Source organism: Endozoicomonas montiporae CL-33 (assembly GCF_001583435.1).
In the GTDB taxonomy this organism is placed as follows: Bacteria; Pseudomonadota; Gammaproteobacteria; order Pseudomonadales; family Endozoicomonadaceae; genus Endozoicomonas_A; species Endozoicomonas_A montiporae.
Window position 1 is genome coordinate 2,567,664 of sequence record NZ_CP013251.1, and the last position, 57,671, is coordinate 2,625,334.

A 57,671-nucleotide genomic window follows, 5' to 3' on the forward strand; every position below is an offset into this window, starting at 1 on the left:
ATGCTGACCCAGGTGTTTGGTTTGTTGGTTCAGGCTCATTACCGCACACGTCCCTTTGATTTACGACACTTTCTGGATGGGCCAAATATAGAAGTTTATGGTCTTGTTGATCAGGGGCGTCTTGCTGGCACGATTTTGGCGGCGCGGGAAGGTGCTATAGAGCCATCATTGCAGGAGCCGATCTGGCTGGGGCAGAGAAGGGTGCGGGGTCATTTGATTCCCCAGTCTCTCAGTAATCATGCAGGTATTCCGGAAGCGATCAGCTTAAAGGGGCTGCGTATTCTTCGTGTGGCTGTTCATCCGGCAGTGCGTCGAAAAGGGTTTGGAACTGAACTCCTGAGCCGTCTGTCAAAGGATGCTCTGGATAAAGGGCTGGACTATCTGGGAACCAGCTTTGGTGCGACCGTTGACCTGTTAAGCTTCTGGCAAAATAACGACTTTTTGCCGGTACGAACCGGTTTGCTCAGAGAAGCTGCCAGCGGCTGCTATTCACTGATGATGCTGCAACCCTTGTCGGAACAGGGTAGCGCACTGGTTGCAGAAGCGCGCTCGCGTTTTTACGACAACTTTCTGCTACAACTACCAGAGTGTCTGAGTGGAATGGATAACGATCTGGTTTGCTGTCTGTTTTCAGGTTCCGAAGACTACCATTCTATCGATTTAACGGAGCGTGACTGGCAGGATATTCATTCTTTCAGTCATGGGCAGCGATTGTTTGAAAGCTGTCTGCCTGCTATTCGAAAGCTGCTTCTGAAAGGACTGGCTGACCAGAAGAGTTGCTCACAGGCGTTGTCGGGACTGGTTGTGAAAGTGCTGCAACAGCACAGCTGGAGTTCTCTGGCACAGTTTGAAAACGTAGCGGGCAAGAAGCAGGCGGTTATTCGTTTAAGGGAATATGTCGGTCAGCTGAAAGCGGTATTAAAGTAACATTGAAAACGGTGGCATCAGCCACCGTTCGTTTTAGTGGCTTCGGATCGTTTACTGGCGACTGACGGGTTTTCACTGTCGTATGTTTGGTGAATGCGATAATTGACAGAACATACGCCGTTGGGCAGAGACTTCAGAATGGCGTTCACACCGCCAGCGTTGCGCGTCCAGATGAAATCTCCCTGCTTTCTGATCTCTTCCCATTCCGGATTTTGTTGTTTGAATGTATCGCAACCTTTCGCAAAGGTCGTGTTAATAACACTGTAGGCCAGACAGCTTCGACCAAACTTGATAAAGGTGGTGTTTTTCCACACGCTGTCCTGATCCTTACCCCAGGTGGCCATCACATTAAAACTTCGGTCATTAAAATAGCCTGTTGAAGCTACCGCATTGCCAACCCGTGCCATATCGCTGAATTCGGTTTGAATGGCCGAATCACAGCGGTTAAAACCGGCGTTATGCGCCAGTGCCAGCAAGTCTGAAGCGGTTGCAGAAAGGGAAAGCGTGGAAAACAGCAAGCCGATAATACCTGTCCTTGGCATCGGTCTGTCCTCTGTCGTTTTTGTCAGCGTATCAAGTCAACCAGAAAGCTTCAATGAAGGGTATAGAAAATTCCTGTTGTGACTCCCAATGTAATCAGCATATAGTGCATAGGCTGATTCAAGACTTATGGTGCATTAGGAGTTATACAGTGGATCGTTTTACCGTATTTGGTCGTCCGGGTTGTGGTTTTTGTGTTCGTGCCAAACAGGTGCTGGAAGATCGTCAGTTACCTTTCCTTTATGTGGATATTCATGCAGAAGGCATTAGCAAGGATGATCTGGAGAAAACCGTTGGCAAACCGGTTGAAACGGTGCCGCAGATTTTCCACGGACAGAGGTACATCGGTGGTTACACCGAGCTGGAAGCTTATCTGAAAGATGAACTGGTTAGCGGCTGAAGCGATTGCGGAATCATGCCTGACCCCATCGGGGTTCAGGCATAACGATAAATACGCGACACAGGGTTGTCGCTGATTTTTACCAGCCGGGCATCGCTGCGTTGCAGACGCTCCTGGCGCGTGATCGGATCAAAAGGTTTAATGGGTTTGAAGTCTGGCAAAGGTTGCCCTTGTTCCAACTGAACGAATACCGGAATTGGGGTGTTAATCTGCCCCGGATACTCTTTTTTCGCATCGGCATCCATCTGGCGCAGTGCTTCAACAGGATCAGGCCATTTCAGGTTCGCCCGAAGGTGAGGCGCCAGCAGTCGTTTAATCACCACAATTTCTGATTTTGGTAACTGTTCCAGAAGAACGATATCACGCTCGATAGCCGCAGAAGCCATGTACTTTTTGCGCAGGTGGTCAATGGCTTCAACAGACGTCAGTCGCACAGTGCCGCTGTGGTTAGCCGCCCAGCTGAAGCTGATGCGTTTGGGAGGCTGTTGAAACAGCTTTAACTGCCGGTAGCTCTGGACAAAATGGATATGTTGAATCTGTAATCCACCCAAAACCCCGTCTCGCAGCTGATCGGAGGTTTCTTCAATGGCGGCAATATCATCGCCATAGAGCTTTCTGTATTCCCCCATGGCCAGTTTGAAGTGGTTTTTAGCGTCATTGAGCTGTTGGCCTTTAAGCAGCGTCGTTGCTGAAATACCAATGACACCGGGTAGCCGTGCAGTTTCCTGTTTATTCTGCTCTGACTGGTAGGTTAACCGGGTACTGACACTTGCGGCCAATGTCCGGTCATCCTGAGTGTCGCTGTCATCTTCCTGCATAACCCATGCAGGTAAACGGTGGTCATTAAGCACCGCATCCCGAAACTGACGGTTGATATCCACCAGTTCAATCAGGGTATCTCTGACTGCCATCCTGGCAGCGGTTTTTCTGCTCATGGCGCCAGCCTTTCAATCGTCCATTGGCTGTCACTGGTTCGGGTGTACTGAAAACGATCGTGCAGACGGTTTGGACGTCCCTGCCAGAACTCAATGGATTGTGGCACTACCCGGTATCCACCCCAGAATTCCGGCAAAGGCACTTTGCCTTTCTTGAATTTGCGTTTCATTTCATCGAGCTTTTGTTCCAGCAGCTTGCGACCGGTAATCACAGAACTCTGGTGAGACACCCAGGCACCCAGCTGACTGCCATGGGGGCGACTGGTGAAATATTTCAGGGACTCTGCTTTGGAAATTTTTTCGGCAGTGCCTTTGATGATGACTTGACGTTCCAAAGGCACCCACGGAAACATCAGTGCGACGTTCGGGTTTTCTGAAATTTCCCGGGATTTGTTACTGGAGTAATTGGTAAAGAAGACAAAGCCGGACTGGTCAAAGTATTTCAGCAGAACCGTACGCAGGCTCGGCACGCCCTCTGCAGTGGCTGTGGCGATACCCATGGCATTGGGTTCAGGCAGTTGTGCTTCCTGAGCCTGCTGGAACCAAAGGGTAAACTGTTCTACCGGGTCGGTGTTCAGGTTGTCTTTGTCCAGACCCGCTTTGGTGTAGTTTTCGCGAAGGTTGCTAATATCCATGTTCGTACTTCTGTGAGGGGTTTCAGGGGATTGTAATATAGGTATTACTGACAATAAATCCCGTGATTTTATGGGAGTATGTGAAGAGGGTATGTGGTTGTGGCCTTCTGTTTGCGTCTGTCAGGCAGTTGGGATGCCTGACGGATTCTTTAAATGGCAACGTTACATTTCGTCGTGCTCATCTTCAGGCTGCTGGTCCAAGATGGGGTGCGGGAGGTTTTCCTGCTCAGGCGCGCTTTCAAATGGGGCTTCAGCCGGTTTGTCACTTAATAAAACCGCGGACTTGCCAAGAACAGGAACACGATCTCTTTCTTTTTTACCATTCTTTAAAATATAAATACCATCAACCAGATCGTTTTCATTAATTTGACTCTCGGGCATGCTAAAGACAGCGACAGGCGTTGGTCTGTTATCATGCAGCACATAAAATAGGTTGATTTTGTTTTGATAGGCGCCTATCAGATAAAACTGGTATTTTTTGGCGCCGGTAAACATCATCAGAATCAACATACCTTCTTTATTTCGTGCCTGATGAATAGCGTTACGAATCTGTTCCTTTTCACTATTACCCTGAATAGCAAGGTTGGCAACGTTGAAATCGAAGTGTCTGACGATTCTGTTTAGTTCCGGCTCAATACTGTTGCCTGACCTGACGTTTTGATTGAAGGTTTCTGACAGTTTGCATTCTTCCATCATCATAACATTATCCTTCAACTCACTGTTTGGGTAGGATGAACCCAACAGAGAGGGGACAGGCCATGGCCCATGAAATACCAGCGGAGAAGCCCCACAGCTGTATGCCGTGTTAAAGAATGGCGTATGGTGCTTTTTGAAAGCGCCAAAAGTACCAAGGAACTGAGCGAATCGTGTTAAATACCGGGATCCGCCCTGTTGGCTCAAAGTGTCCTCAATGGCCTGATGAACCGGAATACCATATCGGAGCGCCTGTGCTTGGTTTTTCAAGGTGTTCCAGATGCCATCATGGTTGGTGGAGTAGAGCTTTTTTAACAGTGCATTGACATGAGTTCCATCGATTAAACCTAAACGGCGCAGTTCTTCAAGTTGCAGGAATTTGTTGTTTTCAATGGAGTCATTGCTTATATTTCCCAGCTGTGAAACCTGCTGTAACTCGTCGGGACTGTTTAAGTTAATAATATTATCGGCAAATACATAAGAGCCAAGTGAAAAGATAAATAAAAATTGAGTGATGTGTTTGATGACAAATCTCATAGTCATGCATTCCCGTTTAATACCAGATTCGATAATGTAGACCATGAAAACTGTTATTTGTTCATTTCATTAATAGACATTAAGAATCTATAGAAACTATTGACCTGAATAAAAAACCAGCTATACCTTCTCGTTACCATCTTTTTAACAGATGCTAGGAGCCTGACCGAGAATAGCGCCGCCCGTAGCGAGGATCGTAGAAAATTGAGGATGAAAATTCGGTTTTGAGAGGAGAATAGCAGGCTATTTGACGAACAAAAGCGGATTTTCAGACCAATTTGCTGCCACCGCATTAGGGCAGTCTGTTCCCGGACAGCCTCCTGGGACCACACGACGGCATGGATGCCGGAGCTAGAGCAACGCAGGAGCAGTTGCCGGTAGGGCAGACTATTCTCGGTCAGGCTCCCAGGTATCAGAATAAAAACCATGAAAATATGATTTCTTTTGGGCAAGTATAAATAGTGCCTGTCAGAAAACCTCTGAAAAATGGCAGTCGTTCCTGGCCGACAGAAGTTGATAACGGCTGGATTTCAGTTACCAGACGAACAAAGGATGTTTTTTGTACTGCGCTGCTCAAAATACAACCTGATTCGACTATCTACGAGCACAGTAATCTCTCATGCTTGGCATGATCAAAAGTAAACTGACGGGAGCCTGACTGAAAGGCTACTGACGATCTCTGGTCAGCAGAATTTTACCCAACCGCTTCAGGTTGCTGGCGACAACAGCCAGTGCGACATACCGCTCAAAGCATTCTATCCCTTTATCCGGGCATTTGTCGAGACCATTCGCTTCCAGTGCGTTGATATCGGATTCAACGGCTGAGTGCTTCCTTCTTGCCCGGATAAATTCCGGGTGGCATTCCCGTTTTTTGTCATTGGCTGACAGCCTGCCTTTCTTGGGAAGAACTGAATGCTCCAGAAGAACTTCCAGCTTTTCAAGATTGCCCGGACTCCAGAAGCCTTTGTCGTAGCTCACCTGGCTTAATGTCGGGAACCGCTTTTTGGCAGCCTCGGCCATAGGTACTGTAACCTGGTCGTCTGTTTGTTTTTGCATGACCTGATGATGCAAAGTAAAACCGAACTGATCCTGCAACACGCAGACCCGTAACCCCAGTTCAACCGGAGTTCCGGCTTTGCCTTTGCTGATCCATTCTGTATGAGGCTCAAAGATTGAGAACACCTTCTCATTATGGGGAATCTGCTCATGTTCTATCACCCGTCGGTAAATCAGGTTTATCTGGTGACGGCTGTGGGCTATGTGGTATTTGAGGTTTTCCAGCCTTGGCTCATCCGGTTGTTTTTTCAACAGCAAGGACAAGGTCGTTTCAGCTTTGCGGACAATTGAAAGGCTGTACTTTATGTACTCAAGGTGAGCCATTTCAATGTCGTGCTGCCGCTGCTGTTGTTTCAGTTCACAGGTTGCGCTGGAATGCTTCAGGTTTCGAGCCTTGTTGTAGCGTTTGCGATGCTGGTCTTTAAGATATTTGCTCTGACGCCAGCCCGGAAGCTGGTACTGATTGGAGAGAGCGTATGCAAACTCAATGCTTTTACGGCAAGCGTCGCTCAGAAGGCTGATATCCGTGGGGAAATGGACATCGGTTTTGACTACGAAGGAATCGGCACGGCCATGTAGCGGCTCATCTTTTTTTTAACCAGCTGGTGACCTGCATCCACCGTGACCTGGTTAATCTGATCCAGTATCTCCGGTGTGAAGAGGCTGATGTTATCCTGCAATGTTTGTATGTGGTAGGAATGGGTACAATATGGGCCGTGACCGAGCATTTTCCGTAATGTCCCATGTTCATTAGCCAACTCTTGCAAGCGGTCATAGTCACAATTAGTGACAAGGCGCAGAGTGCCGAAAACCAGAATGTTCCAGAGGTCCATACCGGGACGACCGTTGTGCCGACTGGCAGGAATCATGTTCTCAAGCACCTGAAAAACCCTGTGTCGCAGATCAGGTGTTATCCAGATATGTTGCAGCCCCCGAAGCAGACGGGGAATGTCGTCTCTGGACTTGGGATTAAACGTGATGGCGGAGATATCAACTTCGCCCAACTGCATTTGTGGGTTGATGGTTTGGCGCATAAATGTGGAAACAGCCTGTTTTGGAAAATCTTCGAGTACTATATGGGGCTACAGGCTGCTGTTTTCAAGTGTTTGTGGGTTTTCGGACAGGCACTAAATACAAAAGGTCAGAATAATGAAACGTATCGATGTGCTTCAGCGTTTGCTGATGGTTTTGGTAGCGGTAATATTTTTATTTCGTGTCACTGCAGTTAATGCTGACTGTGATTCTTCCGATTTTGAAAATTTCTGGACATCTGTTCAGAAAATGAAGTTAAGTCAATTGTTGGCAGAGCATATGGCTTTGGATGATCAGTTGGCATCGTCATTATTGGTTAATGATTTAAAAGCAGAGACTCGGGAGGCCAGGGAGTGGTTTGATGAATTTGTTTTGGAATTTCCGACATTCTGCAAACTAAAAAGTCTGGATAATAACTCTCTTAATCATGCCTTGTTTTTGGTGCTTGTTCAAAAAAGGGAAGAGCTGGAAAATGCACTGGACAGTAAAAAGCTATCGCCGGAGTATCTGGTAAGAATGTCATTTAAGGCCCCTCATTTCATTACCAACCTTATTGCCCATACTGGTGAAGTGGCTGACCATGTTTCCACCATGGAAATTGAGGACCGGTATTTACCCTACTTCGACCGGGTAGCAAAAGTGCTTGTGGCGGATTTTAAATCGGAGCCTGAAATGCAGATTCGATATTTCAGGTTATTCAGTGAATTACTTTTGATAATTGATCGTGGAATGGATGAAACGCTGGAGCTGTTTGTACGTAATATTGAACTAAGGGAAGTGGCAAGACAGAATATAACGGCTTACGGTCATTCCCACGTAGGTGGGAATCCACCACGAAAAGTGGATCCCCGCCTTCGCGGGGATGACATTGGGATGAACTTGTCTGCTACTTCCCTAACACAGGCGGTGTATAACAACACTCAACAAGAGTAAGCCTGTGGTTGTTATTCCTGCGGCGCATGAACAGGCAATGTAATTCACATAGAATACGGTCAATTCATTCTGTGCGTCTTTATAAAGGCAGAAGTCTTCAGCTTCTGCCTTACTTTGTTCAAAGATTACCTTTCCCAGTAGCTCTCTTCGAGGGAATCCTCTCGTTCAGGCAGCGCCCGTGATAGCCTTGGAGAACTTTGTGCCAGCACTTCATAACTGACCCGGTTGGCGTATTTGCACACCTGTGAAAACGATGAATACGTCAACCAGGGACGTTCATGCTTTCCGGATGTGGGCAGAACTTCCCGGTGAAAATGGTTAGCCGCAATATCATGGATAACGGCGGATAAAGCCCCGTCGCCTGCGCCGTTGGTGTTTCTTATCTTTTCCGGGCCGCCCATGTACGGGCTGATATGGGAGTAGATCTTCATGGGCTCGTCGCAGTCTGCACGACGCAGTGGACGGCTGAACTCATAACGGTTGAAATCGCTGATGCCGGCAGAACGAATCGGGTTGTCTGTTTCACGAGCCATTGATGTTTCGGTATGACCACACAGGTACAATCCTTCAGGCCCGGCGGTCAAGAGAAGCATATCAGCGAGGTCGAGAATGGCCTCACAGGCCAGCAGCGGATCGGTTTCACCGGTGAGAGCCTGCGCTTCTTCTTCATTCATTGCCACCAGTGTGACATGGTCACGGATAAACTGTTTCAGAGGCTCGCGAATTTTCTCAACCAGCATGCTGGTGCCCAGAGTCAGCACGACCGGAATGCCGTTTTCACGGGCAATCTTGGCAGCTTTTCGAGTAGCGTGATAAATCGGCAGACTGTCATCTCCCAGTGTGTAAGCGCACAGAACCAGTGCTGAACTGCCCGTGATAACGTGTTCGGGAATAAACGCCTGACTCAGATCGTTCATCGAGCCCGGGTTGATACCAAAGGTGCGCTCGCCATCCGGTGTGATCAGTGTGTAGCAGCGACCAATGGCGCCTTCCACCGGCTGCAAAAAGGTCATGTCTACCTTGCTGCTGGTATTGCACAGATAGCCATAGGCATAATCACCCACACGTATGTTCTGGCTCATGACACCAAACTGAACGGAACGGTCGTCGGCCAGAATCGAATAGTTGTGCAGGGTGTTGCCAATGGTGCCACCGGCGTACTGATTATCAATGGCACCGGATTCCTGCAGAAACTCATACAGACGATTAGCGGTATCGATATCAACCCATTGGGAGGCCGCTTTGGTCAGGCCAAAGTCAGCCAGCGCCGAGTCGTCTACGTGAGCGTAGATGTCCACCATGTTCTGATCGATGCCACAGATATAGGTATTAACATGCCCAAAAGTAGTGCTCTCACGGTCAAAGCGATTATCGGCATTGACGGGAAAATAGTGTTTGATTTTGCGACGGCCGGGAAACTTCATAACGGCGGGATAAAACAACTGTAGAGAAGAGGGCGCGGATTATTCATTAAAAATTGTACAAATTCCAGCCATTCTTGCAGAGGTGATGAAATTTCATGAATACTCGGGGGCAGGCAGCCACCTGGTGAGGTGTTTCTGGTACTATTTTCTTGTTTTATTTAGCTGATACTCGATGCTGCAGTTTTACCTAAACAAGTAACGTATTTATCTCGATTCTAAGCTGCATCTAAAAGTTTAAACTTCCGGGCGTGTGCTTTGAGTGAGTCAGTTGCCTTTTGTTCTCCCAGGTCTCTACCAGCCATATGCCTGCTCGACTCCCGCTTGGGCAAAGTATGCTCTAAGGCTAAGGCCAGAGCCTTAAGCTCGGTATCTGGATCTTCCGATTCAACCACTGATTTCACCGTAGCAAGCAAGGCTTCTGCATTGAGGCGTTCGATCAGACAGCCTGCGGGCATTCCGGCCTGTTTGTTTTTCAGTAGGACGAATTGCTCAGGGTGCAGTAACAGCATGTGTTCGCACAGCAGGCTCAGGATCACGCCGCGCTGCGATCCGTCAGCACCTTGCTGTTTGCTCAACCTGTTCCAGCCACAATGAGCTTTCCAGTCTTGAATGAAAACCTCGACCAACCACCTCAAGGTGTAAATCCTGGCTATGTCGGTATGCCGCCATGACATATCTGAAGCCACCAGATAGCGATAATCCTCTTCACCCTCATACTTCAGGGCAATAACAAAACGTCTTTTCCCATGAGCCTTAACATACAGCCGAGCAGCCAGCATCGTGACCTGCTCTTCTTTGCCACCGCGTATTATGAGTTGAGTTTCAGCGCCTTTCTGGCGCGAAAAGTAAGCTTTGAGAGTCGCTTCCGAGTGGTTTCGGTTGGATACTTTCTGATTCGAGCGCAGTTGGCTGACAACCTGGGCTCCGCCTGTTATTTCCGCAGCCTTATCCATAAAGTCTCCTGTGCCATACAGTGCATCAGCGAGAATTGCTTTGATCGTAATGTTGGGAAACGAATCAACAAATTCTTGCAGCATAACCAGCGTCAACGACTGCATGGTGGGGTAACGAACATGATCTGGCTCAGGACGGTTCGGTCGTTCTTTTTTCTGAATGCCTTGCTTCCTGAGCGCCTTGTCTTTCTTCCTCCATGCAGATAACTCAGGGTCAGGAATATAAAAGCGAAACCCTACTGGAAAGGTAGCTACTTCAGTAACGAGCACCATAAACACCAGTTCCTGCCCATTAAAATAACCACCTGTTGATTTGTCTTTTATCTTATGGGCACCGTCGATTTTTGAAGTCCTTTTAGTGCGCTTTTTTCCTGTATCGTCGATAGCAAGGGTTCCACTTTGTATTCCATAGCGTAGAAGAATATTTCTGACGCTGGCCTGTAGCAGGCTTTGCCATGCAATTTCTGCTTGATAAAACATCCAGCACAGACGGGTCGCTTTGAATCTGCCTAAGCTTCTGCGCTCAAAAGCAGCCCAGTTAATAGTTTTAGTTACCACGATTCCCATGATAAAAACGCCCAGTGCCACTTTCTGGGATCTACTCAACTGCGCAGAGGAATTGATGGACTTGAGCGAATCATTCAAAGCATCCAGAAAGGCAGTGACAACGGGTAATGGGCGAATTAGCAAGATACGACACGGTTATTAAGTTCCTATGAGATCTTACCTCCAACCTGCTGCTGTGGCTATGATGGCAAGGCTTGAATTCGGAGCTGCAGTAGTAGTCTGCTCTTATGCCACCCTGCCATTTCCTGCTCTCCCTCAAATATCAAAAACTGCAGCATCGAGTGATAGCGAGTTTGAGCCTATTTATTCATAGCAACAGCCGACAACAGTACAATAATAATTCACTAACAGGGAATCGCCTGACCATGAAAGCCTCCGATCTGTTTGGGTGAAAGTCTCATATTGACTGGTACTATAATTCCAAGTCACCTTTCTGCATGGGGAATGGGATGACATTGTCCATACCCACTTCCGTGACCTTGGCGCAGTAGGTCACCGCCAGTAACTTCCAGCCATTGTCGAACATGCCACTCTGAATTAATGACCTTGCTGTCAAAATACCTTGGCCTCCGGGATGCCGCCACCTCATTCCAGAACACTTCATTCGCTGCGTTACCAAGGTTTTACAAGTCGCCTCAATAACCCCTGAGCCTATTGGCAAGTTGTGCGACAAGTGTTCAGCATAGTTCATGCGGGTTCGATTACTTCTGAAGTACTCCAGCTCTGTTTTCAACTTCGATCGACGAGGGTGTCGTTTATGCTGGTAAGCCAGAGCTTTGATGACTTTTTCAACACCTTCGGGCTCCTCTTTGAGGATGTGGCGATAGGTGATGAACTTTTCTCTGGATTTGTTGCTGTTTTCACCATAGGACAGGTCAAACGCTTTCTTCAGGTGCTCTGCGGCATGATAGAAGTCTACAACCTCGTGACCTTCAGGGAGTTCATTGGCAAGGTAGGTCCAGTTGTCTTTTGCCCCATCAGCGACTTTAACAAGCGTCAGATCTGGCCTCTGTCGAAGAGCTTCGCTCAGGAGTGCGGAGAGTGATTGTTTCAAAGTCACTTTCTTGCTTTCAGGCATTCGACTCATCCTGACCGTTGAGAGGCGTTCACCCTGTGCATCGTAAAACGACAATGTTCCACAACTGGCCTCCTGACAGCCAGCAGGGCCACGGGTTCGCTTGCCATCGACTCTATTCTGTTCCCGCTTTTCCTGACGTTTACCATCTTTCATCGGCAACATGACGCCATCAAGAGAAGCGGCGGCAGTCACAGCTTCTTCAGGAACCTTGACGCTTTCCCAGAGAAAGGCTTCAAAGGCTTCCCTATTGGGTTCCCACTGCGCATTGAACTTTTTGGGTAGTCTGGCCAGAGAGCTTTCCGAGGGCGTCATGTTCCCTATCAGATCAAGTAGGCTTTTAGCCTCTCCGGGAGGCATTTGCGCAACCATCCAGACAGCTTGTTTAGCTGCTTTTGGTGTCCAATACCCCTCTACAATACCTGCCTGTAGCTCCAAAGGGATGATAGAGTGATCCTTACCGTTACGATAGAGCGTACGCAAAACCCGGACAGGGCCGACAGCGGATTGATAAGTTTCTGAAGATCGCAACACCCGATGGTAACAGACACCGCTTACCTCAATCGCAGGAACGTCAATATCAAGCCCGGTCAGGTCTTCTGCCAGAACGCTTTGCTCTGCTTCGATAAAGAGTTTATGGATCTCACCTTCATAGTCTTCAAAGTGCTTGATTGGGCTGTGTTCCTGACGAAGAACGGCCAGTTTTTGCTCAAGCTGTTGGATAGCATGACAAGAAAAATTGGCGGCTTCAGCTAGTGGCTGACATACTTGCATCGGGGCGGCCTTTCACTGTTGCGGTATCTTTTACAGTAACGATCATAGCGGTGTTTGGCCGTTCCTATGTAAGTCCAGAGAAAATTTGTAGCTGCTGTATAAACCACGGACGGCAAGCCCAGAAAAAATGGTCAGTATGAGACTTTCACCCATCTGTTTGTTCAGTGCCTGGAAGAAGAAGGCGTGGAGTACATCTTCGGTGTACCCGGTGAAGAAAACGCCGATTTTGTGATGTCTCTGAATCAGTCCGACAAAATCCGGTTCATCCTTACCCGACATGAGCAGGGTGCCGCCTTTATGGCCGAGGTCTATGGCCGTCTGACCGGACATACGGCAGGCTGTCTGGGAACTCTCGGCCCCGGTGCGACCAATCTGCTGACCGGTGTTGGTGATGGCAACATGGACCTTGCTCCGATGCTGGTGCTGGCCGGGCAGGGTTCCTCCAAACGGTTGCACAAGGAATCCCATCAGATAATGGACGCGGTCAGTATGTTCCGGCCGGTCACCAAGTGGGCGGAGACCATACGACATCCCGATAATATTCCGGAAATGATTCGTAAGGCCGTCAGGCTGGCACGTTCGGAAAAGCCCGGTGCGGTCTTTCTGGAACTCTGTGAAGACATTGCCAGCCTGGACACCGACGCCAAACCTTTGTCGGTTCGACGTTACCCCCGCCCGATGCCGGAAGCAGAAAGCCTTGAACAAGCCTGTGAGATGATTCGAAATGCACGGCGTCCGGTCATCATTGCCGGCAATGGTGTGATTCGTATGAAGGCTTCAGACAGCCTGCGTCGTCTGGCTGATCTCACCGGTATTGGTGTTATCAGTACCTTTATGGCGAAAGGCTGTGTGGATGTGGATGCGGATTACTGTCTTTACACTATTGGTCTGGGACGGAAAGATCTGGTTGCCTGTGCGGTGGATGCTGCGGATCTGGTGATTACCCTGGGCTATGATCTTGTGGAATATCACCCTCATCTCTGGAATCCTGCCGGTGACAAGCCGGTGTTACACCTTGACTCGACACCGGCAGAAATCGATGCCTGCTATCATCCTGAACTGGAACTGATTGGTGACATCGGACATTCACTGGATGCCATTGCCGACAATCTGTCCAAAGGTTCGCTGCCATCTTTCGACCTGCAACCCCAACAGGCGGTTCGACGGGATATGACCGCTGATCTGGAAATGCATAAAGACGACGATACCGAAGGGTTCATTCGCCCCCAGAAAGCCTTGTGGGATGTGCGGCAGGCGTTGCCTGCTGACGGACTTGTGTTGTCTGATGTGGGGGCACATAAAATGTGGATTGCCCGCCATTATCATTGTCATCAGCCAAATACCTGCCTGGTGCCCAATGGTTTCTGCTCCATGGGCTTTGCTTTGCCGGGGGCGATTGCTGCCAGCCTGATTGAACCTCAGCGACAGGTGCTGGCCATCTGTGGTGACGGTGGCTTTATGATGAATGTGCAGGAAATGGAAACCGCCCGACGCTACGATTGCAACCTGACCGTGATGGTCTGGGAAGACAAAGAGTACGGGTTGATTGCCTGGAAGCAGACCGACCATTTTGGTGACCATACACCGCTCAGCTTTAATAACCCGGACTGGATGAAACTGGCTGAAAGCTTTGGCTGGCAGGGACACAGCGTGGCGAACAGTCGCGACCTTCAGCAAACGTTAACGACAGCAATGAATGAAGAAGGCCCCAGTCTGGTGGTGATTCCCATTGATTACCGGGAAAACCAGATTCTCAGTAATCGGCTGGGCGAGATAGCCTGTCCGATTTAAGATCGCTTCACAGGGTTATTTGTGCTTGTACTCTCAGTTTCAGGAGAAAAACAATAATAATGGATGCTTTACCTTTACTGATCCCCGGAGCCGATGCTCCGGCGGGTACTCTGGATGTGTATAACCCTTTTGATCTGTCGCTGGTGGGCAAGCTCGAAACGGGCGACAGTCGTCATGTAGAGCAGGCATTAACCACGGCTTACGGGTTGTTCAGAAATCGGGATCAGTGGTTGTCGCTGGATCAGCGTATCGACATCTTCAGTCGTGTGTTACATCGTATTTCCCGCGAGCAGGAAAATCTGGCAAAACAAGCTGCCAGTGAGGGCGGAAAACCGCTGGTGGATTCCAGAGTTGAAATCAGTCGTGCCATGGACGGTATTAAGCTGTGCATCGATTGCATGCGTGGCGAAACGGGTTCCATGCCGGTGGTGAACAGCACTGCTGCGACGCGTCACCATCTGGCTTTAACGACCGCAGAGCCGGTTGGAGTGGTCGTGGCGGTCAGTGCCTTTAATCATCCTTTTAATCTCATTGTGCATCAGATCGGGCCCGCTTTGGCGGCGGGTTGCCCGGTGATTGTTAAACCGGCTGATGATACACCGCTGTCCTGCTGGCGTCTGGCAAAGCTGTTTCATGAAGCAGGCTTACCGCCGGAATGGTTACAGGTCATGATTCCTGACAGTCTGGCGGTGGCCGAACATCTTGTTACGGCCAGACGGGTTGGGTTCTTTTCATTTATTGGCAGTGCAAAAGTGGGTTGGACATTGCGTTCAAAACTGGCTCCCGGCACTCGTTGTGCTTTGGAGCACGGTGGTGCTGCCCCTGTGATTGTCGCAAAGGATGCAGATATTGATCTTGCTGTTAAAGCCATTGCCAAGGGTGGTTTTTACCATGCGGGTCAGGTGTGCGTTTCCAGTCAGCGGGTGTACGTGCAGAAGTCGGTCAGTAAGGCTTTTCTGCGGGGTTTGAAAAAAGCGGCCGATGCGCTGGTGGTGGATAATCAACTGAACGAAAGTACCGATGTCGGCCCTCTGATTCGCCCCCGTGAAGTGGATCGGGTTGAAGAGTGGGTTAACGAAGCCCGTGCAGCGGGTGGAACTATTGTTTGCGGTGGTCAGCGGGTTGGGCAGACAGGCTACGCACCAACGGTGATTCATAACCCGCCTGCCAGTGTCAGGGTCAGTGAGCAGGAAATCTTTGGCCCGGTGGTGTGCGTCTACGACTATGATGATCTGGACGACGCCATTGAACAGGCGAATAGTTTGCCTCTGGCGTTTCAGGCTGCGGTATTCTCCAGCCATCAACCGACCATTTTGCGGGCGTACAAACGGTTGGATGCTTCCGCTGTTATGGTCAATCAACACACGGCTTTTCGCAGTGATGGCATGCCCTTTGCGGGGCTGAAGCAGTCCGGGTTAGGCGTTGGTGGTATTCATCACACCTTTAAAGATATGCAGATAGAAAAGATGATGGTGATTCACAGCGAAGAGCTGTAAAGCGAGCTGTCAGTCTTTTCGTGCCATTTCGGCAGTAGACGTTTTAGTCTTGGTAAGACTCTTGTAAACCCCTTTAATTTGCAGGCGTTTATTTACACACTGTACCTTGATTGAACTATTTATACTTTTGTAGCGGCCTCTGATGCCTGTTTGGGTGTAAGTACTCAACCATGCGAAATCATATTTTCTGACTTATTGTTCAGGCACTCACGGCAACTGCTCCTGCGTTGCTCTAGCTCCTGCATCCATGCAGTCGTGCGGCGTTGCAACTCTGGTCACATAGCTTGCTATGCTCCCGCCGTTGCGCCTTGCAGAGCACCTGCCCAATAAGCCAGAAATATTCGATTCCGTATGGCCGATTACTTAGCTTTGTGTTGAAATTTCATTATTACTTTCACAAAAGATGCAGGCATAATCAGGAAAGGCTTCATAACCTTTTGATCAGGTATGGATAAGATTTATGACAAGAAAGTACGTGTCTCTGGTATCCGCGCTGACCGCCGGAACGTTGGCAATCGTGCTGACAGGTGGATGTACATTGACCACTGAGAGAGAGACAACGGAATTGACCACATTGAAACAGGGTTCATCAAAAACAGCGATTGCCGAAGCGACAACGGTCATAAAAAGCCCGGTAGACAGCCGGGACTACCGTTATGTGGTCATGGATAATGGCATTAAGGCGCTGTTGATCTCAGACCCCGATACGGACAAGTCGGCAGCGGCAGTGGATGTGAATGTGGGCAGCTATCAGGATCCGGATGACCGGCTGGGGCTGGCGCATTTTCTTGAGCATATGCTGTTTATGGGCAACGAAAAGTACCCAGAGGTGGACGGCTACTTCGAGTTTATTCGTGCCAATGGCGGCGGTGCCAACGCTTACACCGCAGACGTACGCACCAATTATTACTTTGATATCAACAATGAACAGCTGAGACCAGCTCTCGATCAGCTGGCGCAGTTCTTTGTCTCCCCGACACTTGATCCGGCCTATGTGGACCGTGAACGCAACGCAGTGGATTCTGAGTACCGCCTGCATGCCAAAGAAGACGGCTGGCGTCTGTTTATGGCGCAGAATGCCACGTCCAACCCGAAGCACCCCAAAAGCCGCTTCACCATTGGCGATCTGGAAACGCTGAATAATGATGATGGCAAGTCGCTCTGGAAAGATCTGAAAAGCTTCCACGATACTTATTACGTTGCCCCTAACATGGGGGTGGTTGTGTATGGCAGAGAAACCACTGAACAACTTGAAAAGTGGTTAAAAGAGTCTTTTGCAGACGTGCCGGACGGTGGTGGTGTGAAACCTGATACCCACATTGGTTTAGCGCCTTATGCGGACGATCAGCTGGGTGTGCGGATCAATCTGGTGCCTTTAAAAGAAACCAGAGTGTTGTCACTGGCTTTCCCGATGGAATCCCTGCATCCGTATTACCACAAAAAGCCCATGGGCTACCTTGCCCGTGTCGTCGGTTATGAAGGTGAGGGAAGTCTGCACAGCCTGCTCAAAGAGCAGGGGTTGATTGAATCTCTGGCCGCTTATCCCAGTGATACACCGGGAGAGTTTGCCGAGTTTAATGTTCGGATTGGCCTGACGCCTGAAGGGCTGGAACAGGTGGATGATATCACGGCAGTGGTGTTTGACTACCTGGCGCTGGTTCGTAAGGAAGGTATACAGCAGTGGCTGTACGACGAAACCCGACAGATTGCCGATCTGGGTTTCCGCTATCAGGAGGTGCGTGGTGCACAGCAAACGGCTACGGGTCTGGCATCGCGTCTGCACTATCTGCCAGCCTCTGATTTGCTGAACTCCAACTATTTGTACGACGAATTTGATCCGGAGCTGATTAAACGGCTGATGTCTAATCTGACACCAGACAATGTCCGTCAGACAGTGATTGCTCAAGGACTCCCTAAGGATCAGATAGAGCCTTACTTCGATACACACTACAGCATTCAACCTTTATCGGAAAAACTGCTGAAGCGTTTGAACAACCCTCAGGCTCATGAAGATCTGACTATCCCGGCACCAAACCGGTTTATTGCCACGGATCTGGAGCTGAGAACCAGTGATAAGGCCGATGAGCCTACACAGATCATCAAGAAAAAAGGGCTGGATGTCTGGAGTATGACGGACAGCAGCTTTCAGGTGCCAAGGGCTTCTGTGCGCCTGAAAATGACGACACAAAAAGCGTCTGAAACGGCGAAGGATCTGGTGTCTCTGCAACTGTATCGAACCCTTTTGTCGCGCAGTCTGAACGAATACGGTTATCCTGCCAAGGAAGCCGGTTTGAACTATGGCCTAAGTACCAGTCGTGAAGGGTTGAACATTGCCTTGTCCGGTTATCAGGAGAAACAGGCTTACCTGCTGGAAACCATTCTCAAGGGAATTGATCAGTTCAAGCCGGAGAAAGCCGAGTTTGAACAGGAGCGTGAGCGCCTGGTTCGAAACCTGCGAAACAAGGCCTTTGTTGCACCTTTCCGCCTGGGTATGGATCGGGTCAGCCAACTGCTTTATCCGAACTATTTTACCGATGATGAAATGCTGACGGCTGCCGAAGCGATCTCTTTTGCTGACCTGAAGCAGTATGCCGGTGACTTCTATAACAGTCTTCATATCAGCATGCTGATTTACGGAAACCATTCCCGCAGTGAAGCCATGAAAATTGCCGAACTGGTGGAGTCCTCTGTCCTGAACGACACTAATCGGGGTGAACGTTTTGATCAGCCGTTTAATGTATTGAAAGACGCCGGTCTGCGTGAAGCGGTCGATTTTGACCACAATGACGCGCTGTATATCCGGTACGTGCAGTTTGATACCACTGAAGATCGTGAACGGGCGAAGTTTTCCCTGCTGGGGCGTTTGCTGGCAACCCCTTTCTTTAATGAGCTTCGTACTGAACAGCAGCTGGGTTACATTGTTAACGCCTCTGCCCGTCCGGTTGAGCGTCATCCGGGTCTGACATTTACTGTTCAGTCACCAGTGGCAGAGCCTGAAGTTATAGAGCAGCGCATAGAAGCGTTTCTGGCGAAACAGGTTAAACGACTGAACGAGTTGACCGAAGAAGAGTTGGAAGATTATCGTCAGGGACTGATTGTCGATCTGACCAAGCGTGACACTAACCCGGATGAACGAGCCAGTCGCTTCTGGCACAGTCTTGACGGGCGAGAGCATAGCTTTAACTACCAGTCAGACATTGCCGATGCTGCAAAAACCATTAAGGTCAGCGACATTCAGCAGGCGATGGACGAGCTGTTGAAGCAACAGGGACAGATTATCATTACTTCCAGAGGTAATGTGAACAACAACTGATTCTGTCAGCATCAATGAATGATCAGGCGGGTAATCCCGCCTGATTGCTTTGTGCCTTCTGTCGCTTATTATGTTTTTATTCCTTAGCGGGATGCTCTTCTGTAAAAACAGGGTCCACCATATTGGGCTGTACAGGGGCGTTTCTATACAGAATGCCTTTGTTGTGAAGGCATTAAAAGTCGCTCTCTTCACTGGTTAAAGGAACTCTGTCATCCGTTTTTCCTTCGTCATCTGTAAATACCTTGCCTCTAGGAGCCTTATAAAGAATTTTTAATTCATTTTCTTCGTTGTTTTGTGGCTTGTAGCTTTTAGAACCAAAAGTGTTTGAGTACAGCCACAGGACAGGCCCTGCCAGTCTCAGGAATATTTTTTTGTAAACATACTCGTGACCGGGCAGTGACAACCTGCTGTATGCTCCGCTTGACAGAAGAAGTATTGTGTAAGTACCAAAAGCAGCAGCAACCGTATAGCCAACGCCTTCACCAGCACTGATGCCACTGGATGATTGTTCTCCTATATGAGCCCGGGCAGTCGGTGAAATCGGGCAGCTACCCTGTATCAGCCCAAGAACATGTGACGGTATTCCATTGTGGTTAACGGAGAAGCAGCGGTTATTGGATACCTCCACAGTGCCATCGATGCGGGCAGCTTCATTTGCGAGTCTGGCAACTGTCAGATCAATCGTTCGTCTGGTTTCATCGGATGTACCAATAGCAATGTTGTCTTTGATAATGGCATTGATAGCGTCTGTATGATTTGGCAGCTCTATATTGATGCCAGCCGAAGCAGACTCTGTGTCCTGAACATTGCCATGAACGTTCAGGGTTTTGTAGTGACGGACATCAATGGCAGTCAGTGCAGACTCGCCATCATTTGAGTCTGTAAATTGGTTACTGAAAATACCAATAGTCTGGTCGTCGGTCCGGCAACCCTGACAGCTGGCATAAATGGGGGCTTTCTGCAGTCCTCCTGAAAAGAAATTATTGCCACTGATCAGTACATCGCCTGATGAGTTCTGGATCTCGATATAATGGGAAGGTGCTTTTTCGTTCTCCCTGTTTGCGTGATATTGAAAATCATTACCACTCATCAGGAGTTTGCCTTCATAGTTGACGGCCTTGACTGCAGTGCTGAGAGGATCGCCCTGTGAATCTCCAAACGCCGAGATATCCCAGGTCATGTCTCTGGTGAAGAAACCATGACCTGTACCGGCATCATCAAGGAGAACCAGTGCGCCTGCTTCGGCAGGATAATTGGCCGAAGGTTTAACCACCGCATTCCCAATGCCGACCAGCGCCACGGTCTTAAGAATATGGAGTGGTTCGTCCAGTGCATAACTGCCTGCGTGAAGCAGGATAACCTTGCCGGACTCTGAAGTCGTGGTTATTTCGTTAATCAGTTCCTGACTGTTTTTAACCATAACCGCTTCAGAGAACGTTGTTTGTATTTCCAGCTTCTGAAGGTCATCCGTAAGCTTCTGACAAACTAGTGTTTCAGAACGGGTCAGTTGGTCACACGGACTGTTGATGACGGGTGGTGTTGAAGACACTGATGTACTGGTTGCAGCAGGTACCTGTGTCGATGCGATCAATGATTTTACAGGCTGTGTTGAGCTTGTTTTGCCAGCTGAAAGAGGACGGGTCGTCATGCCCTGTGTTGACTCAGGCAGTGGTTGGGTAAGCTGAGTCGGTGCAGAGGATGACGATGCTGACCGGATCTTTCCGGTTGGACTTGGCATAGGAGTGCCGTAGCTATTGACTGTGGCTGTAGTCAAAACAGACCGGGAAGGTGTTGGACTTAATTTGGCACCATCGAATGATGCGGAAGGTGTAACAGGGGGTGTAAAACGTGTCAGTGCCGCCGATGCTGAAGCACTCACTTTCAGGCCGGGGGTATAGCGATAATTTTTATCGGCTAACCCCAGAATCTCAAGCTCATAGTAGTCGTTTCTGGTTACGCTTACATAGCCCAATAACAATAAGTTGTCATCATCTTTAAAAGAACTCTTGTCGTGTTCCAGCTTAATGGTTCTGCCTTCTCTCGGTGTGTCCTTATGCGCTTTGTTACCTTGTATGGAAGCATTTATGATTTGTTGGTTATTGAAAAATTTAATTTTTATGTTGCCCAGAGCGTACTTGTCTTTCTGAATATTGTCGTTGATTTTCAGGCGTTGATAATCATTAAGGTAGATAGCGTTTGAATACAAAGATTGTTCAAATTCAGCTTCACCAGAGGTTTTAAATTCATTCGATTCAATCTCAATTTCTGCCTGACTGTTTATGGCACTGGAATCCAAAACACTACCTAATGATGATGTATCATCACAAGTATTATGGCCAAAGTAGTACTTATGACCGGCGTTACCCAACAGAACAGTAGCCGCATAACGGTTCCAACTGCTATACCCATGGCTGAAGCGGTTCTGGTAAATTCGTATGTCTCCGTTATAACTTATTGCGTAAACATGGGCGTCAAAATTGTAGTAATGGCTGCCTGCAGGCACGGCGGTTTTCCACTCCAGGTTCCAGCTGTAAAAACCGGTATCCCGAGGGTTCGATATGGTGTTCAGGGTAAGCAGTGAACGATCCTTATTATAGCTGCCAGTGAAGTCGCCTGCTGGCTTTATAACAGGCAGTCTGTCGTCTTCATCTTTTAGGCCAATCATTGCAGTCCGGTGGGTGGCGGACAGAGCTTTTGACAGCTCATAGGTGCCCGGGTTCAATAGAACAATGCGACCATGAATGGCGCTGCCATCATCGCCGGTCGTTTTATTGACGGCGTCGATCAACTCCGTCGAATTGTTAACCAGAATGGCGTGCGAAAACTTATTATCCGAAACAGGCCCAGAGGCTTTTTTGTTTTCGAGAAATGCCTTGCAGGCTGCAAATGCGGTTGTGTGCGTCCGGATATCATTACATGGTTTTGTTTTCGCGGGTGCCGGACTGACTGATGCGGTGACAGAGACCAGTAACCGGGCTGGCGTAATGCTGCCAACGGAAACGTCAGAAGATACATGGGTCGACGGGGCAGCTTTTACCGTTGATGACGTTGCACCGGGTGATGGTGTGGCTGCTGTTGTTTGTGAAGATGCAATCCGGGATGAAGCAAGCTGTTTGCCTGGTCTGTAACCAACATGGTCGGAGGGAAGTCCAAATTCTTTAAATGTGTAGTAGTCATTTCCTGCAACATGAAGCTTTCCGGTGATCTTCACGGATTCTTTGGGAGAGTGGTAGGACCGAAAGAGAATTCTGCGCTGAAGCTCCGGTGCGTCTTTATGGGCAATGTTGTTGAGTACATAGCCATCTATGTTTTTTTCATTTTTATGGTCTGTGATATAGATGTTGCCTGCAGCCTCTTTGGTTTCCTGCCGGTTACCAATGATCCCGTAGCGCATGTAACCTCTGACGATAATTGAATACAGTAGGTTATTTATGATAGGTGTGATAGGAACGTCACTGTGGAAATGGTTATCGAGAACTTCAAGCCCTGGTTTTTTTGCTCTGCAGATAGCACTTGAACAAGCAACCAAAACAGCGGTATATGTTAAATAATCGGTACCAAACCAGTTGTTCTCTATAACCGCACCACCAATAGCATTCAATAGCAGGATATATTGACTCATCAAATTGAAACTTGCTTTCGAGAATTTGTTTTCATAAATCCGAAGCTCCCCCTCATAAGATTGGCTTTCAATGGCTCCCATGCGCAGTAGTGGTGAGGCTGCGTCCGGGCTATCGGTAGTGTTCCAGTGAATGTGATGACTGTAGAAGCCGGATTCAACTACCGTTGAATCATGGTAGAGGTGAGCCAGAGAGTTTTTGTTCGATTTGAAGTTGCCAGCATCAATTTCAATGACCGGATATTCACCGTCTTCAACGGTTCCGACCAGGGCTATTTTGTCCGTAATATACAGTGTGCGGGTCAGTTGATAGGTGCCACTTTTCAAGACAATCAGTTTGCTGGTTTTTGCACTGCTTGACGGGAATTTTCCTGTCACTGCGTCGTCCAGTTCCTTTGCATTGCTGACCACCACGGCCATGGAAAAGGTATGACCAGCAGAGGCTGTTTTGTTTTCGAGAAATGCCTTACAGGCATCAATTTCGTTGGAGCCGAACTCTGTGGACGATTGTATGTGATCACAGATTATCGTGGGATCACTTGTTGGAGTGACAGAAGGCGTTGCTGGTATCGCCGTGGGTGAAGGTTGTATAGAGTCACTGGTAATGGCCTGTTTAGCCGCCGCTGTTGTTGTGTATGCACTGGGGCTGACCAGTACCGAAGCAGCAGGGGTTGGTGACGGAGAGACTCTGGCAGGCAAAAAGCTGTCCGGGATCTTTTTTCCTTCCGTAAAGACAATATAGTCGCGTTTTTCATCATCGTAATAAACGTCGAAATAGTCATTACCGGAAAGGGTTAAGCGACCTGCAATTTTATAATTATCCTTGGCGTCTTTTTGCACATCTATTTCAATTCTTCGGAATTTTACCAGTGCGCCAGTATCAGCCGTGTTGTTTTTGATAGAGCCTTGCAATCCTGGTTCGTTAGGTAATTCGATCTTTATGGAGGCGTTAGCCTGCCTGGTCAGCGATGTATTCTTTTCGATTGTGAATTTATTGTGGTTAATAAGATAAAAGGCATTTTGACTTTTGTTGTCGGCACCATTGCTGCTGGTTAATGTATTGTTGGCAATAATGATTTCATGTCGGTCTTCAGAGGTGGGACCCTCTGAGAGAACAGCAGAGGCATGAAGGTTACTGGTATTGAACCGGTTGCCGTCGATCACTATTTTTTGGGTTTTGGCTTCGTCGTTCCTCAGATAAATAAACTCACCAATATGAGAGTCTTTGCTCCCGTGTGTAAATATGTTGCCATAAAATCTGATTTCCCCCGGATAATTGTTTCCGAAAATAGTGCTGTGGTTGCTACTCTCTTTGTCACTGAGGGTTTCCCAGTTTATGAAAGCACTGTAAAAGCCAGCTGAAGCCCCCCTTTTTTCAAGCAGATTAACCAGAGCCCAATCACTACGTTCCAGCAAAGCAAGATTCATACTGACCGTTGGTCGGGTCTCACCGGTTTTTATACCTACCAAAGCGATTCTCTGACCGGGTTCCAACTTTTTGGCAAGGTTATAATTTCCGGGAGTCAGGACAATAATGGAGCCTTTGGGGTCGGCGTTTTTGAAAGCACTGGCAAGCTCTTCTACATCACGGACAACGACTGCTGTTGCAAATGATGATATTCCAGAGGCTATGGGATTGTTGAAGAAAATGTTACAGCTCTTTTGAGCCTCCGGATTACTGGTTATCTGGCTACACGGGTTGGTTCTGCTAACTGACGTTGTCGGGACTATGGTTGTAGTGCTGTTTGAGGGCAGGTGGGTGGTTGTGTTTTTTGGGGAAGAGGTTGTGTCCGGGGTATCGCCATCACTGGCACTATAAGTGGAAAAAGACAAAGCGCAGACGGTTAGAAAAAAAACAGATAAAAAACAGCGCAGTTTATACGTCAAATAACGAATGGTTCTGGATGGACTTTTCATAATAATTAGCAGGCCGTCTCTATAAAAATTAAAACGCATCCCCGATGCCAGATTGTATAAGTACGCGAAGACCAACTTTTTCCATAAATACCAAAAGTCGGACTTTTCAGAGTTACCAAGGCTTAGATAAGAAAAAAGAACTATGATACAGTAATAATTTCACTCAATACGTAAGGCATATGTCGTTCATAGGCGGTGATTTTTCTGTATTTTCACTGTACTAAGGTGCGCACATTTTCCTTTAATGCGAAGCCTTGGGTCTAATTCCCCGCAGCTTGCTGCGAACTACTCAAGAGCTAACTTGATACCCCGGAGCTTGCTCCGGGGTAGTTCATTCCTTGGGGATCAATAGATGGCCGACTTTATTGTTAATCAGAAAAAGTCGGTCTTCGCATATAAGTAGTTAGTTGTATAATTTCAGATAAAAAACTGACATTAGATAAAATAGAAGAAATATTTCCAACAATTAAAAGCATTTGAAATAGATACAGAGTATTTTAATGGTATGGCTTATAATAATACTGTGGACAGTTTTTTGAGAGTTCGGCATTGATGCCCCAACAAGACTTACGCATCAAATTTGAACGAATGTACTTAATAATTGCCCAAGTTTTTCATCATTCCAGCCAGCAGCCAAACGTTTTAGCATGATATTTCCTTTGGTTGTAGTGTCTTGCGTGTGAATATTGAGACAGAGCCTATTAAGAGTAGATTCTATGGTGGACCCCACTGTCAAGACAGTAAACCAACAAATTTAAGTTAAGTCTTGGCAGTGTGTTAATACCAATTCCGTCTTCTAAACATGAATTGCGCAGCCATTCCAAACCGCTGGTTCTGCGTCAGAACTCCTCGCAATAGCCAGCTATTACTCGTCGTTCTTCCTTGCCCGGCGATTTGGATTGGCTTGCTCATGGTCATATTTAGAAAACGGAATTGGTATAACCCACTTTCACCACCAAAATGCTGTAACTATAGTGGACCCCACTGTCAAGACAGTAAACCAACAAATTTAAGTTAAGTCCTGGCAGTGGTTTAAAGCCCTCATGCAAAGTGAATTGCCTGAGGAGTTTTATAACTCAACGACTGATGTAATCGCTCAGTGTTGTAAAATTCAAAGTACTCATCCAAACCGGTATAAAGCTCCGGAACAGTCTTAAATTCATGCGTATACAGCCATTCATGCTTGACGGAACGCCATAGTCTCTCGACAAAAATGTTATCCAGTGCTCGCCCTTTTCCATCCATACTGATTCGGATTTCTCTTTCCTGAAGGGGTGCCAGAAAGTCATTACTGGTAAACTGGCAACCCTGGTCAGTGTTGAATATATCAGGCTCACCCCGTTCCAAAGCACGGTCCAGCGCATGGATACAGAAATCAGCGTCCAGTGTGTTCGATAGCTCCCAGCTGACCACGTAACGACTGTACCAGTCAATGATGGCAACCAGATACATAAATCCCTGAGGCATCGGGCAGTAGGTAATATCAGTACTCCATACCTGATTAGGTCTCACGATATCAACCCCGTTCAGCAAGTATGGATAAACCTTATGCTCCTTGTTTCTCAGGCTCGTGCCCGGTTTTGGCCCGACAGCCTGTATGCCCATCAGCCTCATAAGCCGCTGTATACGCTTCCTGTTAACCGGAAAACCCTGCTCATTCAGCCATGCAGCTATCTTACGACTGCCGTAAAACGGTGTACGTGTATACTGCTCATCAATGAGCCTCATAAGATTCAGGTTTTCAGGGCTTTCCAGAGCTGGAGAAGCTTGGTAATACCAGCTCGACCTGTTTAACCCAATCAGCTCACATTGACGTTGAATGCTGATCTTTGAGCACTCTGGGTCTATGCACCTCCGTTTGTCAGGGCGATCTCATTTGGCTTAAGACAATAAAGCAATCAGCAAATTCTGGCATCCTGTAATCTGATGTTCAGGATGACTTTGATGACCTTGCTCGACGTATTCTCCGACCTTAAAGAATTTCGTGCCGACAACCACCGTTACCCGTTACCCCACCTTGTTTTCACTGCTGTCTGCATGATTCTTTGTGGTGCAGATGACTGGAAGATGGTGTCAAAACTGGCCAAGCGCAAACAGAAATGGCTTAAAAAATATATCCCTTTGCCTCACGGTGCGCCTTCACAACATACCTTCAGACGAGTTTTTGCCAGCCTTGACCCTGAACAATTCAGAGAGTGTTTTATTCAGTGGGTCAGCACCATTACAGAGCGAACTCATGGTGAAGTTATCGCCATAGACGGAAAAACCCTACGACGATCTTACGATAGACAGGATGACAAAGCAGCCATCCATATGGTGAATGCGTGGGCCAGTGCTACTGGCATGGTATTGGGTCAGCTGAAAACAGCTGAGAAAAGTAATGAGATTACAGCAATACCAGCACTGCTTGATATGTTAGAAGTCAGCGGTTGTATCATTAGTACAGATGCTATGGGGTGCCAGAAGGATATTGCCCAAAAAATTCGGTCAAAAGGCGCTGACTATCTACTGGCTGTGAAAGGCAACCATGAAACTTTGCACGAAGATATTAAGTTGTTTCTAGCCCGAATATTTCATAAAAGGAGGCAAGTTCCGCCCAATCACTTGATATAATTGGGTCGAACAAAAGAAAGCTTCGGAAGAAGCAAACCGGAACTTGCCATGCCCAAATCTACACAAGAACAGCTTCGTTTTCATCCCTCAAATGGAAAAACCATCCGGGCAGACTTCAATGGTGGGGAGTTATCTTCTGACTTTGGCACTCTGCTGCTACGGGAAACCATTCTGCAGAGCGGTCTTATCTGCAAAATGACTGATGCCATCAATGACAGACGCCATCAATCCTATATCGACCACTCCCTGAAAGAACTTCTGGTTCAGCGGGTTCTGCAAATGGCCTGCGGCTATGAAGATGCCAACGACAGTAACCGTTTGCGTAAAGACCCTATGTTCAAACTGGCCACTGGTCGCAATCCGTTGGACAGCGATAACCATCTCGCATCAGCGCCCACTTTTACCCGGCTGGGACAATCTATGACCCGCTCCGACATTTACAGGATGGCTGAAGCATTTGTGCATCACTTTATCAGCAGTTACAAGCTGCCACCTCCGGTGATCGTTATCGATCTTGATCATACACCGGCCATTACTCATGGTGGCCAGCAGATGAACCTGTTTAATGCCAAATATCAGGACTACTGCTACTTGCCCCTGATGATTTTTGAGGGACTCAGCGGCAAGCTGATTACGGCGATTCTTCGTCCGGGGAAAACCCCAACGGGCAAGGAAAATGCAGCCATTCTCGAACGGGTCATTCGGCTGCTTCGGAAAAAGTGGCCGAAAACCCATCTACTGGTTCGGGGAGACAGCCACTTCGCTCAACCAGAGTTAATGTGGGTGGTTCAGAATGCCCCTCATTCGGATTATGTCCTGGGCAAAGGTGCAGGCCACAAAACGGCTTTGCGGCCAAAAGCCAAAGAGTTGTTGGATGAAGCGCGTCAAGCTCTGAAGGTCAAGACTGAGCTGGCAAGACTGAACAACATGCCAGAACCTGATCGGCTCAGACTTTACGGGGAAGCAGAATACCAGGCCAAGAGCTGGAAAGGTCTCGATACCCGGATAATTTACAAGGCGGAGGTCAACCAAAAAGGCGACAACCCTCGTTTCATTGTGACGTCGATGAAGGAAGCTTCTCCAGAGGTAATTTATGAAGAGCTTTACTGTCCAAGAGGACAGGATGAGAACTTCATCAAACATCTGAAAAGTGATCTGTCCGGCGACAGATTGTCCGATCAGGGCTTTTTGGCTAACCATTTGAGAATGTTTTATGCCTGTGCCGCTTATGTTTTGCACTATGAGTTAAGAACCAAGACTTTGAAAGGTACGGAGCTGGAAAAAGCGCAGCCATCAACGGTGATCATGAAGCTCTGTAAAGTTGCAGTCAAAGTGGTTGAATATAAAGACCGAATTAAACTTCATCTGCCGCGTAGCTGCCCATTCAAGAGGCTTTTGCAGCATGTGACAGAAGTCTTTTACCAGATGCCGATACTTCGACCGGGGTAGCAACTTTCATAAGACTCAATCAAGGTACATAGCAACCAGATGAAAGAGCCTTGGGGCTTTCCGTTATCCTGAAATAGCAGGATTCGTTGATTAGCGTCTAATCTGTAAGCAAGTATGGGCTGCAATGTCTTTCACATGGTTAACAGAGCAACAGGCTTGCGGAAAAGTCCAAAATTAAGAGGATGGGATGGTAGTTGCTGCTTGTTTATGAAATATCCGGGCTAGATCATCTGGCATGTCAGAAAAAGCTACCGGAATCGGCCAGCTATCATGAGACTCTTGATAAAGGGCATGGACGCATAGAGGTTCGAAGATGCTGGATCAGTACTGACGTGATCTGGCTTGATCAACGTAGCAAATGGAAAGACCTGAACATGATTGGCGTTGTGGAAGGAGAGCGGCATGAGGGAGGGAAAGTCAGCATTGAACGTCGCTATTTTATCTCAAGCCTTATCACTGATGCCGCGACATTCATGAGTGCGGTGCGTTCACACTGGTCTGTGGAAAATAATCTTCATTGGAGCCTTGATATTAGTTTTCGAGAAGATGGCTGCCGAATCAGAAAAGGGTATGGTGCTGAAAATATGGCTGTGTTCAGGCAGATTGCGCTGAACCTGTTGTCTCAGGAAAAAACAGAAAAGCTGGGCATGATGAACAAACGCATTACTGCAGCAGCTGATGACGAATATTTGGAGCTATTGCTGCAGGGTGTCATTTGATCAAAAAGCCAAATGATATCGCCCTGAAATTCTGGCTACTTACAGAGCTTTGTGGGCGTTTTTTTGTTATTCAGAGGGAAAAGTAGTGGTGATGAGAAGGGCTTGCATAAAGGCTTGAATGGGCTGGAGAGCGATCAGGCAAGTATCCTCAACGAAATTATCTTCAGTCCGACAGGCTCCTAGCAAGAGGAAACGGTTGCCATGCTCACTTCAGAACAAAGAGTAATCCTTCAGCTCCAGTTTAGAGAATTACGTGTACCAAGGTACTTTATGAAACCCGCTAAAATAGGGCTTTATGAGTTCCTATTGCCCTGAGATGCCCTAATATTGCCATTAAAAGGCAAATACAGGGCTGCCAAAGAACATGGACCTGCCAGAAATACGTAATTTCAGGTCCAAATCAGTGGGTTTAATGAAGCAGGCTTCCAAAAGTGGTTGCGGAATCCCTTGTGCTGCAATGCCTAAGACGAACTTAAATAAGTTGTACTATTGTGCACGTAATTCTCTAATGTGGAGGTCTAATAATCACATTCACATATTTGTGGATTGAACGGACTCTTGTGACATCGTCTAAGAATGATGCTGGTTTGAAATCAAAATCCTTGTCTCATATAGTGAGCTAACAGCTTTATAACAGTTCAAGTTTACCTCTGCAGGGGGAAGTCAATGAGCGGGAAGGTTGAGTTTCAGGAACTGGATACCCACAGCGGTCATCGCATCGGTGTGGTGACCCTGAATGCCACAAAGAGCCTTAATGCGCTGGATCAGGCAATGATTGATGCACTGTACCAGCAACTTCAGGGATGGGAACATGATGAGGGGATTGTCTGCGTCTTTCTTCAGGGCGCGGGTGAACGAGGGTTTTGTGCTGGTGGCGATGTCAGAGCCATCAGGGAGTCTGCGCTGAAGAGTGATCAGGCAGCGGTTCAGGCATTCTTTGAGCAGGAGTATCGTTTGGATTACCGGATTCATGTCTACAGCAAGCCAGTCATTTGCTGGGGACACGGTTTTGTTATGGGAGGCGGTGTCGGTCTGATGGCAGGAGCCGACTTCCGGGTAGTCACGGATACGACGGTGATGGCAATGCCGGAAATTACCGTTGGCCTGTATCCGGATGTGGGTGCTTCCTGGCTGCTGGGGCATATGCCGGCAAAAGCGGGGCTGTTTGCTGCACTGACCGCTTGCCAGTTAAATGCCGCCGACGCTATGTATCTGGGACTGGGCAACCGGTTTATTGATCATGCATTCCGGCATAACGTGCTGGATGCGCTGCAACAGGCCGACTGGCAGCAGGATGCTTATCAGGTTACCTACGGGGTCGTACAGAAGTACGCTGAACAAAGCGCCGGATGGCTGCCTTATTCCAAGATTCGTGAACATCGTGACCTGATCAAAAATATGATGGAGAAGCCTTCCCTTGCGGATATTATGTCAGCGCTGGAGGCTCTGGAAACCAGTGATGAATGGTTGAATCAGGCTCGACAGACTGCGTTAAATGGCTCGCCACTGTCTGTCAGACTGGCTTTTGAGCAGCTGCGACGTGCACGACACTGTTCTCTTAAAGAAGCGTTTCAGAGTGAACTGACTCTGTCGGTTAACTCGGTGATGCAGGGGGATTTCTGCGAAGGGGTAAGGGCGTTGCTGGTGGATAAGGATAAGCAGCCAGACTGGCGTTTTAAATCGTTGGCGGATATTGCACAGGGTGCTACTGATTCTTTCTTTGTGTCTCCCTGGCAAACTCACCCGTTGGCGGATCTGTGACAGACGAAAGGCTATAGTCTTCAGGCTTCGGAGCAACGACTCTGAAGCCTGTGTTTTCGATTTAAGATGGCATTCTCAATGCTGACGAATAACGTCCAGAATTTGTTGTGCCACCTGATGTTCACAGCCAAAATCGTTCCAGTCCATGGTCACCAGTGGGGTGTTCATGGAAGCACAGATTTGCGGCAGTATGGCTTCATGGTAGTTATGGATGTCACGGATGTATTCAAAGGGCGTTCCATCTTCCGCTTCCCGTCCCCGACTTTGCAGGCGCTCGTGAGCCTTTTCCGGAGTAGTATGCAGGTAAACCACCGCGCTGATGCGTGGGTAATCTTTCAGACGTTTCTGGATTTCACAGTAGTGCAGCATAAACTCGGTGTCTGGCTGCTCCATGCTGAGAAAGTTAGCCTGGGTAAAAATCAGATCTGAATACAGTGATCGCTTAATCAGATAGTTGCGGTTGGCTGGCAGGTTTTCAACGATTTCTGCCCGACGCTGGGTAATATACGACTGAAAACGAATACGGTTGCCCGAAACAGTCGGGTTTTTGGTGAATTCGCCCAGCAGTCTGGCAAATTCAGGGTCTTCAGCCGGTTCCTGAATGGGGTCCCAGTCCAGTGCTTCAGCCAGCTTTGGTAGCAGGGTCGATTTGCCGGCTGCGATATTGGCTTCTACTGCAACAAAGTGATTGGTCTGTGTCATCCGCGAACCTGGTGTAATAGTCATTAAATCAGGGCGCGAACGATAGGGAATTGTAGACGGTGGTACAATAAGTATTCAAACCAGTCATTGAACCGGTTTTGACTATTTTAAGTCACTGACCACACGACTGTTTTGTTAAATTCCCGGAATACCAATGGGTCCTGGCAAGTCAGGTACCAGAGAGCATCCGGTCAGGATGACAACAACTGCGAACAGGAAAAGGTATTTCATCGTCATTCCGTCGTTTTTGAGTGATTCTGTCTGATGTATTGTTTCGGCTGGAAGAATATTTCTGCCAGCATGCAGCCAGCGCTGCCACCGCCAAAGGTTTCTATGACAGGCAGATCAAATACCAACAAGTGGTCATTGAAACGGTTTAATGCCCTTAGTTGTTCATCATTGAGTGTCTGAAAGGCGGTGCGGGACAAAACGGTAATGGTTTCACCCTGATCATTTTTCAGAGGTACAAGATTACCGGCGTATGCCGTGGTCTGGTCCGGAGTGATGTCAATGATGGTTTTATCAGACAGCGCTTCTAACACTTGTCTGCGATGATTTTCTTCACTGATGCACTCACTGCACAAAACGGCAAATCGCTCCCCAATGCTCATCATCATGTTGGTGTGGTAAACAGGCTGGTCCTGAAAGAGCGTTCTGAATGAAATCAGCTTATAGTCCTGCCTGTTGGCAAACGCCTGTAACAGTAAGGCGTCTGTTCGTGGTGACAGTGCGGCGAACATGACTTTGTTTTTTCTGTCCAGAACAATACTGCTACTTCCTTCCAGCGCCTGATGGCCAGTGACATCTTTTAGAGCATCATCATTGTACTGGCTGGAAATACCCTGCATATTCAACGCTTTTCTGAGCGCCTTAATATCCGGTGTCTTTTTCTTCCGTTTCGTCAGCATGGGAAACAGGTCGATCTGTGTGTTGCCGGTTGTACCGCACTGAACCTTTTGGGGGCAAGGAGAAGGAAAAGATATAAACCAGTTATTGGGGAAAGCAGCCCCGGGTGCATTGGGTGAATGCGTCGCTGGCAGCTCGATCACATGTACCTGGTGCTGTTCCAGCTGTTCTTTGGCAGCCGTATATTCCTGCATGGCTTTGGCCGTGACAGAAACTGATCCTTCCTCCTTTAAATGACGTATAAGAGGCTTGTTTTTAGACGTGGAAGGCTTTGTCCTGTCGGTTTCAGCAAAGTGATTAGGTGGCACCATGACCACGTAGGATGTCAGTGCTTCATCCGCATGAGCTTGTTGCAGGCAGAAAGTGGAAGCAATAAAGAGTCCGGCAAGGGCGAGCTGTTTCATGGCAGTGGTTCGGATCGTCACGTGTTTCAAAAAGCTAATGGGCAAGATAGACGTGTTTACCCCGATAATCTCAGGTTTTTGCCTTTATACTCAGCCTGTTATCTCTACAGAATCGGTTTATGTTTCAAGTGGTGTTAAACGAGTACCTGAAAAACCGGGCAGGGCATCAGAGTTGCAGGCAGTCTGGCAACGCTTTGGCCTGATGTTGTTTCGGTTTTTACTGTATTTCGTAAACGAACGTTTAATTGTAATTATTCTCATTTACGTATACTCTTAATTTGCTTTTTTTATCTCTTCTCTGGTCGCCAATAATCCCACTCATAAAGGCCAGAACGTATGACTTGATGTATAGCTTCTGACTTTATCCGATCCTTTTGTGATTGCAGCTATCTTCTGTCTATGATCGCAGTAATGGAGATTTATATGACATCGATTCTTGGTGAACTTCAGGTTGGGGATTCCGGACAGGTAACCGCCTTTCGGGATGCAGGAGCTGCTTATCGACGCAAATTGCTGGCGATGGGTTTGACACCGGGTGCGCGATTTTCTGTGTGCCGTGTTGCTCCTCTGGGTGATCCTATCCAGCTTCAGATCCGGGGCTTTCAGCTCAGTGTTCGTCGCGATGAAGCCGCTGTGGTTGAGGTGAGCCGGATATGAGTGATCATGTGTTTGCCATTGTCGGTAATCCAAATTGTGGTAAAACCACGGTTTATAATGCCCTGACCGGCGCAAAACAACGGGTGGGTAACTGGCCCGGCGTAACCGTTGAGCGCCGGAGTGGTTATTACCAGCATCAGGGGCTGGATATCGAAGTGGTGGACTTGCCCGGTACCTACTGCCTTGATGTGGTGGATGATCAGGTATCCATGGACGAGCGCATTGCCCGTGACTTTATTCTGGAACGTGAAGCCGAGCTGGTTCTGAATGTTCTGGATGCTTCCAATATTGAGCGAAACCTTTACCTGACCACGCAGTTGCTGGACATGGGGCTACCCGTCGTTGTTGTTCTTAACATGATGGATGTCGCTGCAGACAAGGGCATGGTGATTGATCCTGAAGCCTTGTCAAAAATGCTGGGTTGCCCGGTATTTACCATGGTCGCCAGCAAAAATGAAGGTGTGACAGACCTTAAAGATCAGTTAAACGAATTCTTTCGAACCACTATACCCGCTTCAAAACCGTTGTTTCTGGGTAAAGCGCTTGAGCCGGCCATCACCCGTCTGGAAAACGCAGCCAGCGAACACCTTGAAGACAAAACGGTTGCGCGCTGGTGCGCCATCAAATTGCTGGAAGCTGAAACCAGCGGTATTACCAGTCTGCCGGAATCATCCCGTTCTGCCTTGTTGAAGCAGGGTACTGACTTACGTGATGCCCTGGAGCGAGAGCAGGGTGCTGAAGTCGATATCCTGATAGCCAACGGGCGCTATGATGCCATTGGCGGCATGATGAAAAAGGTGATCAAACAACGCGGTGTATTGAATCATCAACTCAGTGAACGCATTGATCGTGTGGTTCTTAACCGTTTCCTCGGCTTGCCTGTTTTCTTTGGTGTCATGTATCTGATGTTCATGTTCTCGTTGAACTTCGGCAGCGCCTTTATCGATTTCTTTGAAATTCTTGTCGGTACCATCATGGTGGATGGTGTCACTCATGTGCTGCAAGGCATCAATGCGCCGGGCTGGGTGATCGCCTTGCTGGCTGAAGGTGTGGGTGGTGGTATCCAGACCGTAGCGACCTTTATACCCGTTATTGCCGCCTTGTTCCTGTTTCTGTCAGTACTGGAAGACTCGGGCTATATGGCCAGGGCTGCGTTTGTTATGGATCGCCTGATGCGCTTCCTTGGCCTGCCGGGTAAGGCCTTTGTCCCTATGCTGGTCGGCTTTGGCTGTAACGTGCCTGCGATAATGGCAACACGAACTCTGGATAACCAGAGAGACCGTCTGCTGACCATTGCCATGGCACCGTTTATGTCCTGTGGTGCCCGTTTGCCGGTGTATGCCCTGTTTGCAGCAGCCTTTTTCCCGGCCACCGGTCAGAACGTTGTATTTATCCTGTATCTGATGGGTATTCTGGCGGCAGTCGCGACCGGACTCATTCTCAAAAACAGTCTGCTGGCTGGAGAGACCTCTCCTTTTGTTCTAGAGCTGCCCAATTATCATTTGCCTTCTTTAAAACAGGTACTCTTGCGCACCTGGGATCGTCTCAAGACCTTTATCCTGAATGCAGGTAAAGCGATTGTTCTGGTGGTCGTTGTGCTCAACACACTGAACTCACTGGGTACCGATGGCAGCTTTGGTCATCAGGATTCCGGTTCGTCCATGCTCAGCCATATTGGCCAGAGCATTACCCCGGCTTTCAAACCCATGGGTATTGAAGAAGAGAACTGGCCTGCTGCAGTGGGTATCTTCACCGGTATGCTGGCAAAAGAAGCGCTGGTGGGTACGCTCAATGCCATGTACACCTCCATTGCAGATGATATGAATGGTGATGACGGAGCGGATGAGTCTTTTGATCTGATGGGTGGTATTTCGGAAGCCTTTGCCTCGATTCCGGAAAACCTTGTGGGCTTGAAAGAGTCTTTCTCCGACCCTCTGGGTATGGAAGTGGGCGACCTGAATGATCTGGACAGCGTTGCGGAAGAACAGGAAGTAGACATGACGACCTTTGCCGTGATGCGTAACCTGTTTACCAGTGAAGCTGCCGTGGTCGCTTACCTGCTGTTTATTCTGCTTTACACACCCTGTGTTGCGGCGCTGGGTGCGATTTATCGGGAAGCCGGAACGGGTTGGACACTGTTTGTGGCAGGCTGGACCTTCTTTGTCGGGTACTCTGTCGCTACTCTCTACTACCAGCTCTCGCTGCTGGCTGTGCAGCCGTTGGTAACGCTGGGCTGGGTCGCTGCTTTTGCAGGCACTCTGGCGATACTGTTTATGGTGATGCGTCGCATGGGTAACCGTCAGTACAGCGGACAACTGGTCACTGAAACCGGGTGCGGTAACTGCCGGGAGTGTTCATGCTCATAGCCCTTCGTGACTACCTCAGCAGCCAGGGCATTTCGTCCCTGGCCGAGCTGAGCCAGCGATTTAATGTCAGCCCCGATGCCATGCGTGGCATGCTGTCACACTGGATGCGCAAGGGCAGGCTGGTGCAGGAACAGTCAGGGTGCAGCAAGGGTTGCGTCAGTTGCTCTCCGGAACAGCTGGAAATGTATCGTTGGCTGGAGACCGGAGCTGACGCTATCCCGCTTTGCCAGTTGGACTAATGCCAGTTGGACTAACGACCTCGTTTTCTTTTCTGTAGACGAACACGGACGTTCGATACAAATCCTCCGCTTTTATTTTTTCAATCTTGTTCCAACCCGGTAGCGCAAAGGTGTGACTGATCACCGGGCACTTCCCAGGCAACTGCTGTTTAAGAAACGGATCAAGCCGCTTCATTCCTCCGGGGAACAGGTAACAGGTAACGAGCCCGGCATCATCTAGCCGGGTATTGAAAAAGTCTTTCTTCTTTACGGTGATATTGGTCTTATGGCTGGTGACGGCTTTGGCGAACAGGTACGGAATGGTGGATTGCTCATAGCCCGTTATCCTGTGGTTCGGATAGTGTTTGCTGAGCATCAGAAGCAATGTTCCCCAACCACAGCCCAGTTCATAGATGTGGCCTTCTACTGATTTCGGTAACAATCGCTCCATGGTTTTTTGCACTGTTCGGCTGGTGGGAGTAGGTGTGATTCCCAGCTTTAACGACCATAGAACAATGGAACCTGTGGCGAGGAATGCCAGCCCGGTCAGCAGCCAGGTAATCCACTCCGTTTCTGTCATTGAGTCTCCAGATAAAACAGTTTGCCCCGGACACTGCGCCGGAAGTCCGAAGGATTAAGCTGGTAGTGTTGTTTAAATTGTCGGCTGAAGTAGTCCGGATCGTTATAGCCCGATTGCAGGGCAATCTCGGTAATGGACAGGTCGGTAGACTTCAATAGCTCGGCGCAATGATTCAGGCGCAGCTGTTGCAGGTATTGCGACGGAGACATGCCGGTGGCATCACGGAAACGACGGTTCAGGGTGCGTTGGGTCAGGCCGGTAATATCCTGCATTCGCAGGCTGTCGATTTCAGATTGAATATTCTGCCTTAGCCAGTCCTGTAAATTCACAATGATTTCATCACCGTGACTGGTGGTGTGGTCGTCAGCGTAGTGGGTTTGTTCAAACGGTCGGCGGATTTCATGGGAAAACTGCTGGGCCACGCGGTTGGCAATGTCGCGTCCCATAGCGCGCTTGATAATATGTACCATCAGATCAGCCACCGAGTTAACACTGCCGGCACAATAGATGCGTCCTGCCCGGGTGATGAGGTGATGAGGTTTGAACAGTACGTCCGGATAGTGCTTACGCAGCCGGTTCAGATAATACCAGTGTGTGGCTGCTGGCTGATGATCCAGCAGTCCACACTCTGCCATCAGGGCAACACCGGTACCAGCGACACAGAAGGTCGCGCCATTCAGGTACTGTTTCCGAATCCATTCAATGGTTTCCGGTGAACGCCTGACAATAGGCATAGGGTTACGCCACAGAGCCGGTAATAAAATCAGGTCGGCGGTTCCGGAAGCGGCGAGATCCAGAGACGGTGTCAGCAGAATGTTGCCATGGGATGACACCGGCTCACCGTTGTGACTGCACAGCTGAGCATCTATGGATGAGTGCTGACTATCCATTCGGCTATAAAGACTGGCGGCCGCCAGCATTTCCATGGGCAGACTGATGCTGGTAGTCAGCATATGTTCCAGCAAGGGTACCCTGACATGGCGTAATCGGAGAGAGTCGGAAATCATTGCTTGTTAACCGGATTCTTTCGTAGTGACTTGAAAAATGACACTGACTTAAGAAGCCTGGAGAACAGCAACACACGACTCTCTAATTCGATGAATCCAGACTGTAGGTTGGGACGAACGAAGTGACTCCCAACACGGTGAGCTTGTTGATAGCTGCCACACAGGTCTAACGTACGCAGAGTCACCGTGTTGGGAGTCGCGTTCCGCTCGTCCCAACCTACAGTCTTTTGTTTTAATGAAGTCACTGTTTAATTCAGCACCATGAGGTTAAATGGAGTGGCTAAATTGTCGGACTCTTTGGCTGTTTTGTCCAGATGGTGTTGTGACAGTGCCATTACACTATGACGTCATAGTGAAAGTACTGTTTCCTGCCTGTCATAGGAGGCTGTCCAAGAATAGACTGCCCTACTGTGGTGGCAGCAAATTGGTCTGAAAAATCGCTTTTGTTCGTCAAATAGCTCGCTATTCTCCTTACAAAACCGCTTTTTCATCCTCAATTTTCTGCCATCCTCGCTACGGGCGCTATTCTCGGACAGCCTCCTAGTGTTCTTCATTGTTTAGTCAGGTTGCTGGAAACAGGTATCAGCATTTGGTGTCAGGAGTGTGTGAGTGTCCAGATTACCCGTTATCGTTGCCCAGGGTGGCGTCAGTCCGGCAGGACGTAGCTCCGGTTTTCATGGTTACCGACGTCTGGTGTTTGACCGACTCGGGCAAACCGAACAAAAACAAACCCTGCAGGCCATTGCACGTTTACGCGGGCTGGACCACACCGCCAGTGAACAGGAGATTCTGGCCGGTACCCTGATACGCCAGCTGGAAGATAACCTGTTTGACGCCGACCATCTTTATCTGCACAACGCTCTGAATGTTCAGGAAGGCTCTGAACTGATTCTGCCTGCACGGCGTTTGCCTGCTCTGCCTGAAGGCTGGGTGGCAGAACCTTTGGCTGACGGCAAACACGTTCGTGTCAGAGTGTCTGCCAGTCATAAAATGATGCTGCCCGGTACCCGCGTTTCACCGGTAAAGGCAGCAGGCCAGTTGCCAACAGGCTTTCAACCGGAAAAGCTCTATCAATCCCGCCATCATCCCCGTTCACTGGCCATGACGGTGTTCGGTGCATCGGATGCTGTATTGTCTTCCGGTCTCGATTGGACGGGTCTGAAAGGATTGCTGGCGCCGGAAGAAATGGCGGTGTATTCCGGCAGTGCCATGAGTCAGCTCGATTACAACGGCAATGGCGGCATGATGCAGGCGCGTTTGTTGGGTAAACGCGTGACGTCCAAGCAGTGTCCGCTGGGTTTTGCGGAAATGTCAGCGGACTTTATTAATGCCTATATTCTCGGTTCACTGGGCGCTACCGGTACCAGCATGGGTGCCTGCGCCACCATGCTCTACAATCTGCAACTGGCCGTGAACGATATTCGCAGCGGGCGCCGTCGTCTGGTGGTAGTAGGCAATAGTGAAGCGCCTGTAACACCGGAAATTATGGACGGTTATACCACCATGGGAGCGCTGGCGACCGATTCCGCGTTGAGGGGGCTGGATGAGCTGCTGGACAGTGAAGATCCGGACTGGCGCAGAGCCTGTCGCCCCTTTGCCAATAATGCTGGTTTTACTCTGGCTGAATCATCCCAGTTCCTGATTCTGATGGATGATGAACTGGCTATGGAAGCCGGTGCCGAGGTGATGGGTGCAGTAGCGGATGTGTTTGTCAATGCGGATGGTTACAAGAAGTCCATATCGGCTCCGGGCGCTGGTAACTATCTGACGGTTGCACGGGCTGCCGCTTTGGGTCGATCCATTCTGGGTGAGCAATCTTTACGTCAGCGCAGCTATGTTCAGGCCCATGGCACGGGGACGCCCCAAAATCGTGTAACGGAATCCCATATCCTCAATGAAACAGCCAAAGTCTTTGGTATTGATCAGTGGGCAGTGTCTGCAGTGAAGAGTTACGTGGGGCACTCTATCGGGGTGGCCGGTGGTGACCAGATGATGTCTACGCTGGGGGTTTGGGATCAGGGCGTTATTCCCGGTATCCGAACTATCCATAACATCGCCGATGATGTTCACGCTTCCCATTTGAATATCCTGACAGATCATCTGGACACCGGTGTCAACGGAATGGACATGACGCTCGTCAATGCCAAGGGTTTTGGTGGCAATAACGCCACAGCATTGGTGTTAAGCCCTGATGTTGCCCGCTCGATGTTGCAGAAAAAGCACGGTGAAAAAGCCAGTACCGAATGGCAGCATCGACAGGAAGCCACTATTGAGCGCCAGCGAGGTTATGAAGACCAGCACCAGCAGGGCACTATGACGCCCATTTATCAATTTGGTGAAGGCGTGCTCAGTGGTGAAGAGTTGGAGTATACCGATCAGAAACTGTCGGTACCGGGCTATGGTCGTGCGACTGATCTGAATTTGGAAAATCCCTACTGGTAATCATTTTTCATGTGCCCCCGCTATCCTCAGGGGGCTTTGCCTTTTCTTTTCGTTTTACCGGTTTTTCAAAGCCCTTTGTAAAAGCACGGGGCTTCTGTTGATTTTATTGGTGACTCGCGCCATTCTCATTCAATTATTGTTGGCTATCATTGTTGTTTATTGATACGCAGTGTCAGATAGTAGCTGCCCTGATAACTGAAAGGAGAATCGCATGCTCATTAATCGTCTGAGTTTCGCTCTGGTGTTAGCAGGCGCATTGAGTGTTCAGCCGCTGATGGCTCAGGATGGGGCTCAAGCCGGGGTCGGGCGTGTGGATATCAGCCATGCCGGTCAATCCAGTCTGACTCTGTATTCTGACAAGGCATTTGTACGGCATTCACTGTTTGTAAAACCAACGGATCAGGGTAGTTTGCAGGTGGTGGGGATGCCCCGTGACTGGGATACCGACAGTCTTGAGCTGAGCTATCAGATGCAATCGGGTTCGGTGACACCGGCCCAACTGCTCTGGCAACAGGGCGGTTTGAATCGGGATACCATTTATCGCGGTATGGTGGGTAAACAGGTTGAACTGCTCGGTGGTGGTCTGAATGTACCGGTACAGGGCACGATGTTGTCTTACCATTCCGGCCTTGCGCTGGTTCAGGGCACCAATGGACGGCAGTATCTTGTTGACTGGAATGATCCTCAGGGCATTCGTCTGGCGGGTCGGGATGCCATGGTGTCGGATAACCAGCTGAGTTCAAGAATTTCTGCGTCGTTTACTCCGGAACAAATGAAGCAGCTCAATGCTGATAATCTGCAGTTGTCTTATGTCACACCGTCCGTTCGTTTCAGCAACCATTACCGCATGAGCGTCAACGATTCCGGTACTGCCCGACTGGAACTGAGCGCACTGCTGAACAATAACAGTGATACCAGCTTCAGTCAGGCTGATATCCGGCTGGTGTCAGGAGACACTGGCAGATCGGTCGGTTATGCCCGCAGCAAGCAGATGATGATGGAAGCTGCTTCGCCAGCCATGGACTCTGCCGGTGAGCGAGTGGGGGAGATGCTGGTTCAGAAACTGCCACAGGGAACCCGCTTACCTGCACGTTCCAGCCAACAGCTCAGTCTGTTGCATATGGATCCGCTGAAGGTTGAAAAACTCTACACGCTTGATATTTACGGACGCTCTTATGGCGCTCGCAACAGCATAACGGAAAGACCCCGGCTGACCTATCGTTTCAAAACCGACAAAGACCTGCCTGCTGCACCGGTAAAGCTGTTTGAAGAAACCAGTGATGGTGCAACGATCATAGCGGGTGAAAGCTGGCTGGCTCAGACGACATCCGGCGATTATGCCCGTTTGACCATGGGAGAAGCTCTGGCGGTTCGGGTTGAGCGCGACCTGAAGAGTTCCCAGCAACAGGATAAAAGCCTGAAAAACCAGTGGCAGGCGGTGATTCGAAATGATCAGGATGTTGAAGTTCAACTGACTCTGACCGAGCGTGATTCCGGATTATTGAAAATTAGTGACGTCAAGGGTGCTTCTCTGGATGGTTTGCGGACTCTGACTGTCAAAGTGCCGGCTAAAAGCTCTAAAGAGATCAGTTATCAGGCGACCTACCGGCTGTGAGTGCGTAATGAGCTGATTGCCTGAAAATTGTTCGGAAATGGCAGACACTGGTCTGCCATTTTCAATTTCGCTGTATAAATATGATGTGGATCGTATTTGTTTTTAGCGACACTGGGTTATGATCCGCCTTCCAGTAATAATTATTCGGTAGTGGTCTAAATCTGTGATTTCTCATCTTGTTATCTCGGTGTTGGCAAGGTCTACAGACTTTTATGATCACAGGTTTGACCCACTACCCGGTTGTCCATTGGTATCGAGCATATTGATGATATTCTTGCCGATATTGAACAGGCGCTGGTTGCCAGCCAGAGTTAAGTACTCAACAATACGAAATCATATTTTCTGACTCATTGTTCAGGCACTCTCGGTAACTGCTCCTGCGTTACCCTATCTCCTGCATCCATGCAGTCGTGACTGCGTTGCAACTCTGGTCACATAGCTTGCTATGCTCCCTCCGTTGCGCCTTGCAGAGCACCTGCCCAATAAGCCAGAAATATTCGATTCCGTATGGCTGAGTACTTAGCGGGTCTTCTTTACCTGTTCTATCCTGAGTCTTTTTTATGACTCAGGAAATAAACGTTTGCACTCCCCGATAGCCCGCTTCCGATCCCAGATTGAAACCTATGGTACTCAACCCGTTCCGTCCGGCCAGCGCCGGTCCGGGAGTTACGACCTGTTTGTCATCATGGCCAATTTTCTGGTGAATCCTGCCAGTATATTCAGTGCAGCGCTGGGTGTGGCAAGCGGTTTGTCGTTTCTTGTGGTGGTCATGACTCAGGTGGTATCTCTGTTTGTCGCCATGGTTGTGCTATTGGTTATGGCACGGATGGGGGTGGATTACGGGCTGACCGGGCAAATGGCGTGTCGTACTGCGTTGGGAGTTAGGGGCGGGCGCTGGCTGACGTCACCGCTGAGGGTCATTTGTTCTGTATACTGGTTTGCCTTTCAGACTCTGGTGAGCAGTCTGGCACTGACGGCTATTTTATCAGAACACTTTGGCGTTGAATTACCCCTGACCACGGTCTCACTGATGTTTGCTGTACTTCAGGTTTCTGTCGCTCTGGTGGGGTACAGGTGGTTGCAGGGACTTTTTGGGCGGGCTTTACCCCTTAAAATCCTCTGCCTCATGATTATTGTCATCCAGCTCTGGGATAAACAGACTGCCAGTCAGAACTGGTTTGGTTTGCCATCAGGCAATGACTGGCTCCTGGTCATGCTCTGGTTTAATGCCATCGTCGGCAGCATGCTGACCAATGTGGCCGATTCCGCTGATCTGGTGCGCTATGTCAATAGCCGAAGAAGCCTCTGGGTGGGGGCAATGTCCGGCGCGTTGTTCGGTGTGGCGCTGGGAGCAGGGCTGGGTGCCTGGATGATGACCGTTGTGGGCGGCAGTGCTGATGAGCTTTACCACAATGTCCTGCGTATGGACTCCAGCTTGTTGATGACCGTCGCGATGATGGTGCTGATTGTGATGGATAACTGGACCATTAATGTCATTAATTTGTATACGGGTGGTTTGTCACTCAGCCATACGCTTGAACCGGTTAGTCGATTTACCTGTACCTTGCTGATCAGTATTCCTGCCATCTGGCTGTCGGGCATGGCTGAAGTCATTCATAGCTATCTGCAGACTCTGGAAAAAGCGAGCGTATTGTTTGCCGCCATTGCCGGAGTCTTGCTGGTGGATTATTACTGCAGAAATTGGCGACTGAATGTTCAAGCACTGTATCAGGTGGATGGCGAATACTGGTATCAGCATGGTTTTCAACTCAGTGCGCTGTTGATTATTGCTCTGGCGGCACTGATTGGCTATTCAATACCGGAAGCCTGGCCTTTACCTGTCATTGTTATGTTAATTTCGGCTGTGGGTTTTCGTCTGGTTTTGTTTAGCAGGCAGAGAAAGGCTTCTGCCTTATAACGAGAATTTATATTCTAAATAGTTATTAAATAAGAATAATATATTCCTTCAATTTATATAATGCTGCGATATGATGGCCTTGCTTGTTTATCCTTTCATGCATATAAAAGTCACTATCAACGACTATGGGTTAATAAAATGGCCAAGGTTTTCGCAGACAACTCCCTGTCAATTGGTAACACACCTCTGGTTCGGCTGAACCGCATTGCCGGCGATCATGAAATTTACGTAAAGATTGAATCACGCAATCCGGCCAATAGCGTGAAGTGCCGTATTGGTGCCAGCATGATCTGGGAAGCGGAAGCTTCGGGTAAACTGCGTGATGGCATGGAACTGGTAGAACCCACCAGTGGCAACACCGGTATTGCACTGGCGTTTGTTGCATCTGCCAAAGGTATTCCTTTAACCCTGACCATGCCGTCTTCCATGAGTCTTGAGCGACGGAAAGTGATTAAGGCTCTGGGTGCCAAGATTGTTCTGACCGAACCAGCCAAGGGCATGTCGGGTGCAGTGGCAAAGGCAAAAGAGATTGCTGAAACCAATCCTGAACAGTTTTTGCTGTTGCAACAGTTTGAGAATCCGGCGAATCCAAAAATCCATGAAGAAACCACGGGGCCGGAAATCTGGAACGACACCGATGGCGAGATTGATATCTTTGTTGCGGGTGTAGGCACCGGCGGAACTATCACGGGTGTTTCCCGCTATATCAAGGAAGTTCGGGGTAAGAAAATGACTTCTGTAGCCGTTGAACCTACGGCGTCACCGGTTATTACCCAGACTCTGACCGGTAAAGAAGTTAAACCCGCACCCCATAAAATTCAGGGTATTGGCGCTGGCTTTGTACCGGGTAATCTGGATCTGTCGCTGGTGGACCAGGTGGAGCAGGTCAGCAATGAAGACGCCATTGCCATGGCGCTGAAGCTGATGCGTGAAGAAGGCATTCTGGCCGGTATTTCAAGCGGTGCAGCCGTTGCAGCGGCTCTGAAAGTAGCTCAGGAGCCTGTACATAAAGGTAAGAAAGTTGTCGTGATACTGCCGGATTCCGGAGAGCGTTACCTGTCAACAGCGCTGTTTGACGGTGAGTTTAGCGAGCAAGAGCTGGTTCAATAACCCTAACGGTTACTCCCACTTTACCGGAATCTGAACGGTGAAGTGGGAACCATTACCCTCTTCACTCTTTACCGATATTTTTCCACCCATCAATTCAACCAGTTGTTTGCATATCGTCAACCCCAGACCGCTGCTGTGGGCTTCTTTATCGGCAAACTCTTCTTCCTGACCGAATGCGTCAAATACTGTTTCAAGGCTTTCAGCAGGCAGGCCTGTTCCTGTATCAATGACCTCAAGAACCAGATAATTAGTAGTGTGATTCCGTGTTACCGAAAGGCTTATCGTTCCATGATCGGTATAACGACAGGCATTGCCCAGCAGGTTAATAATGACCTGACGCAACCGGCGTGCATCGGCGGTTATCGTTTTTGGAATGCCCATTTCAATATAAATATGGAATTTCAGATCTTTGTTCAGCACTTCTGTCAGGAATACTTTCCGGCACTGCTCTATCATTTCAGGCAGGTCAAATGCCGCCGTTTGCAACGGCAAATGACCGGACTCCAGTCTGGAATAATCGATAACATCATTCACTATATCGAGAAGGGCGTGCCCAGACTGATTGATAATATCAACCCATTGTTGTTGCTCGTCCGACAGTGTTTCCAAACCCAGCATTTCTGATGTCGCCAGAATGCTATTGAGTGGGGTTCTGATTTCCTGACTGACTTTGGTAATAAAGAGCGTCTTTTGCCGGTTGGCAGAGTCAGCCTGTGACTTCTGCTCTGTCAGTTCATTGTTGGTTGTCTGCAATGTTTCCAGGCTGCTTTCCAGCGCCTTTTGACTGCTCAGGAATGACTCAAGGATATGGTTGTATTGTTGGGTAATACCGGAAAGCTCAGAGAAAGGATCGCTCTCCAGCGATTTATATTGTTGACTCTGTGCCTGCAATTCAAGGTCGTGGACAATTTCTGACAGTTCGGTGATAGCACCGTGTTCGCTGATATTCAGACCTATCTGTTCACTTTCTGCACTCACTCTGAGTGGGTACCATCGGTTGACAACTTTAAGCAGTGTATAGCTCATGACAAATGACCAGACTACGACGCAGCTAACACCGAGCAGCTGAATGCCAAACTGGGAGATTAAGTCGTGTCCGGTATTAAGTATTTCGGGATCACCCAGCAGTCCTACTGACAGAGCTCCCCAGGTGCCGGCACCAAGATGAACCGGAATAGCGCCGATGACGTCATCAATTTTATGGTGCTCAAGGAAAACGGTCATGCCACTGCAAATCAGCCCGGCCATTGAACCAATCAGAATGGCTTCAGGAGGTTGAACAGCGTGGGCTCCGGCGGTGATTCCCACCAGTCCTGCCAGTACACCGTTTGCCACCATGGGAATATCGGTTTTATGGAAAAAGACTATACTCCAGACTAGGCTGGCGAGCCCTCCCGCACAAGCTGAAATAAAAGTGTTGATCATCACCAGACTCAGCAGGGCATCCATTTTTAACAGACTGCCCATATTAAAACCAAACCATCCCAGCCATAGCAGCATCACGCCCAGCAGACTAAGCGTCTGGTTCAGCCCTCTGAAGACTTTATAACTCTGCTCACCAAATCCAAGTCGAGGGCCTATGACCAGTACGGATGCCAGAGCAACAGCGCCTCCTAATGCATGAACCTGTGTCGCACCGGCAAAATCCACAAAACCTGCTTTTGCCAGCCAGCCCTGAGGAGTATCAAACACGCCGCCCCAAACCCATTGTCCGGAGATTGGGTAGATCAGTGTGACGATGATCAGACTGATCACCATGTAAGCGCCCAGACCACAGCGTTCTGACACGGCTCCGGAAACAATCGTGGCAGCCGTGGCGGCAAACAGGGTTTGGAACAGTAAAAAAATGTAGGGATAGTGCTGACCATCGGGATGGGCATTCTGACTGAAATCAGAAAACCAGCCGTACTGGATAGTAAATCCGATGGCAAAGTAGAACAGCGTCACAAGAATCAGGTCTACCAGATTTTTGGCTGCGACATTAACGGTGTTTTTACTGCGGACGGCACCGGCTTCAAGGCACAAAAAAACCGCCTGCATCAACAGCACCAGCAGGATGCAGAGTGTCATAAAGAGGGTGTTGGATGTTCCTTAGGGCATGTACTGTATGTCCGGTTATGAGCAGTTGAAACAGTACAGCGATTTTTTATCTGTTCTCTTTTTGAATTTAACAGTTGCACGAAAAGCGTTGGTCACATGTGAAGGACATGGCATCAATGATTTTATGATGGATTTAGTACTTTGCCCCCTTGGGCGGTAAGGCATAGAATAGCCAGAGCCTTTTCAGCCGCTCATTTCAACATGGGCTACTGACAAGCCAAGCGTTGTATTTTCTGGCAACCCTCACATGGAGTTGAATTATGGGATTTGAAATCACTGCTATTGCATTTGTACTGCTGATAGCTGTGCTGATTGCGACCGGGGTTCGAATGGTTCCCCAGGGCTATAACTACACAGTGGAGCGTTTCGGGAAGTACACCAAAACCCTGCCACCCGGGTTGCATGTTATCGTGCCGGTGATCGACACGGTGGGTAACAAGATGAACATGATGGAGCAGGTGCTTGATATTGCGCCACAGGAAGTGATTTCATCCGATAATGCCCAGGTCACCACCGATGCGGTGTGTTTCTTTCAGGTTCAGGATGCAGTAAGAGCGTCCTATGAAGTAAACGATTTGCCCAGAGCCATGCAGAATCTTGTAATGACCAATATTCGTGCGGTACTAGGTTCTATGGAGCTGGATGAAATGTTGTCTAACCGTGACCGCATCAACGGACAGTTGTTGACCAAGGTCGATGAAGCCACTGATCCGTGGGGTCTGAAAGTCACCCGTATTGAACTGCGTGATATTGCACCGCCGCAGGATCTGGTGGAAGCCATGGCGCGGCAGATGAAGGCGGAACGTGACAAGCGTGCCCAGATTCTTGAAGCCGAAGGTGCCCGTGAAGCGGCCATTAAAGTCGCTGAAGGTGAGAAGCAGGCCCAGATTCTGCAGGCTGAGGGTGAGTTGGAAGCCGCCAAGCGCGAAGCCGAAGCCAGGGAGCGACTGGCCGAGGCGGAAGCGAAAGCGACGGAAGCGGTTTCTCAGGCCATAGCCAGTGGTGATCAGCGGGCGATTAACTACTTTGTTGCCCAAAAATATGTCGAAGCTTTGAAAGAAGTCGGTGCAGCCGATAACAGCAAGTTGATTATGATGCCGCTTGAAGCCAGCAGTGTGATCGGCTCTCTGGCAGGTATCAAGGAGCTGGTTGGTGATTTGTCGGGCAATAAGTCCCCTTAAATAACAGGTTAACGACACTATCATGATGGATTTTCTGTCGTCTATACAACCCTGGCACTGGTTGATTATGGGGTTTCTGTTTCTGGGCCTGGAAGCGCTGGGAACCGGAGGTTTTTTGCTGGGCAGTGCTTTGTCCGGATTATTGCTGGCTGCATTGCTCTGGTTAGTACCGGACTTAAGCTGGGGTTGGCAATTGGTCTGGTTCGGGGCGGGCAGCCTGGTGTTGACCGTGGCGTACTGGAAACTGTTCCGGCGCGTTAACGAGAAGTCTGACAACCATCAGCTTAATAACCGGGCTGCTCAGCTGGTTGGCCGGGTAGTAGAAGTTTCTGAGACGTTGGTTCATGGCCAGGGCAGGGTGCAGGTGGGTGATACACTCTGGAAAGTACAGGCTAGTGAAGCCATTGAAGCGGGTGCGAAGGTTGTTGTTGTCGGTGCGGATGGAATGACGTTGCTGGTTGAGCGTAACAGCAATTAAACCATTGTCATAGATTCCGATCCAAACGGCGACTTACAGGTTAACAGTAAGTCGCCGTTTTTTTGATGGGAGTATCCGCGCGTCAATCGACGCAGACCGCTTTGCTGGTAATGTCGCTGTCATTCATACACAGCTCACTCAGGTAGTCGGTCCACCAACGGGGAGCTGAACGCCAGCGGATGGTCTGTGAGATGTTTGAAAATTGCAGTTTGGCAAAAATCAACAGTCTTGACTGTGATACCGCCATCAGCCAACGGTTGTCTTTGCTGAATTCCAGCTGGGTTGGTTCGACCAGTGGCATAAACCCTTTCTTTTTACTTAATGACTGATGCACTTCCCAGCGCAGAATACCGTTCTGAGGCTTTAGAATAGTCAGGCGATCTTCATCTTCCTCTGCGACAGCTAAAAGGTTTGACCGATAAGCAAACTGGACATCGTGAGGAGCAAAACTGAAATCCGGGTGAATGTATTTGTCAGCTGTCTGAATAATGTCGCAACCGCCACTGTAGCACTGATGTATTTCCATCGGCTGGTTCGACAGGAACGGTGCAATGACAACAAACTGCCCGTTGGATGTCATACTCAGCTTGCTTGGAACGATCTTTGTCTTGATTTGATTCACAAGCTTAAATTTCCCGGTAAGATCGTTAAAGTAGAAGCGGTCAATCGGGTGTTTTGAAAGATGCTGATGGCTGGCTACTACGTAATTGGCAGACAGTTTTCTGCTCACTGCGATTCCATGAGGTGACTGGCCGAAGTTATTTTCTGTTGTTCGACCTACCTGTACCTGATCCGTTACCTGTTCCAGCCTGCCCAGAGCTTGGTTGAACTGCCATGCGGTTAGCCAGGTTGGCTTCTTGTTTCCTAAAGACGATCCCAGAGCAAAAAGATGTGTGCTTGTAGCACTGAATACAGTACTGCATACCCGGTATAGTTTATCTTTCTGGTGCTTTGATCTGTCGGTGGGCGAAAGAGAGGCCAATGGATTGATGGGTACATCACGAGCTTTGTACAGGTCGATTTTATGGTCATAGGCATCACCACCGACCACCCACTGCTGGTCAGGCGACAGGGACAGAGAACAGTACTCTGCCGGCATTTTCAGATTACGATTGATGCTCCAGTCCCACTTTCCCCGGTTATCGGTCAGAAGAATTTTAGTCAGATGTGTGTTTTTAAAACTGACAACGATTTCAGAGGAGGCGCTGAAAGTGGCGCTTGAAATAGTAGCGGCATCCTTATAAGCAAAATCAGTGGTTTTGTTGAAATCCATTTGTGTGTGATAGAAGTAGGTATCACTGTGGGGGGGATAGAGAGTCATCCAGTGCTGACGACTGACACCCAATCCGCTGAGGCTCGTGAGTTTTACCGGACCCTCACTGGCACTCAGAGTGCCTGTAAGAAAGAGATTCGGGCTCTCCTTTCCACGGGCATCACCATGCTCTGTAAGTTCGCTGGCAGTCATGGCCGGAGCAAAGACTACTTCCAGCTCATGGCAGCGGGACTCTGAAAATGTTAATTCAGCAGGCTCGTTTAGAAAACGAAACCCTTCAGGCGGTTTATCCAGAAGCAGTGATTCATTGGGATCAGTGTTACAAATCATAATGGTCTGGGTTTTTTCAGCGCCTGCAGGTACATGGCCAAAGTCTATGTGTTTGTCAAAAGACAAACCGGCCTGTAAATAGCCACTGAAAAACACTGAGGTGAGTACAAAAAAAGTGGCAGACTGTTTCTGCATGGCATGCTCTCTAATAGATTAGAAAGCTAAAAGTAGCAGATGCTTAGGAATTTCCCGTATAAGTCTGCTCAATGGCACCAAACAGGCTTTGCCCTTCCGGTGTGGTCACTTCTATGCGAACGGTATCTCCTGCTTTTAAGTACGGTGTCAGAGTTTGTCCTCCAGCTATGATTTCCAGCATTCTCTGCTCGACCAGACAACAGGATCCGGTACTTTTGTCTTTGTTGGATACGGTGCCAGAACCGATAATGGTACCTCTTCCCAGAGGTCTGGTTTTGGCGGCGTGGGCAATGAGCTGGTTGAAGTTAAAGGTCATATCCCGGGCACAGTCGGGATGCCCAAAAGGCTGGTTATTAAAATGAACTTGCATGGGCAGGCTGAGTTTTCCGTCCTGCCAATAAGTACCCAGTTCATCCGGCGTCACTGCAACAGGTCCAAACGTGCTGGGCGGTTTGCTCTGAACAAATCCAAAGCCTTTCTCCAGTTCATCGGGTATCAGGTTGCGTAACGAAATGTCGTTGCACAGGGTGACCAGAAGAATGTGCTTGTGAGCCTCTTCAGCACTGCAGCCCATTGGAACGTCATCGGTGATCACCGCCAGCTCGGCTTCAAAATCGACGCCCCAGGCGGAATTGGCAACAATATTGTCACAGGGACCCAACAGGTTATCGGAAACGCCCTGATACATCAGGGGATCTGTCCAGAACCGTTCTGGCATGGCAGCACCACGGGCTTTTCTGGCCAGTTCGACATGATTGACATAGGCACTTCCGTCCAGCCATTGGGTGGCTCTGGGCAGAGGAGCACTGCAACGTGCCGGGTTAAAGGGAGTGGCTTTGCTCTCCAGATTGCCAGCATTAAGATCCTGCTGACAACGGACAAGCTGTGGTAACAGGTTATCCCAGTTGTCGAGACAGTCTCTCAGGGTACTGGCAATGTCGGGAACGGGTATCGCCAGTTTGAGATCACTGGACACCATGTGCAGTTGACCATCTCGTCCGGACTGGTAGCTGGCAAGTTTCATGGTCGTATCCTGCTATTTTTTATCGGGTTAGAGAGGGCTTTTCCATGAATCGGCATAGGCTTTGATGTCCACCTGTTCCGCCTGACTGGACATCTGCAACGGACGCCGGGTATCAATCATCACTGCCACTTCATTGGTGAAGGTGTGAGGATCTTCCTGACTTTTCTTCAGGGCTTTAGGATGTGGGCCGTGGGGAAAGCCGCAGGGATGGAAGGTAATCATGCCTGCATCAATGTGATCACGGCTGAAAAAGTTGCCCTGATGATAAAAAATGACTTCATCAAAATCGTCATTGTTATGGAAAAAGGGCACCTTCAGCGCATCAGGGTCTGTTTCAATAGGGCGGGGGCAGAATGTACAGACAACAAAGCCCTGACCGACAAATGTCGTATGAACCGATGGCGGCAGATGGTAACGATGGCTGGTCAGAGGACGGATATCGCGCCAGTTCAGTCTTACGACTGTATTGGTGCCGTGCCAGCCAACCGCATCAAGGGGGTTGAACGGATAAGTCAGGGTTGAAATAGCGTCCAGCCGTTTGATGCGAATCTGCCATTCGTTCTCGTCCTGCTGAGCTTTGAACTGATCATTGATTTCAGGGTGATCGAGAACGGCGGGATCGTAAATAGCGTTGTAGCCCGTGACACCTTTATCAGGTAAACGATAGCAGCCGTCCTTGTTCTCGATCATCAGTATATCAACTGGCTGCGGTGTTTCTATTCGCCAGGCAGTACCTCTGGGGATAACCAGATAATCGCCTTCGGTGATGGACAGGTGTCCGTAATCGCAGAAAAAATCCCCCTGTCCCTGATGAATAAACAGCAGCTCATCGCCGTCACTGTTTCGTACCAGATGCTCCATGGATTTTGGTAGTTGCCAGTAGCGAATAGCAGTGTCCTGATTATACAGAAAGGGCGTAACGGACCATGGGCAGTCCAGTGTACTGTTCAGCTTGGTAAGATCCAGGGCGTGTGGGCGCAGCGGGCCTTCAAAATGGCTCCAGCCGGTGGGAGGGTGCTGGTGATGCATCTGTGTCACCGGACCGAAAAAACCTTCGCGTCCGAGTTCGCGCTCATAAGTACCTTCGGGTAGATCGCAGTGTGCCTGCCGGGAGCACTGGCCTTCACGCAGTGGCAGGTGAATCCAAGGTTTTTGACTCATCAATGGGCTCCGGTTGCAGTCAGTAACGTTAAGAGTTCCATAGGTCGTGTTATTGGTATTATTTCATGGCAAGGGTGCTGACAGTATGAACACTTATGACATATAGACGATAGTGTTATGCTTGTCATGAATTTATTAGCTTAAAGCGATGGTTGAATGTGGTAAAGCTACTTAAGACCACCCTGTTCTATTTGAATCAGCAATTGGTCCGGTTAACCTGGCTTGCCATTGTGGCATTGCTGTGTGCTCTGTATTTTGGCAGCTGGTTTTTAATGGAGCTTTCGGGCGAACAGGGACTGACTGAACCGGGTGTCTGGTTTTACTATTTTGTCACTACGGCCACCACCATTGGCTATGGTGATCTGAGTCCCCAGACAATGGGGGGGCGAATGGTGGCTGCGTTTTTTATGATGCCTGGCGCCGTGGTGGTGTTTGCGGCATTTCTAGGAAAAATGTCGTCTACTTTTGTCAATATCTGGAGAAAAGGCATGCAGGGAAAAGGCGATTATTCCATGTTCGATGACCATATTGTCATACTCGGCTGGAACCCTGAGCATACGACACAGATGGTAAACCTGATCTATGGTGATACCCGCAGAATTGCCCGTAAGGTGGTGCTGTGTGCAACAGAAGAGATGGATAATCCATTCCCTGATTCTGTTCACTTTGTTCGTGGGGAGAACTTGCACAGCGAAGATCTTTTGAGGCGATCCGGCATACGTTCGGCTTCTCGCATCATTATCTATCGTGGCAATGACGACAAAACCCTTGCCTCCTGCCTGACTGTGGTAGCGACAGGAACCGATGCCCATATTGTTGCCTGGTTTGATACTCAGGGTATGGCAGACTTATTAAAATCACATTGTCCGCAGGTTGAGTGTCATTCGGATATTTCAATGGAAATGCTGGTCAGGTCGGCTCAGGATCCGGGATCATCACGAATTCAGGAGCAATTGTTATCCACCCTTCAGGGGCCAACTCAGTTTTCTATCATTGTGCCTGAAGGTTTTGGATCGGTGAGCTTTTCCAGACTGATGAGTTATTTTAAAACAGAATATGAAGCCATGATTCTGGGGGTGGCAGAAACGGTTACCGGCGATGATCTGCAGTTGAACCCGGACAGTGACTATCAGGTGAAAGATAAGCAAGTCATTTACTATATGGCTTCCGAGCGAATCCATAGTCACGATGTTGATTGGGGAAAATGCAGATAGTTGGCAGATGCAACGGTTACGCAAAACGATGATTAACGATAGGGTGCGCAGGTTTTGATATTTGCGCTCTGTTCAGTATCATTTATCCAATCATATTGTTAATGTCTATTTGCTTCATTACCTTGTGCCTCATCAGGTTATTTAAGAGGGTAATGGATTATGGTGACTTACAGTCATAGTTGAGGTGGAGGGGTGGCTGCTTATATTATTTATGTTTAGAAAAGATATGATGGCACATTAATGAAGTCCAACCTGATTACCCGCGCCGGAAAGGAAGCTTTGCAAAAAGAACTCGAATGGCTCTGGAAAGTGAAAAGGCCTCAGGTGACTCAGGCTGTATCAGAAGCCGCAGCCCTTGGAGACAGGTCTGAAAATGCTGAATACAAAGAAGGCAAGCGGGAGCTACGCAGTATAGATCGCAGGCTGCGTTTTCTGACCAAACGACTTGAGAGTGTAAAAGTAGTAGATTATTCACCAGAGCAAGAAGGGAAGTGTTTCTTTGGTGCCTGGGTTGAAATTGAGAGTGAAACCGGCGAAATCCTGCGTTGTCGTATAGTCGGTTCAGATGAAATTGATGTCAGCAAAGGTCATATTACCATCGATTCCCCTATGGCAAAGGCACTGATTGGTAAGCAGGTTGACGACGAGGTGGTCGTGAAAACCCCTGAAGGAGAGAAATTCTGGTTTATTCTTAAGATACAGTATCAACCCTTTGAGTCAGTTTGATGGGGATCAGCTGTTCATGTACATATTTTTTGTCGTATAACTAGACTGGTATTTTTACTTAAATTTCGTGATTCCGGTATGCCATGAGTGCATAATCGTGTATGGTCTTCCGCCTTTTATGTCTGGCATTTTTTCGGTACTTTGATAGCAGTACCTTGATATGGGTACTTTGATCCCGTGAAGCGATACAAGCAAACCATTCTGTCCAATTTTTTCGTGGCTATTGATTCTGGAAACGCTGAGGCCGGTGACGGAGACTACCATCTGGTGGAAGCAAATCTGGATATTGAGTCCCGGGATGACCGTACTTTGTGTACCGAGGTACTGCATGGCAACTTTCGCTATGAGGTGCTGACGAACCATCTTTTAAGCCAGGCTTGCCCGATTTGTTCCGCCATCCTGAAGCGTCGTATCAGCAATATGCCACTTGAGCGTAAAGGTGGTGCCCTGAATGCTTTTGAGGAAGTGGATGAAGAGGTGCCGGAAACTCAAATGGCGCTGATACTGGAAAGCGGTGATCAGGAGCAGGAAGAGCTGGATACAGAAGTGACTCCACAGAGCCACTCTCCGCAATTTGAATTGTTTGGTTAAGTTCTGACTGAATAATACCAATCCCATCTTCTAAATATGAATTGGTATAAGACCGGAAAAGTACAACGATTTTCCGGTCGTTCTTTATAGTAAGCGTTTTTACTGAACTCGTTTCCTTGCGGGAAGAACGTCTTTAAGCTTATTGTGCATAGCTCGCAGAGTTGTTTCTGTGGTTTCCCAGTCGATGCAGGCGTCAGTCACCGAAACACCGTACTCCATTTTGTCACTGATTTTTTGCGCACCCCAGCCAATATTGCTTTCGACCATCAGTCCAACGATAGATTCATTGCCTTCTATGATCTGGTTGGTCACGTTTTCCAGCACCAGAGGCTGCAGACTTGGGTCTTTATTAGAGTTGGCGTGAGAGCAGTCCACCATGATGTTGGGTTTGATACCGGCCTTGTGCAGTTCCTGTTCGCAGATGGCCACGCTGACTGAGTCATAGTTCGGTTTCTCACTGCCGCCACGCAGAACGACATGACCATAGGGGTTACCTTTGGTTCTCGTGACTGCAACCTGACCATTGCCGCTGATACCTAGGAAACGGTGGGGCTTTGATACGGAGTTCAGAGCGTTGATTGCGACTTCCAGTCCGCCATCCGTACCGTTTTTAAATCCAACCGCCGATGACAGACCGCTGGCCATTTCACGGTGGGTCTGCGATTCTGTGGTACGCGCTCCAATGGCTGACCAGGCGACCAGATCCTGAAGGTACTGGGGAGAAATGGGATCCAGTGCCTCCGTTGCTGTCGGTAAACCCATTTCAGCCACATCCATCAGTAAGCGCCGGCCAATATGCAGGCCGTCCGCGATCTTGAAAGAGTCGTTCAGGTAAGGGTCATTAATGAGACCCTTCCAGCCAACGGTGGTTCTTGGCTTTTCAAAATACACCCGCATGACCAGATATAAGGTATCCCCGACCTCTTCACTGAGTGCTTTCAGCCTCTGGGCGTAATCAAGAGCAGCACTGACATCATGGATGGAGCAGGGACCAATAACAATGAACAGACGAGGATCTTTGCCATCAATAATATCCCGTATGATCTGACGGCTTTCGGATACGGTACGGGCAGCGGCCTCACTGACAGGAATTTCCTGCTTCAGGAGTTCCGGTGTGACCAGTACTTCCTGAGATTCAATGTTAAGGTTTTCGATAGGTAATGCAGTCATGATGTTCTCAGTCCGGGGCTTTTATCATTGTTACTCCCTCGTCAAGGGGGATTTACTCACCGAGCAGTCTGTTGTTTTCAGATCGCAGTAAAAACCGACATAGCTTGACGGTGGACAGTCACTCTAATTCATGAGGGACAGGGGCTGCAACTGTTACTGAAGAATTGAACCGGATTTCACAGAACTATTGTGCAGTGATACTTTGGCGATCATGGTTTAACAGCTAAATCAGATAACGAATACCAAGAATAAGCAGTATGCTGGCCAGAAGAATGCGCATTGCGTTCTCCGGCAGATGTCGTCCAAGACGGGTGCCGAAATGGACTGCAGGCAGAGAACCGATCAGCAGGACACCAAGTAGTCCAAAGTCAACATTGCCCAGCCAGATATGGCCAAGTCCTGCGACCAGGGTGAGTGGAACGGCGTGGGCTATATCGGTACCAACCACCTTCACCGGGGAGAGCATTGGATACAGCATCAACAAAATAGCGGTTCCCAGTGCTCCGGCTCCAACGGACGAGAGTGTGACCAGAACCCCCAGCAAAGCCCCCATCATTACCGTGACATTGAAGCGGCGCTGGTCTGACCATTGCGCGTTATTCAGGATGCGGATTGACATTAGCTGGCGACGAAAGAACAGTACGAGAGCGGTTAAAGAAAGCATAAAACCAAGGCAGGTTGTTAAGATCAGGCTATAATGATCGCTCCCGGCAAACATGTATTTCAGGGTGATAATGGTCGCGATGGTAGTAGGAATACTGCCTGCACACATAGCTTTGACCAGCAGCCAGTCCACGCTTTTCTGGCGATGGTGTGTCAGCACCCCGCCGCTCTTGGTCAAGGCGGCATACATAAGGTCGGTACCAATGGCGATATGCGCCGGAAAACCAAAAACGAGCAGTAGCGGAGTCATGAGAGATCCGCCTCCGATACCGGTTAAACCTACCGCAAATCCCACGCAGGCACCTGCCGAAATGTAGAGTAATGCATCCATGAAATATGGTCTAAAGTTATAAGTAGCTCAGGCGATGTTTGAAATCATGATATTAAACACATGATTTGCTGGTAACTGTAGCGACCGGCTTGTATTCTTGGAAGTAATTAAATGCTATTCGCTTATATCGTATAGTACTAAGAATACAGAATAAATTTTCATGCTATAGGTTTAGTAAGCTTGACCGGAGGCCATAAATGAAGCTGCAAC

Annotated in this window: 43 protein-coding genes (2 of these 43 cut by a window edge); 23 read left to right on the plus strand and 20 right to left on the minus strand. The window is 48.8% G+C overall.

Features of this window, described 5'->3' with window-relative positions:
• Positions 1–927, plus strand: partial view of a tRNA(Met) cytidine acetyltransferase TmcA gene (locus tag EZMO1_RS11770; RefSeq protein ID WP_034873348.1) — the 3' end only. Its footprint begins 1,248 nt before the window's first position; 927 of the gene's 2,175 nt are visible here — the last part of the coding sequence; its start codon lies off the left edge, out of view; its stop codon occupies positions 925–927.
• Positions 928–944: 17 nt separating this feature from the next.
• On the opposite strand, the gene EZMO1_RS11775 is transcribed toward EZMO1_RS11770, so the two are convergent.
• Positions 945–1,469, minus strand: coding sequence for a hypothetical protein (locus EZMO1_RS11775; protein ID WP_034873349.1), 525 nt, complete (start codon positions 1,467–1,469; stop codon positions 945–947).
• A 149-nt stretch (positions 1,470–1,618) separates the two neighbouring features.
• Between EZMO1_RS11775 and EZMO1_RS11780 the strand changes: the two genes are divergently transcribed.
• Entirely contained in the window at positions 1,619–1,867 is a 249-nt protein-coding gene (locus tag EZMO1_RS11780; RefSeq protein WP_034873350.1) for a GrxA family glutaredoxin, read from the plus strand.
• 35 nt (positions 1,868–1,902) lie between these two features.
• Here EZMO1_RS11780 and EZMO1_RS11785 read toward each other — a convergent pair whose 3' ends face one another.
• The 4 genes from EZMO1_RS11785 to EZMO1_RS25525 all read right to left on the minus strand — a co-directional run bounded on the left by EZMO1_RS11785 (position 1,903) and on the right by EZMO1_RS25525 (position 6,757).
• Complete coding sequence (locus tag EZMO1_RS11785; RefSeq protein WP_034873351.1) at positions 1,903–2,802, minus strand: DNA replication terminus site-binding protein; 900 nt, start codon at positions 2,800–2,802, stop codon at positions 1,903–1,905.
• Entirely contained in the window at positions 2,799–3,437 is a 639-nt protein-coding gene (gene pdxH, locus EZMO1_RS11790; RefSeq protein WP_034873352.1) for a pyridoxamine 5'-phosphate oxidase, read from the minus strand. The genes EZMO1_RS11785 and pdxH overlap by 4 nt, the downstream gene beginning before the upstream one ends.
• Positions 3,438–3,599: 162 nt before the next feature.
• Positions 3,600–4,712 (minus strand): hypothetical protein, encoded by a 1,113-nt coding sequence (locus EZMO1_RS11795; protein WP_034873353.1) that lies wholly within the window; start codon positions 4,710–4,712, stop codon positions 3,600–3,602.
• Positions 4,713–5,333: 621 nt separating this feature from the next.
• Positions 5,334–6,757 (minus strand): ISNCY family transposase gene (locus EZMO1_RS25525; RefSeq protein WP_244886739.1). Its coding sequence is split into 2 segments (ribosomal slippage): positions 5,334–6,313 and positions 6,313–6,757, totalling 1,425 coding nucleotides; the frame shifts between segments, so codons are not numbered across the junction.
• A gap of 115 nt (positions 6,758–6,872) precedes the next feature.
• Between EZMO1_RS25525 and EZMO1_RS11815 the strand changes: the two genes are divergently transcribed.
• Positions 6,873–7,688: a hypothetical protein gene (locus tag EZMO1_RS11815; RefSeq protein ID WP_034873356.1), complete on the plus strand. Its 816-nt coding sequence runs from the start codon at positions 6,873–6,875 to the stop codon at positions 7,686–7,688.
• Positions 7,689–7,813: 125 nt separating this feature from the next.
• On the opposite strand, the gene EZMO1_RS11820 is transcribed toward EZMO1_RS11815, so the two are convergent.
• The 3 genes from EZMO1_RS11820 to EZMO1_RS11830 all read right to left on the minus strand — a co-directional run bounded on the left by EZMO1_RS11820 (position 7,814) and on the right by EZMO1_RS11830 (position 12,481).
• Complete coding sequence (locus EZMO1_RS11820; protein ID WP_034873357.1) at positions 7,814–9,112, minus strand: inosine/guanosine kinase; 1,299 nt, start codon at positions 9,110–9,112, stop codon at positions 7,814–7,816.
• A 215-nt stretch (positions 9,113–9,327) separates the two neighbouring features.
• Positions 9,328–10,755 carry a transposase gene (locus EZMO1_RS11825; protein ID WP_145912468.1) on the minus strand — a complete coding sequence of 476 codons (1,428 nt, stop codon included), beginning with the start codon at positions 10,753–10,755 and terminating at the stop codon, positions 9,328–9,330.
• A gap of 289 nt (positions 10,756–11,044) precedes the next feature.
• Entirely contained in the window at positions 11,045–12,481 is a 1,437-nt protein-coding gene (locus EZMO1_RS11830) for a hypothetical protein (protein WP_061509468.1), read from the minus strand.
• Between the two features lie 183 nt (positions 12,482–12,664).
• Between EZMO1_RS11830 and EZMO1_RS11835 the strand changes: the two genes are divergently transcribed.
• From EZMO1_RS11835 to EZMO1_RS11845, 3 genes are all read left to right on the plus strand, one after another.
• A complete protein-coding gene (locus EZMO1_RS11835; protein WP_201772144.1) occupies positions 12,665–14,272 on the plus strand; it encodes an acetolactate synthase large subunit in 1,608 nt (535 codons plus the stop codon).
• A 59-nt stretch (positions 14,273–14,331) separates the two neighbouring features.
• Complete coding sequence (locus EZMO1_RS11840; protein ID WP_034873360.1) at positions 14,332–15,768, plus strand: aldehyde dehydrogenase family protein; 1,437 nt, start codon at positions 14,332–14,334, stop codon at positions 15,766–15,768.
• A gap of 460 nt (positions 15,769–16,228) precedes the next feature.
• Positions 16,229–19,081, plus strand: coding sequence for an insulinase family protein (locus EZMO1_RS11845; RefSeq protein WP_034873361.1), 2,853 nt, complete (start codon positions 16,229–16,231; stop codon positions 19,079–19,081).
• Positions 19,082–19,253: 172 nt separating this feature from the next.
• Here the strand turns inward: EZMO1_RS11845 and EZMO1_RS11850 are convergent, their stop codons facing one another.
• Together EZMO1_RS11850 and EZMO1_RS11855 are read right to left on the minus strand one after the other, a co-directional pair.
• Entirely contained in the window at positions 19,254–24,617 is a 5,364-nt protein-coding gene (locus EZMO1_RS11850) for a hypothetical protein (RefSeq protein WP_145912576.1), read from the minus strand.
• Between the two features lie 1,041 nt (positions 24,618–25,658).
• Positions 25,659–26,465: an IS3 family transposase gene (locus EZMO1_RS11855; RefSeq protein WP_034873364.1), complete on the minus strand. Its 807-nt coding sequence runs from the start codon at positions 26,463–26,465 to the stop codon at positions 25,659–25,661.
• 96 nt (positions 26,466–26,561) lie between these two features.
• Here EZMO1_RS11855 and EZMO1_RS11860 point away from each other — a divergent pair, with 96 nt between their 5' ends.
• From EZMO1_RS11860 to EZMO1_RS11875, 4 genes are all read left to right on the plus strand, one after another.
• Positions 26,562–27,230: an ISAs1 family transposase gene (locus EZMO1_RS11860; protein ID WP_061509474.1), complete on the plus strand. Its 669-nt coding sequence runs from the start codon at positions 26,562–26,564 to the stop codon at positions 27,228–27,230.
• Between the two features lie 48 nt (positions 27,231–27,278).
• On the plus strand, positions 27,279–28,679 hold the full coding sequence (locus tag EZMO1_RS11865) for an IS1380 family transposase (RefSeq protein ID WP_034873155.1): 1,401 nt from the start codon (positions 27,279–27,281) through the stop codon (positions 28,677–28,679).
• 194 nt (positions 28,680–28,873) lie between these two features.
• A complete protein-coding gene (locus EZMO1_RS11870) occupies positions 28,874–29,398 on the plus strand; it encodes an ISAs1 family transposase (protein WP_051789562.1) in 525 nt (174 codons plus the stop codon).
• A 666-nt stretch (positions 29,399–30,064) separates the two neighbouring features.
• Positions 30,065–31,159: an enoyl-CoA hydratase/isomerase family protein gene (locus EZMO1_RS11875; protein WP_034873817.1), complete on the plus strand. Its 1,095-nt coding sequence runs from the start codon at positions 30,065–30,067 to the stop codon at positions 31,157–31,159.
• Positions 31,160–31,234: 75 nt separating this feature from the next.
• Here EZMO1_RS11875 and EZMO1_RS11880 read toward each other — a convergent pair whose 3' ends face one another.
• Positions 31,235–31,861 carry a deoxynucleoside kinase gene (locus EZMO1_RS11880; RefSeq protein WP_034873819.1) on the minus strand — a complete coding sequence of 209 codons (627 nt, stop codon included), beginning with the start codon at positions 31,859–31,861 and terminating at the stop codon, positions 31,235–31,237.
• A gap of 233 nt (positions 31,862–32,094) precedes the next feature.
• Positions 32,095–33,171, minus strand: coding sequence for an arginine deiminase-related protein (locus tag EZMO1_RS11885; protein ID WP_034873821.1), 1,077 nt, complete (start codon positions 33,169–33,171; stop codon positions 32,095–32,097).
• A 423-nt stretch (positions 33,172–33,594) separates the two neighbouring features.
• On the opposite strand from EZMO1_RS11885, the gene EZMO1_RS11895 reads away from it, so the two are divergent.
• From EZMO1_RS11895 to EZMO1_RS11905, 3 genes are read left to right on the plus strand one after another with little or no spacing between them, the layout of a single operon-like run.
• Positions 33,595–33,828 carry a FeoA family protein gene (locus tag EZMO1_RS11895; protein ID WP_034875232.1) on the plus strand — a complete coding sequence of 78 codons (234 nt, stop codon included), beginning with the start codon at positions 33,595–33,597 and terminating at the stop codon, positions 33,826–33,828.
• Complete coding sequence (feoB, locus tag EZMO1_RS11900) at positions 33,825–36,194, plus strand: Fe(2+) transporter permease subunit FeoB (RefSeq protein WP_051789563.1); 2,370 nt, start codon at positions 33,825–33,827, stop codon at positions 36,192–36,194. The genes EZMO1_RS11895 and feoB overlap by 4 nt, the downstream gene beginning before the upstream one ends.
• Positions 36,185–36,433, plus strand: coding sequence for a FeoC-like transcriptional regulator (locus EZMO1_RS11905; RefSeq protein WP_034873825.1), 249 nt, complete (start codon positions 36,185–36,187; stop codon positions 36,431–36,433). The genes feoB and EZMO1_RS11905 overlap by 10 nt, the downstream gene beginning before the upstream one ends.
• Here the strand turns inward: EZMO1_RS11905 and EZMO1_RS11910 are convergent.
• On the minus strand, positions 36,408–36,992 hold the full coding sequence (locus EZMO1_RS11910; RefSeq protein WP_051789565.1) for a methyltransferase: 585 nt from the start codon (positions 36,990–36,992) through the stop codon (positions 36,408–36,410). The two genes, EZMO1_RS11905 and EZMO1_RS11910, sit on opposite strands and share 26 nt — an antisense overlap.
• A complete protein-coding gene (locus tag EZMO1_RS11915; protein WP_082211742.1) occupies positions 36,989–37,999 on the minus strand; it encodes a GlxA family transcriptional regulator in 1,011 nt (336 codons plus the stop codon). Before EZMO1_RS11915 ends, EZMO1_RS11910 begins: the two co-directional genes overlap by 4 nt.
• A gap of 609 nt (positions 38,000–38,608) precedes the next feature.
• Between EZMO1_RS11915 and EZMO1_RS11920 the strand changes: the two genes are divergently transcribed.
• The 4 genes from EZMO1_RS11920 to cysK all read left to right on the plus strand — a co-directional run bounded on the left by EZMO1_RS11920 (position 38,609) and on the right by cysK (position 45,084).
• Positions 38,609–40,441 (plus strand): beta-ketoacyl synthase, encoded by a 1,833-nt coding sequence (locus tag EZMO1_RS11920; protein ID WP_034873830.1) that lies wholly within the window; start codon positions 38,609–38,611, stop codon positions 40,439–40,441.
• Positions 40,442–40,652: 211 nt separating this feature from the next.
• Positions 40,653–42,056: a hypothetical protein gene (locus EZMO1_RS11925; protein WP_034873832.1), complete on the plus strand. Its 1,404-nt coding sequence runs from the start codon at positions 40,653–40,655 to the stop codon at positions 42,054–42,056.
• 580 nt (positions 42,057–42,636) lie between these two features.
• The gene (locus EZMO1_RS11930) at positions 42,637–43,974 is read left to right on the plus strand and encodes a purine-cytosine permease family protein (RefSeq protein WP_034873833.1); all 1,338 of its coding nucleotides are present in this window, start codon (positions 42,637–42,639) and stop codon (positions 43,972–43,974) included.
• Positions 43,975–44,112: 138 nt separating this feature from the next.
• Positions 44,113–45,084: a cysteine synthase A gene (gene cysK, locus EZMO1_RS11935; protein ID WP_034873835.1), complete on the plus strand. Its 972-nt coding sequence runs from the start codon at positions 44,113–44,115 to the stop codon at positions 45,082–45,084.
• Positions 45,085–45,093: 9 nt separating this feature from the next.
• Here cysK and amt read toward each other — a convergent pair whose 3' ends face one another.
• Positions 45,094–47,154 (minus strand): ammonium transporter, encoded by a 2,061-nt coding sequence (gene amt, locus EZMO1_RS11940; protein WP_051789566.1) that lies wholly within the window; start codon positions 47,152–47,154, stop codon positions 45,094–45,096.
• A gap of 290 nt (positions 47,155–47,444) precedes the next feature.
• On the opposite strand from amt, the gene EZMO1_RS11945 reads away from it, so the two are divergent.
• The gene (locus tag EZMO1_RS11945; RefSeq protein ID WP_034873837.1) at positions 47,445–48,365 is read left to right on the plus strand and encodes an SPFH domain-containing protein; all 921 of its coding nucleotides are present in this window, start codon (positions 47,445–47,447) and stop codon (positions 48,363–48,365) included.
• 22 nt (positions 48,366–48,387) lie between these two features.
• The gene (locus EZMO1_RS11950; RefSeq protein WP_034873839.1) at positions 48,388–48,843 is read left to right on the plus strand and encodes an NfeD family protein; all 456 of its coding nucleotides are present in this window, start codon (positions 48,388–48,390) and stop codon (positions 48,841–48,843) included.
• Positions 48,844–48,925: 82 nt separating this feature from the next.
• Here the strand turns inward: EZMO1_RS11950 and EZMO1_RS11955 are convergent, their stop codons facing one another.
• From EZMO1_RS11955 to EZMO1_RS11965, 3 genes are read right to left on the minus strand one after another with little or no spacing between them, the layout of a single operon-like run.
• The gene (locus EZMO1_RS11955; protein WP_034873841.1) at positions 48,926–50,581 is read right to left on the minus strand and encodes a hypothetical protein; all 1,656 of its coding nucleotides are present in this window, start codon (positions 50,579–50,581) and stop codon (positions 48,926–48,928) included.
• 43 nt (positions 50,582–50,624) lie between these two features.
• Positions 50,625–51,605 carry a fumarylacetoacetate hydrolase family protein gene (locus EZMO1_RS11960; RefSeq protein ID WP_034873843.1) on the minus strand — a complete coding sequence of 327 codons (981 nt, stop codon included), beginning with the start codon at positions 51,603–51,605 and terminating at the stop codon, positions 50,625–50,627.
• A gap of 27 nt (positions 51,606–51,632) precedes the next feature.
• Entirely contained in the window at positions 51,633–52,766 is a 1,134-nt protein-coding gene (locus EZMO1_RS11965) for a homogentisate 1,2-dioxygenase (protein ID WP_034873845.1), read from the minus strand.
• Between the two features lie 191 nt (positions 52,767–52,957).
• On the opposite strand from EZMO1_RS11965, the gene EZMO1_RS11970 reads away from it, so the two are divergent.
• The 3 genes from EZMO1_RS11970 to EZMO1_RS11980 all read left to right on the plus strand — a co-directional run bounded on the left by EZMO1_RS11970 (position 52,958) and on the right by EZMO1_RS11980 (position 55,297).
• Positions 52,958–53,980, plus strand: coding sequence for a potassium channel family protein (locus EZMO1_RS11970; RefSeq protein WP_222842226.1), 1,023 nt, complete (start codon positions 52,958–52,960; stop codon positions 53,978–53,980).
• Positions 53,981–54,220: 240 nt separating this feature from the next.
• Positions 54,221–54,706: a transcription elongation factor GreB gene (greB, locus tag EZMO1_RS11975; protein WP_034873847.1), complete on the plus strand. Its 486-nt coding sequence runs from the start codon at positions 54,221–54,223 to the stop codon at positions 54,704–54,706.
• A 216-nt stretch (positions 54,707–54,922) separates the two neighbouring features.
• The gene (locus EZMO1_RS11980; RefSeq protein ID WP_222842227.1) at positions 54,923–55,297 is read left to right on the plus strand and encodes a hypothetical protein; all 375 of its coding nucleotides are present in this window, start codon (positions 54,923–54,925) and stop codon (positions 55,295–55,297) included.
• Between the two features lie 99 nt (positions 55,298–55,396).
• Here EZMO1_RS11980 and EZMO1_RS11985 read toward each other — a convergent pair whose 3' ends face one another.
• Together EZMO1_RS11985 and EZMO1_RS11990 are read right to left on the minus strand one after the other, a co-directional pair.
• A complete protein-coding gene (locus tag EZMO1_RS11985) occupies positions 55,397–56,467 on the minus strand; it encodes a 3-deoxy-7-phosphoheptulonate synthase (protein WP_034873851.1) in 1,071 nt (356 codons plus the stop codon).
• 223 nt (positions 56,468–56,690) lie between these two features.
• The gene (locus EZMO1_RS11990; protein WP_034873853.1) at positions 56,691–57,461 is read right to left on the minus strand and encodes a sulfite exporter TauE/SafE family protein; all 771 of its coding nucleotides are present in this window, start codon (positions 57,459–57,461) and stop codon (positions 56,691–56,693) included.
• A 197-nt stretch (positions 57,462–57,658) separates the two neighbouring features.
• Here EZMO1_RS11990 and cysB point away from each other — a divergent pair, with 197 nt between their 5' ends.
• Positions 57,659–57,671, plus strand: partial view of an HTH-type transcriptional regulator CysB gene (cysB, locus tag EZMO1_RS11995; protein ID WP_034873855.1) — the beginning only. It continues 962 nt past the right edge of the window; 13 of the gene's 975 nt are visible here — the first part of the coding sequence; it begins with the start codon at positions 57,659–57,661; its stop codon lies off the right edge, out of view.

Excerpts from the sequence above, each read along its gene's own strand:
- feoB (WP_051789563.1), top strand. The coding sequence starts at position 33,825 with ATGAGTGATCATGTGTTTGCCATTGTCGGTAATCCAAATTGTGGTAAA.
- EZMO1_RS11960 (WP_034873843.1), bottom strand. The coding sequence starts at position 51,605 with ATGAAACTTGCCAGCTACCAGTCCGGACGAGATGGTCAACTGCACATG.
- EZMO1_RS11875 (WP_034873817.1), top strand. The coding sequence starts at position 30,065 with ATGAGCGGGAAGGTTGAGTTTCAGGAACTGGATACCCACAGCGGTCAT.
- EZMO1_RS11990 (WP_034873853.1), bottom strand. The coding sequence starts at position 57,461 with ATGGATGCATTACTCTACATTTCGGCAGGTGCCTGCGTGGGATTTGCG.
- EZMO1_RS11880 (WP_034873819.1), bottom strand. The coding sequence starts at position 31,861 with ATGACACAGACCAATCACTTTGTTGCAGTAGAAGCCAATATCGCAGCC.
- greB (WP_034873847.1), top strand. The coding sequence starts at position 54,221 with ATGAAGTCCAACCTGATTACCCGCGCCGGAAAGGAAGCTTTGCAAAAA.
- EZMO1_RS11840 (WP_034873360.1), top strand. The coding sequence starts at position 14,332 with ATGGATGCTTTACCTTTACTGATCCCCGGAGCCGATGCTCCGGCGGGT.
- pdxH (WP_034873352.1), bottom strand. The coding sequence starts at position 3,437 with ATGGATATTAGCAACCTTCGCGAAAACTACACCAAAGCGGGTCTGGAC.
- EZMO1_RS11915 (WP_082211742.1), bottom strand. The coding sequence starts at position 37,999 with ATGATTTCCGACTCTCTCCGATTACGCCATGTCAGGGTACCCTTGCTG.
- EZMO1_RS11950 (WP_034873839.1), top strand. The coding sequence starts at position 48,388 with ATGATGGATTTTCTGTCGTCTATACAACCCTGGCACTGGTTGATTATG.
- EZMO1_RS11985 (WP_034873851.1), bottom strand. The coding sequence starts at position 56,467 with ATGACTGCATTACCTATCGAAAACCTTAACATTGAATCTCAGGAAGTA.
- EZMO1_RS11925 (WP_034873832.1), top strand. The coding sequence starts at position 40,653 with ATGCTCATTAATCGTCTGAGTTTCGCTCTGGTGTTAGCAGGCGCATTG.
- EZMO1_RS11830 (WP_061509468.1), bottom strand. The coding sequence starts at position 12,481 with ATGCAAGTATGTCAGCCACTAGCTGAAGCCGCCAATTTTTCTTGTCAT.
- EZMO1_RS11865 (WP_034873155.1), top strand. The coding sequence starts at position 27,279 with ATGCCCAAATCTACACAAGAACAGCTTCGTTTTCATCCCTCAAATGGA.
- EZMO1_RS11845 (WP_034873361.1), top strand. The coding sequence starts at position 16,229 with ATGACAAGAAAGTACGTGTCTCTGGTATCCGCGCTGACCGCCGGAACG.
- EZMO1_RS11775 (WP_034873349.1), bottom strand. The coding sequence starts at position 1,469 with ATGCCAAGGACAGGTATTATCGGCTTGCTGTTTTCCACGCTTTCCCTT.
- EZMO1_RS11885 (WP_034873821.1), bottom strand. The coding sequence starts at position 33,171 with ATGAAACAGCTCGCCCTTGCCGGACTCTTTATTGCTTCCACTTTCTGC.
- EZMO1_RS11895 (WP_034875232.1), top strand. The coding sequence starts at position 33,595 with ATGACATCGATTCTTGGTGAACTTCAGGTTGGGGATTCCGGACAGGTA.
- EZMO1_RS11910 (WP_051789565.1), bottom strand. The coding sequence starts at position 36,992 with ATGACAGAAACGGAGTGGATTACCTGGCTGCTGACCGGGCTGGCATTC.
- EZMO1_RS11850 (WP_145912576.1), bottom strand. The coding sequence starts at position 24,617 with ATGAAAAGTCCATCCAGAACCATTCGTTATTTGACGTATAAACTGCGC.
- EZMO1_RS11965 (WP_034873845.1), bottom strand. The coding sequence starts at position 52,766 with ATGAGTCAAAAACCTTGGATTCACCTGCCACTGCGTGAAGGCCAGTGC.
- EZMO1_RS11905 (WP_034873825.1), top strand. The coding sequence starts at position 36,185 with ATGCTCATAGCCCTTCGTGACTACCTCAGCAGCCAGGGCATTTCGTCC.
- EZMO1_RS11815 (WP_034873356.1), top strand. The coding sequence starts at position 6,873 with ATGAAACGTATCGATGTGCTTCAGCGTTTGCTGATGGTTTTGGTAGCG.
- EZMO1_RS11795 (WP_034873353.1), bottom strand. The coding sequence starts at position 4,712 with ATGGTCTACATTATCGAATCTGGTATTAAACGGGAATGCATGACTATG.
- EZMO1_RS11860 (WP_061509474.1), top strand. The coding sequence starts at position 26,562 with ATGACCTTGCTCGACGTATTCTCCGACCTTAAAGAATTTCGTGCCGAC.
- EZMO1_RS11955 (WP_034873841.1), bottom strand. The coding sequence starts at position 50,581 with ATGCAGAAACAGTCTGCCACTTTTTTTGTACTCACCTCAGTGTTTTTC.
- EZMO1_RS11945 (WP_034873837.1), top strand. The coding sequence starts at position 47,445 with ATGGGATTTGAAATCACTGCTATTGCATTTGTACTGCTGATAGCTGTG.
- EZMO1_RS11785 (WP_034873351.1), bottom strand. The coding sequence starts at position 2,802 with ATGAGCAGAAAAACCGCTGCCAGGATGGCAGTCAGAGATACCCTGATT.
- EZMO1_RS11820 (WP_034873357.1), bottom strand. The coding sequence starts at position 9,112 with ATGAAGTTTCCCGGCCGTCGCAAAATCAAACACTATTTTCCCGTCAAT.
- amt (WP_051789566.1), bottom strand. The coding sequence starts at position 47,154 with ATGACACTCTGCATCCTGCTGGTGCTGTTGATGCAGGCGGTTTTTTTG.
- cysK (WP_034873835.1), top strand. The coding sequence starts at position 44,113 with ATGGCCAAGGTTTTCGCAGACAACTCCCTGTCAATTGGTAACACACCT.